This window comes from Photorhabdus akhurstii (assembly GCF_018448925.1).
GTDB lineage: Bacteria > Pseudomonadota > Gammaproteobacteria > Enterobacterales > Enterobacteriaceae > Photorhabdus > Photorhabdus akhurstii.
This window is the reverse complement of sequence record NZ_RCWE01000018.1, coordinates 1-46,356: the sequence shown is the minus strand read 5'-3', so window position 1 is coordinate 46,356 and position 46,356 is coordinate 1. Positions and strand designations below refer to the sequence as shown.

The following is a 46,356-nucleotide window of genomic DNA, read 5'->3' as shown; positions in this document are numbered from 1 at the left end:
ATAAATGTAGAGGCGTTAATAAATAGCTTGGGTAAATCTTATCAGGAAATTTTTAATGAAGGTCTGATTCCTTATAAGAGTAAGCCTAGAGGAGATTCTGGTGACGATTATGTATCGTTAGATATGCAGAAAGAGGGGATATTTCTGGCTTTTAACCGGGCCAGTAAGAAATTAACACATGTTACTCTGACATTGATCGATGAAGAACGGCCCCGTTATGTTTACCCAAATCAATTGCCATCCCCTCTGATTAATTCAATGACGCGTGCATTTAGTTCCTACCGATATCAACTCATCTCATAATGTTCCATATATTGGATATTAATGCTGTTAAAGTCTATAATGTCTTTTTAATAGGACATTAGCATATAAGGTTGTGATTGATATGTAATGTGCTTATAATTGCTCATTATAGATAGTAACGGTTTTAATGTGTCATTTTTGGAGCGTTATGATGTTACATGAAAAAACAGCTTTAGCAATTGCAGAGGAATTGGGAGAACGCTTGAAACAAGCTCGACTAAACAATGATCTGACTCAAGCTGAAATTGCTGAACTTTTAGGCGTCACAAGAAAAACTGTACTGAATGCTGAAAAAGGTAAAGTCCAATTAGAGATTTTTGTTGCCATTATGGCCGCGTTAAACTTAACCGAACAATTAGATCTTTTTCTTCCCAAACAAAGTATATCTCCTATCCAACTCGCTAAACTTCAAGGAAAAAAACGACAACGAGCATCTGGTCTTAGAAAAAACAAGATTGAAGAGGATACACCAGAATGGTAATGGAAGTTATCAACGTAATTTACAATCAGCATAAAGTTGGTGCGATGAGTTTTGACCCTAGTAAAAATTTGGGCTTATTTCAGTACGACCCCAACTTTATCGTTAAAGGGATCGAACTGTCTCCGCTGAAAATGCCTTTGACAAATAAAATCTACAGTTTTCCAGAACTGGACTATAACACGTTTAAAGGACTACCTGGATTGATTGCAGACTCACTACCAGACGACTTTGGCAACGCTGTACTCAATGCATGGGTTGCAGCTCAAGGTAAATCTCCTAACGACATTACACCTTTGCAGCGACTTCAATATACTGGGAAAAGAGGGATGGGGGCTCTTGAATACGCACCAGCAACCAAAATAAGAAACCTTAGTTCCTCAAAACAAGTAGAAATAGATTCATTGGTTTCTATTGCCCAAGAAATTCTTGACTCTCGTGGCAATTTTACTGCTGAGTTGGTTAATAATGGTCAGGAAGATCGCGAGGCCATGATGTCACTACTTTCCGTAGGTATGAGCGCTGGCGGAGCCAGACCCAAAGCTATACTAGCCTTTAATGAGGACTTCACTCAGGTTCGCTCTGGTCAAGTTAAAGTCCCTAATGGTTTTATTCACTATCTTATGAAATTTGATGGTGTCAGTGAGCACAACAAAAACCAGGAAACCTTTGGTGATCCACTAGGCTTTGGAGCGATGGAATATGTATACCATTTGATGGCAAAAGATTGCGGTATAGACATGATGCCCTGCCGATTACTCCATGAAGGCAACAGGCGTCACTTTATCACACAGCGTTTTGATCGTCTGGGGAATAAAAAAATCCATGTTCAAACATTAAATGGACTTGCTCACGTTGACTATAAAAAACCAGGTTCTTTCTCCTACGCAGAACTTTTCTTTGTTGCCAGGCAGCTAAAACTATCGGCTAAGGCTGCTGAACAGCTACTAAGAAGAATGTGCTTTAATATCATTGCTAGGAATCATGATGATCACGCTAAAAACTTCGCGTTTATATTAAAAGGCAAAAAATGGGATTTGGCACCGGCCTACGATTTGGCCTACAGTTATAAGCCTGACAGTAGATGGGTAAACAGTCACTGGATGAGTTTAAACGGTAAAAGAGATAACTTCACTCGGCAAGATTTTTATTCATTGGAAAAACTAAGTCCGTTGTTCACCAAAAAAATGGTCAATGGGATTATTGAGGAAACCATAGAAAAAGTCTCTACTTGGAGTAAGATAGCCGCTGATTTTGGTGTACCAAAATCGTTGATTGATCTAGTTGATACAAATTTGAGATTGAATATCTAATATTGAAATCCTTATTTTCAAAAACAAGCTATAAATATAAGCAGCTTAGGAGTTGTTGTTAAAAAAGCCCTGCATTACAGGACTTTTGTGTAAGGGGCTTGATACAGATGGGGATTATGTGTTTGCCGATGCTGATTTATCAGCTTGAGCCTGTTTCCGGCTCTTCGGCCTCCTGTTCAGCGGTCTGACCATTACTTTCGTTCAACTCTTTGGCTGACGCGGCAGCATGACTCTCCAACGTGGATGCCATTTTGCAAGAAATTGGACTATTTAATTATATCGATATAGAAAGTGATGAAGAATAATTATTTACTAACCTGGGCATAGAACCTATATAGATTATTCCAACTCCTTTCGAATCATGTGGTGTAATTTTATCAATAAGCCCTAAAGTATCCTATATGAATTCTCATATAATCCAGAACTCTATTCCAAAGAAGCTATTGATAGTTTACTCCGATATTATGAGTGATTAATTAATGCCATTGTATCTGGTCAGGAAAAATAAAATATCAGTTGTTTTTGTGATTGGGATTTTTATTATTAATATTTTTTAGATGCAGATTTATATTAATAACAGGCAAATAGTTAATGAGTAAATAGAATGTTACTATTATCTTTTTAAATGGTTATTAATTTTGGTGTGATTTTTATATTTCTCATCTATTAAAAAAACCTTCATATTTTCTCACTGTTTTTGATAATAAAATCAAACAACATAGCTAATGATTTTCGATGCCCATATGCTAACATGATTAGAAATTTGTTATTTTGAAATTACGGACATCATAAATAATCACTTAATAAATAATTTGATATTATATTTTCAAGGAGATATATGAAAAATGCAGTGCAAATTGTGAATGAGGCTTTAAATCAAGGAATTACTCTGTTTGTTGCTGATAATCGATTACAATACGAAACCAGCCGTGATAATATTCCAGCGGAATTATTCAATGAATGGAAAAATTATAAACAAGAGTTGATCGATTTCCTGAGCCAGATCGATGCAGAAGAAGAAATTCAAACATATCAATTACAGAATATCCAACGTGATGGCAATGCAGAACATTATCCACTCTCATTTGCTCAACAACGCCTGTGGTTTATCGACCAACTTACCGAAGGTAGCCCTCAATATAATTGTCCCGGATATTTGAGATTACGGGAACAACTTGATTTCAACGCTTTTAAGGCTGCGGTAAAAACGTTGCTTGAGCGTCATGAGGCGTTACGTACCCATATTAAGATTATTGATAATGAGCCACGGCAAGTCGTAGCACATTCCTATGATTTACCTATTATACTACATGATCTGACCGCATTCTCTGGAACTGAGCAAGAATCTCAAGTCAAAAGATTCAGTAAAGAAGAAGATAACTTGGTTTTTAATCTCAGTACTGATTTGATGTTGCGTATTCGCCTGATAAAGCTGGCTGAAAATGATTATGTAATTATTTATACCATTCACCATATTGCCTGTGATAGTTGGTCAATAGAAATTTTTATTAATGAACTTATCACCCTATATCGCGAGTATCATAAAGGAGAAATATCCCCATTACCGCCACTTAAAATCCAATATACCGATTATGCTCAATGGCAACGAAATTGGCTGCAAGGTGATATTCTGAAAAAACAACTGGATTATTGGCAAACTCAGTTATCAGGTATTTCTCCGCTTCACCGTCTTCCACTGGATAACCCACGACCAGAGAAACAGAGTTTCGAGGGGCATCTTAGTGAGCAACGTATTTCAAAGGATCTGACACAAGAAATAAGAGCATTATGTCACCAACATGAAGTCACGCTATTCATGTTTCTGGAGACAGCCTTTGCCGTATTGTTGAGTCGTCACAGTAATGAAAAAGACATTTTGGTCGGAACACCACTTGCCGGGAGAAGGCACCATGATATTGAGCCTTTGATTGGTTTTTTTGTTAACTCTCTGGTGATCAGAACAGATTTATCCGGCCAGCCTACTTTCAGTGAGTTATTAAAACAGAACAGTCGTACTATCCTGGATGCTTATGCTCATCAAGATCTGCCATTTCAAATGCTGGTGGAAAAACTGAGTCCGGGGCGAAACTTAAATTATAACCCTATATTCCAAATCGCGTTTACTCTGGAGAATACTCAGCGTGATACGACACTGGCGCGGGATAATAATATTGAACTTGAAGAACGTCTGCTGCTGAAAGTCCGATTTGATTTGGAAATTCATGTTTATGAAGAAGATGGAGGATTATCCCTGCTATGGGTTTATGACAGCAGCTTATTCAGAAATATAACTATTGAAAGATTAATCGCCAATTATGAAACCTTGCTTGCTAATATTGTTAGTGTAATGAAGCCATGTATTGGTTCCGATCTAATATACAGGGAACCCTCTGTCCATGATATTCCACTATTAGCAGAAGCTGAAATACACACTTTATTACATGAATGGAATGGCCTACAGGATTATAGCCAGCATAGCGGCTGTTTTCATGAACTGTTTGAGGAACAAGCTGCCCGATATCCCGAAAAAATAGCAGTTATTTTTGACGGCAATTCATTAAGTTATCGGGAGCTAAATAAACAAGCTAACCAACTTGCTCACTATTTGATAGAACAAAAGATCAAACTAGAAGCATTGGTCGCGCTCTGTATTCCTCGTTCAATACGCGCTGTAGTCGCGCTACTGGGGATTATTAAAGCAGGGGGAGCTTATTTGCCGTTAGATCCCAGTTATCCGAAACTCCGTCTTCAATATATGTTGGAACACAGCGAAGCTGAGTTCATTCTGACCGAAACAAATCTGATAGAAAAACTCCCAATCAGCCAGCAGAAAGTCGTCTGTTTGGATACGGAGACAATGCAATCACAATTGCAGCACATGCCTACGGACAATATCGCTGAACGCCCATTCCCAATAACGGAAAATAATCTGGCTTACGTCATTTATACCTCTGGTTCTACCGGTAAACCAAAAGGGGTTATGTTGGAACATAAGGGGTGGGTAAATCTGGCACTTTCACAGGCGGGTTTATTTGGTGTTGATTCATATAGCCGGGGATTGCAGTTCGCTTCCTGGAGTTTTGATGCCATGATCTTAGAAATATCTATGACATTGGCGTATGGAGCCGCGCTTTATTTAATTTCAGAAACCCAACAGCATAGCCCTGAATATTTGGATGAGTTAGTTGATAAACACCAGATTACCCATGCTGTATTACCGCCGGCTTTGCTGCCTTATCTGGACTTTAACAAATGGCGTTCCGTTTCAACTTTACTTTTAGCGGGGGAAGCAGTACCACCACAAATTGCTGTCCGTTGGTCACAGGGTAGAAAACTGTTTAACGTCTATGGCCCGACAGAGTGTACTGCCATTGTGACTGCGGGCTTATTAACTGATGACAAAATTACGATTGGGAAACCATTGCCCAATACCGTTATCCGTATTCTTGATCCATCAGGTAATTTAGTGCCTATTGGTGTTGCGGGGGAATTATGTATTGGCGGCATCCAACTGGCACGTGGGTATTTGAATGCTCCTGAAACAAACGCAACGAAATTTATTACTGATTTGAAGGATAAATCTCAACGTTTATACCGAACAGGAGATTTAGCCCGTTGGTGGCCTGATGGTAGTGTGGAATTTATTGACCGGATTGACTCTCAAGTCAAGATTAGAGGATTTAGGATTGAATTAGGAGAAATCGAAACAGCATTGGTCGGACATGACGCCGTAAGCAGTGCTGCGGTTATTACTTATGGGAACGATAAGAGATTGATTGCTTATGTTTGTCCAACCAAAGACTGGCTGGATAAAAAAGGGCTGAAATTTAATACCGATAACCCTTCTCAATCCTCCGATATTAAAGCTGAACTTTCAGAACAACTTGAATCAGCACTGAAAAAACAATTACCAGAATACATGGTTCCAAGCCTTTATATTCCGCTAGAGCGAATGCCACTCACGTTAAATAACAAAGTGGACAAAAAAGCGTTGCCTATTCCAAATGAAAATGATTTCCGACAACAAGGTTATGTCGCGCCAAGAAATGAAGTGGAAGGAAAAATCAGTCAGTTATGGCAAGCAGTGTTGGGCGTTAGTCAAGTCGGCATTTATGACAACTTTTTCGTGCTGGGTGGTCACTCTCTTCAAGCAACCCGCCTTATCAGCTTAATACGCAATGATCTAAACATTGAAATACCGTTGAGCAGTGTCTTTGAACATCCAACACTTGAGCGATTAGCACGAATCGCCACGATTTATCAGGTTAAAGAAAAAAGAAAGCATCTCCAGGCTGGGCAAGAGACAACACAGGAACTATTGGAAGGCAATATATGAAAAATGCGGCACAGATTATCAATGAGGCTTTAAATCAAGGGATTACTCTGTTTGTTATTGATAACAAACTGAAATATAAAACCAGCCGAGACAGCATTCCTCCGGAACTTCTCAGTGAATGGAAGCAATATAAACAAGAATTGATTGATTTCCTCAAGCAAATCGATTCAGAAGAGGATACGGACGCTCACCGACTGCAAGGTATTCCGCGTTATGAGCGTGCGGAACATTACCCACTTTCATTTGCTCAGCAGCGTTTGTGGTTAATCGATCAACTTACCGAAGGCAGCCCTCAGTATAACTGTACAGGTGATTTCAGATTGAGAGAGCCGCTCAATCTCAAAGCTTTTGAGGCTGCAATAGCAACATTGCTTGAACGCCATGAATCGCTGCGTACTTATTTCAAAATTATTGATAATGAGCCACGGCAGGTTATCGCTACTGCTTATGATTTGCCGATTACCATACATGATCTGTCCACACTTTCAGAATTTGAGCAGGAACAACAGCTTAAACAACTCGGTGAGCAAGAGTGGAAACAAGCTGTTAATCTCAGTACTGACCTGATGCTGCGTATTCGGTTGCTAAAATTAACAGATGATGATTATTTTATTCTCTATACGATTCATCATATCGCTTGTGATGGCTGGTCGCTGGCAATCTTTATCAGCGAGCTGCTGACATTATATCGCGCTTATTGCCAAGGCGAGGGTAATCCTCTGCCGCCATTACCAGTTCAATATACTGATTATTCCCAATGGCAACGGGATTGGCTGCAAGGGGATATTCTGCAAAAACAACTGGATTACTGGCAAAACCAATTATCAGGTATTTCTCCCCTTCACCGTTTCCCACTGGATAATCCACGACCAGAAAAACAAAATTTTGAAGGGAATGTTCATCCACAACGTATTTCAAAAGCTTTGACCCAAGAAATTCGAGCGCTGTGCGCCAAACATGAAGTGACGTTATTTATGTTTCTGGAAACGGCTTTTGCTGTGTTGTTGAGTCGTTACAGTAGTGAAAAGGATATTCTGGTTGGCATGCCGCTTGCAGGCCGAAGACACCGTGACACTGAGGCTTTGATTGGATTTTTCGTCAATTCATTGGTGATAAGAACGGATTTATCCGGTCAGCCTACATTCAGTGAACTATTAAAACAGAATAGTCGTACGATCCTGGATGCTTATGCACATCAAGACCTGCCTTTTGAGATGCTGGTGGAGAAAATCAGTCCAGAACGGAATTTAAATTATAATCCTATTTTCCAGATCATGTTTGCAGTACAGAATAATCAACGAGATACAACGCTGGAGCAGGATAGCATTGTTACATCTAAAGAACGTTCCCTGCTGACCACCCGATTCGATTTGGAAGTCCATATTTATGAAGAAGACGAAGGTGAGTTATCCATTGGATGGATCTCTGACACCAGTCTGTTCAGAAATGCGACCATTAACAGATTAATCGCCAATTACGAAATTTTGCTGACTAATATTGTTGATGTGATGAAGCATCATGCTGGTATCAGCGAGCCGTCCGTTCATGACCTTCCATTATTGGCAGATGCTGAACGGAATACCTTACTGCATGAATGGAGCGGGCCACAAATTCCTTATCCGACCGGGAAATGTTTCCATCAACTCTTCGAAGAGCGGGTATCACAATACCCTGAAAAAAATGCACTGATTTTGGGCGATGACACCCTGAGCTATCAGTCATTAAATGAGCAAGCTAACCAATTGGCGCACTATCTGCTTGAACAAGGGATTATACCGGACACGTTGGTCGCACTTTGCATACCAAGGTCATTACAAGCGGTTGTGGCATTATTGGGTATTCTTAAAGCGGGTGGCGCTTATGTACCGTTAGACCCCAGTTATCCGAAAGCCCGCCTCCAATATATGTTGGATCACAGTGAAGTCGAATTCATCCTGACCGAAACTCATCTGGTTGAAAAACTGCCAATTAGCCAGCAGAAAGTGATTTGTCTGGACACAGAGATAGTCCAGTCTCAGCTACAACATATGCCTACGGATAATATTACTGAGCGCCCACTTCCGCTCACGGAAAATCATCTGGCTTATGTGATTTATACTTCCGGCTCTACCGGTAAACCGAAAGGGGTGATGCTGGAACATAAAGGGTGGGTTAATCTGGCATTCTCGCAAGCAGATTTATTTGGCATTGACTCACATTGCCGGGTGTTGCAGTTTGCCTCCTGGAGTTTTGACGCCATGATCTTAGAGATGTCTATGACATTGGCCTATGGCGCAATACTCTATTTGATTTCTGAAACCCAACGGCGTTCCCCTGAATTGCTGGATGAAGTGGTTGAAAAACATCAGATAACTCATGCTGTGTTACCACCCGCGCTGCTTCCACATCTGAATTTTAACAAATGGCGTTCTGTCTCAACTTTGCTTTTGGCGGGTGAAGCAGTACCACCGCAGATTGCTGTTCGTTGGTCACAGAATAGAAAACTGTTTAACGTCTATGGCCCGACAGAATGTACATCCATTGTCACCACAGCGTTACTCACTGACGAGAAGATTACGATTGGAAAGCCTTTGCCTAACGTTGTGATGCGTATTCTTGATCAGGAAGGTAATTTGGCTCCGATGGGCGTTATCGGGGAACTGTATATTGGCGGCGTTCAGTTAGCACGTGGTTACCGAAACTCACCGGAAATCACAGCAAGGCAGTTTATCCGAGATCCATTCAGTTCACATGTAACGGATGGCAGGGAAAACAGGCTTTATCGAACTGGCGATTTAGTACGCTGGACACCGGATGGTCAGTTAGAATTTATCGGCCGGGTTGACTCTCAGGTTAAGATCCGCAGTCACCGTATAGAGTTGGGTGAAATCGAGACAGTTTTGTCCGGGCATGATGCTTTAAGTAGTGCTGTTGTGATCGCTTATGGTCAAGATGAAGACAAAAAACTCATTGCGTATGTTTGCCCAAGTACAGAGTGGTTAGGTGAAAAAGCGGTTGAGTTTAACGCAAGCAGCGTTGAGAACTGGACAGAAATTTTTGATGAGCAGTACCGTCAACCCACAACGGATAGTACTCGAAAAGAGAGCGTTCAGAACGGTGATGCAGTCGCATCAGACAGTGATTTTGGCGGCTGGATGAACAGTTATACTGAACAACCGATTGTCCTTGAGCAAATGGAGGAGTGGTTAGCAGGAATCATGCACAGGATTAAAGCCTTGCATCCTCATCGCTTACTGGAAATCGGTTGTGGTACCGGATTATTGCTGTATCGCTATGCTGAACAGTGCGAATCAGTGGTGGCGACCGATATTTCGGCTGAGGTTTTAAATCGGCATCAACATATTCTGCAACAACGTGGCTGGTCACATGTGCAGCTCAGAAGAGGAGATGCACTCAATTTAGGAACATTGAGTGCTGATGAATTTGATACTGTCGTGATTAACTCTGTTGTCCAATATTTTCCCAATGTTCAATATCTGGAAAAAGTACTTGAACAGTTAATACCGGCGGTTGAAGCGGGTGGGAAAATTTTGCTGGGAGATATCCGCAATTTAGATTTATTAACCGCCCATGCTACAGCGATAGAGCAAAGTCATCTTAACGGGCAGCGTATTCAGGTAGGGACGCTGGCGAACCGTATTCAGCGGCGTTTACAACAAGAACCCGAGTTTTTACTTAGTCCAACTTATTTTGCCCAATTACCGGAGCGTTATCCTGAAATTGGCCGGGTTGATATTCTGGTTAAACGTGGCATCGGCGACAATGAAATGTTGCGTTATCGTTACGATGTCATATTGCATAAAAGAGATGAAAACACCAAATCTTGTCATGAATTACTGTTAAATTGGCATAATTTCGATTCTTTTGAAAGTCTGCGTAATTTGTTGCAGATGGGCGCAGAGGATATATTGGGTGTTTCAGGTATCCCCAACGCCAGAATTAAAGATGACCTCACTTTGGCAGAAGGGCTGCGCCATTGGTCAGCCAATCAGATGGTGACGCCGCCAGAAAATGCCGGCTGTTTCTCCCCACAGGCATTACAACAGGTTCAGGAATTCGAATCCTTACTGCAATACGCTGAACAATGTGGTTATCAATGCGGCGTCACGTGGTCACAACAGCAACCTGATTTGCTGGATGTGATTTTTAGTCGTGGAGAGTTACCACCGGTACAAGCACGTACTAACTACAGTCAAACCCATTTAGCTAATTATCCGCAAATTTCGGCCATTAGTGGGGAACTTTCAGAATTACTCGAATCCGCACTGAAACAACAATTGCCAGAATATATGGTTCCAGGTCTCTATATTCCTTTGGAACGAATGCCACTCACGTTAAATAATAAAGTGGATAAAAAAGCATTACCGATCCCAAATGAAGACGATTTACGCCGACAGAATTATGTGGCGCCAAGAAATGAAATGGAAATTAAGATCGGTCAGTTGTGGAAGCGGTTATTGAATGTCAGTCAAGTTGGCATCTATGACAATTTCTTCACATTGGGTGGACATTCACTACAGGCAACCCGCCTTATTAGTTCAATACGTAACGAATTAGAAATAGAAGTTCCGTTGAGAAGTGTTTTTGAACACCCGACACTTGAGCAGCTATCACAGATTGTCACTATTCATCTTATCAAAGAAAAAAGAAAACATTTCCAGGCTGGGAAAGAGACAGCGCAAGAACTATTGAAGGGTGAGATATGAGAAATGCCGCGCGAATTATTAATGAGTCTTTAGAGCAGGGAATTACTCTGTTCGTTACTGATAACCGTTTACAATACGAGACTAGCTGCGGCAATATTCCACCAGCCTTGCTCAGTGAATGGAAACAACATAAACAGGAGTTGATTGATTTTCTGAACCAGCTCGATTCAGAAGAGCAAACTCATCACTTTTTGCAAGATATTCAGCGTGATGGCAAAGCGGAACATTATCCGCTTTCATTTGCTCAACAACGACTATGGTTTATTGATCAACTGGATGGAGGAAGTCCCCAATATAACTGTATGGGGGATTTCAGGCTGCGGGAATTCATTAACATAAAGGCGTTTGAATCAGCCGTTAAGGCATTACTTGAACGCCATGAAGTCCTGCGTACCTATTTTAAAATCATCAATAACGAACCGCGACAATTTATTGCCGCTGATTATGATTTACCGATTACACATCATGATTTATCTGAGTTGTCTGAAACTGAGAAAAACGATCAGGTAAAACAACTTAGTAAGGAAGAAGAGAATCTGATTTTTAACCTTAGCGCGGACCTGATGTTGCGCATCCGGTTAATAAAATTGGCAGCAGATGATTATCTTATTATTTATACGATACATCATATCGCCTTCGATGGCTGGTCGATGGCAATATTTCTCCATGAATTTTTCACGTTATATAAAGCTTATAGTCAGGGTAAAGTAAATCCGCTACCGCCGCTGAGAATTCAATATGCCGATTATGCCCAGTGGCAACAGGGTTGGCTGCAAGATGATGTGCTGAAAAAACAACTGACATACTGGCAGAATCAGTTAGCCGGAATTTCATCCGTCCACCGTGTACCGCTGGATAATCCACGTCCGGAAAAACAAAATATCGAGGGGCGGCTTCATCTACAGCGCATTTCAGTACATCTTACCCAAGCAATCAGAGCATTATGTGCCAAGCATAAAGTTACACTATTTATGTTCTTGGAAACGGCTTTTGCCGTATTGCTGAGCCGCTATAGTAATGAAAAAGATATTCTGGTTGGAACCGTTATTGCTGGCAGACAACATCCTGATATTGAACCTCTGATCGGTTTTTTTGTTAATTCATTGGTTATCAGAACAGATTTATCCGGTCAGCCGACGTTCAGTGAATTATTAAAGCAAAACAGCCGTACCATCCTGGATGCTTACGAACATCAAGATTTGCCATTTGAGATGTTGGTGGAAAAGCTCAGCCCGGAACGAAACCTAAACCATAATCCCATTTTCCAAATCATGTTTGCAGTACAGAATAACCGACGTGAAGCAATACTGGGACAGGATGATATTATTGAACTCGGAGATAATTTATTTAGAACAACCCGGTTTGATTTGGAAATTCATGTTTTTGAAGAAGAGCAGACAGGCGAATTATCTATAGTATGGATTTCAAATACCAGTCTGTTTTATAGCAGTACCATTGAAAGATTTATCGCCAATTACGCAACCTTGCTTTCTGGCATTGTTGAGGTAATGACAGATGATTCAGTCAATAAAGAGCCCTCCATTCATGAACTCCCATTATTATCAGAAGCTGAAAAGCATACCTTACTGCATGAATTAAATGGGCCACAGAACCATTACCCACAAGGGCGCTGCTTCCATGAGTTGTTTGAAGAACAAGTAGCGCTGAATCCTGAAAAAACCGCGCTGGTTTTTGGTGAGGAAAGCTTAAGTTATCAGGCAGTTAATGCTCAGGCCAATCAATTGGCGCATTACCTGATTGAGCAGGGTATCCAACCAGATATTCTGGTTGCAATTTGCCTTCCCCGGTCGTTGCAAACGGTGATTGCACTGCTGGGTATTCTCAAAGCGGGTGGCGCTTATGTGCCTTTGGATGCCAGTTATCCGCAAGCCCGCCTGCAATACATGCTGGAGCACAGTGGGGCTGAATTTATCCTGACCGAAACACCACTGGTTAATAAATTGCCTATCAGTCAGCAGCGCGTTATCTGTCTGGATGTCGAAACGGTACAGTCATATGTGCAAAACCTGCCTACCGACAATATCGTTCATCGTTCAGTGCCCCTGACAGAAAATCATCTGGCCTATGTTATTTATACCTCTGGCTCTACCGGCTGGCCAAAGGGGGCGATGCTGGAGCACAAGGGTTGGGTGAATCTGGCACAAGCACAAGCCGCGTTATTCGGTGCGGATGCTGATATTCGCGGGTTGCAGTTTGCTTCCTGGAGCTTCGACGCCGCAGTGTTGGAAATGGCGATGACCCTGGCCTATGGCGCCACACTGTATTTGATTTCAGAAACACATCGCCGCTCGCCTGAATGGTTGGATGAGATAGTTGAAAAACACCACATTACCCATGCCGTACTGCCACCTGCGCTGTTGCCTCATTTGGATTTCAACAAATGGCGCACAGTTTCAACCTTGTTGCTGGCAGGGGAAGCTGTGGCGCCGCATATTGCTGCGCAGTGGTCGCAGGGCAGAAAGCTGTTTAACGTTTATGGCCCAACAGAGTGTACTTCGATTGTGACTTCCGCCTTATTAACAGCAAATAAGCGAGTGACGATTGGAAAACCGTTGCCGAATACCGTGATGCGAATCCTGAATTCCGACGGTAATCTGCTGCCTCTCGGGGCTGTCGGGGAACTGCATATCGGCGGTATTCAACTGGCACGGGGGTACCGTAATGCACCGGATATCACGGAAAAACAGTTTATCCGTGATCCTTTCAGTACCAACCCGGCAGACCGACTTTACTGTACGGGTGATTTAGTACGCTGGACGCCGGAAGGTGAGTTGGAATTCATTGGCCGCCGGGATTCGCAGGTTAAAATTCGCAGCCATCGCATTGAATTGGGGGAAATCGAGTCTGTGCTGGCGGGGCAGGAGATTTTAAGTAATGCAGCCGTGATCGTTGATGGTCATGACAGTGAGGAGAGGAAACTCATTGCTTATGTTTGCCCGAGTGCGAATTGGCTGGCGGAGAAAGCGGCCGCTTTTAATGCAGATTACAGCCAAACGCATTTAGCTGATTATCTGCGACTTCCTGCTATTAGAGGAGAACTTGCAGAGCTACTGGAATCCGCCTTGAAAAAACAACTGCCTGACTATATGGTGCCCAGTCTCTATATCCCATTGGAGCGTATTCCACTGAATTTAAACAATAAAGTGGATAAAAAAGCGTTGCCTATTCCAGATGAAAATGACTTACGTCGTCAGGCTTATATCGCGCCGAGAGATGAAATCGAGGAACAACTCTGTCAATTATGGCAAGAACATCTAAAAATCAATCAAATTGGTATTTATGATAATTTCTTCTCACTCGGTGGTCATTCACTCTTAGCAGTTAAAATAACCGCTGCTATAAGAAATATGTTAACCAATCATTTCAGTATGCATGAGTTGTTTGCGAATCCAACCATTGCTCAGATTGCCAGTGTGATTCGCCACAGTTATAAACACGAAATATCCGCATCGAAGACAACCCTCAATATATCTGATCACAATACATTTGATGGAAAAATGCCTATTTCATATTGTCAGAAAATGTATTGGTATTTTGTTCAAGAAGCGTTGTTGGAGGACAGTTTCCACGTACCCGTTACTTTACTGATGGAGGGAGAACTGAATCACGGTGCGTTGGAAAAAAGTTTAAATACCATCTTGGAACGACATGAAAGTTTACGTTTTAAGTTTTATCAAGAAAATGAGCAGATTTTCATGCAGCCTGATAACAATATGAAAATCAATCTTCAAGTTATTGAAGCGTTACCAAGAGGAATCGAGAGAGAACAAATTATTATTGGAATTAACAAGCTCTGGGAAGAGAAATTAAGAACACCTTTTGATGTTTATAATGGCCCGTTAATCAAGACATTCCTACTGCCTGTTTCGGAAACAATCACGGTATTATTGATTGATGTACACCATATTATCTCCGATGGATGGTCTATCAATATCATTATGAATGAGTTTAAACAGTTATATACCGCTTATTCACAGGGGCAAGAAAACACATTGCCACCCGTTGCCATGCAATATTCTGGTTATGTTTATGAGTTGCAAGAAATCCATGCGACTGAGGCGGCTAAAAAACAAATTAAATTCTGGCAACAACAATTTGCTGATGTTGAGCCAGAACGCGATTTTCCAGTTTCTTTCAGAAAACATCTGGTTTCAAAATATCGGTCTCATGCCCGTCATATCAAAATACCTGATTCGCTGGATAAAGCTGTTTTGCAATATTGTGAAACTCATAAAATCACACCTTATATGTTATTTATGGCTTTGTTCCACACTTCTCTTTTTATGCACTCCGGTGAATCACAACATATTGTCACCTCGCCAAAAGCTGACCGAACTCGCATAGAAAGCCATCAAACAATAGGATTATTCTTAGGTGACTTGATAGTAAAATCCAATATCAATAAGGAAATGAGCCTACAAGGAATTATTAAGCAGGTTAGCCAGTCTATTCATCGCGCCATAGAGAATTCTAATATCCACATGTCTGTCGTGATTGACGTGGTGGGAGAAAAGGCGAGGGAAGGTATATTTAACGTTCTGTTTAACTATTTGGATGCACAAAATTTCTATGATTTTATCGACGTGTCTAAAGATGAAAAATTATCATTGCCAAATCTTGATGTGAAAGTGATAGATACCGAAATAATTCCTTTTGAATCACTTGGGATGAATTTTTTATACATGCCACAAAATATCAGTTGTGAACTCAATTACAACCCGGAACTGTATACAGAAGCAGTCATTGATAAGATGGCTACATATTATGAACGATTGCTAAATGTCATCGTATCCGGCCAAGAAAAAGAGAGTATCAGCCAGTTTTATAGCTAGATTTTTCTGAAACATAAAGAGATTGGCCTCAGGGATGAGGCTAATACATATAAGATTATCATCACACACGTTCAGGTAGCGGAATATATAGGAGTTAAGTTGCTGATGGTTTCTTACATAGAAAATAATATTAATAAAGCTGACATAGGTACTTTTTATCTGTTGTGCCTGAGCAATCCCCAGATAACGTTTATAACTTTGGTCAGATTACCCGATATCTTTACTATGAAGTTTGATTAAGATATCAGGTATTGAGATTAACGTATTATGCGATAGTAATTTTGAGATTTACTCCACAAGCTGCTGCATAGCGCTCAAGTGTTGCAATACTTGCTTTCATTGGGTTTTTTTCAACCTTAGCTACTGCCGGTGGGGTAATTCCTAGTCGTTCGGCTAACTGTGAACTATTAATACCTGCTTTCTGTTTCATGCTTTGGATTAGTTCGTAGAGTTCTTCTTCCTGTTTAGCTGCTTCATAAGCGGCTTGAGCTTTGGGGGATGAGAGGGCTTTCGCCTTCACTTCTGAAAATGGAATACCCTTAACTTTCATCTGTCATTTCCTCTAATCTTTGTAATGCTAGTTTGATTTCTGCCGGTGGAGTCTTCGGGGTTTTCTTTATAAATGTGCGAAGTATATAAATTCTTCTTCCCTTGGCATAAGCAAAAATTGTTCTGGTGATGTCTTTGTTGCCTACTCTCAGTTGAAATAGCCCGTCTCTTAGCGGCTCTGTTGTCGGATACCTCAACTTGTTCCCTTCAGCTTCTAGCTTAATTATACATCCACTAAAACGGCGCTGAGCCTATGATTCAAGTTACGATATTTCAGTAGCAATCGTAGCGGTGAGTGTTACATCAAATTGATTTATCAGTTTATGATTGTCAAATCTCTTTTGATTTATGTATCAAGATCTGTGATAGGATTTGGGATATTCCAATCAATATCAAGAGGTTGTATGAGCCATAAAGCTAAATTGTTTATGGATGGGAAGAGTCAAGCGGTACGCCTGCCAGCAGCTTATCGGTTTGATTCTGATAAAGTTTTTATTCGAAAAGATCTTAAGACAGGAGATGTAATACTATCCTGTAAACCACACGACTGGGCCGGATTTTTTGCGGCATTGAAGGGAACAACTATACCCAATGATTTTCTGAGTAAAGATGAGCGGTGTCAGCAAGAACAATCTTGTGACCCATTCGAAGGATGGAAAGAGTGAGCGCCGTAAAAATACGGCGCTGTTATTTGAAAAAAAGAAACTATTTCAGCTTGGCAAAGCAGCGAGCGGCCGCATCAACAGTACGCTGAATATCTTCATCAGTGTGAGCGATAGACATAAAACCCGCTTCAAATGCGGAAGGCGCTAAATAAACCCCTTCATCAAGCATCAGGTGGAAGAAATGTTTAAAGCGCTCAATATCGCAATTCATCACATCCTGATAGCAAGTGACGGTTTCTGCATCAGTAAAGAAAATACCGAACATCCCGCCAACATGGTTGATTACCAAAGGAATGCCTGCCTCTTTTGCTGCTTTCGTCAGGCCAGCCGCCAGATTATCTGTTAGTTCAGTCAGGCGTTGATGAACGCCAGGTTGAGAAACTTCTTTCAGACAAGCAAGGCCGGCAGCCATCGCAATCGGGTTGCCGGATAGGGTTCCTGCCTGATAAACAGGGCCAATTGGCGCTAATTTCTCCATCACTTCATAACGCCCGCCGAAAGCGCCAACGGGCATACCGCCGCCAATGATTTTGCCAAGGCAAGTTATATCGGGTTCGACACCGTAATAAGATTGTGCGCCGGATAGGGCGACGCGAAAACCGGTCATCACTTCATCGATAATCAACAAAGCGCCGAACTCATCACACAATGCGCGTAGACCGGGCAGGAATTCTGGTTGTGGCGGTACGCAGTTCATATTACCGGCGACAGGTTCGACAATAATACAGGCGATCTCTTCGGGATATTGTTCAAACGCTTTTCTGACTGAATTTAAGTCGTTATAGGTACAGGTCAGTGTATGTTTAACGAAATCAACCGGAACCCCAGGCGAGTTTGGTTGGCCGATGGTCAGGGCGCCAGAACCGGCTTTCACCAGCAGACAATCAGCGTGGCCGTGATAGCAACCTTCGAATTTGATGATCTTATCGCGGTTGGTATAACCACGAGCCAGACGGATAGCACTCATGGTCGCCTCGGTGCCTGAGTTAACCATGCGCACCATATCCATCGATGGCACCAGTTCAGTCACCAATTGCGCCATTTCCACTTCGGCGGCAGTGGGGGCGCCAAAACTTAATCCTTGCTCTGCGGCTTTGATAACGGCATTGCGGATAGCGCTGTGGTTATGTCCCAGCACCATTGGCCCCCAGGAACCGACATAATCGATATAGGCTTTACCATCAACATCATAGAGATAAGCGCCATCAGCATGTTTGATAAACAGCGGAGTACCGCCAACGCCATTAAATGCACGTACCGGAGAGTTGACGCCGCCGGGAATAAGTTGCTTTGCCTGAGAATAGAGGATGTCGGATTGGCTCATGAAAGGCTCCTGAATCTAGTTTTAAGTGGATTTGCCGTTTGCCCCACGGATTATAATGCTCTTAGAACGATAATTCCGGGTTTATTCTTTACGTAATCAAGAAATGGTGAATCGACAACTTTTTTATTCGCAGCAAGTGAGGATGCATTCCTCAGCATTGGGCCATGATCCGTCATAATAAAAATCCCTGTATGTGTGACATCCAGCCCGGCAAGATGGGTATATATTCCAATATAATCGCCCGTTTTTAAGTTCTTAATAACGGCATCATTGACCTTATCCCCTGGAATATATTTGATCTCTCTTTTGGTGACACCCAGTCCGGGGATATATTCGCTACCATCAGCCTTTTTATTCAGGTTTTTTGTGATTGTTATGTAAGAAGAACTTATTTCATCTGTTACATCTTTGGCATTTAATTTTTCTCTGGTTGACCAATCTGTAAAAAAGTGTTTTCTTTGTAAAAAACTAATCTTTCCATCGATATATCTTGTCTGGATGAGATTTTTTACAAAATCATTTTGGTCGCTGGATTTCCTTAGCGATTCTACATAATCAATGAAAGTAAAACAGTCTAACCCGTTAAAATCTATCACTAATTTTTCAGGTTCAGTCGGGGAACCAATAAGTTTGTTTGCGGCATAAGGTGTGCCCAGGAATTGATAAGAGACGTTTTTTATTATTTCACCTGGATTATCTTTATTTCCCGGTTTTACCTGGTTGTCTATAATTTCATTAATTTTTTTCGCGGTATAGCTGTCAATATCGGCTTGTTTGCTATGAGTAGCACAGCTTGCCAGCGCGGCAACAAGCATCAGTGGTAACATTTTTCGCATAGGAACTCCATGTGATTACTTTGAAAAATATTCAATAAAGTAACTAATCATGATGATAAATCAATATTTTTCCTTCTTATTGCTAATTGATTGACTAAGGATTTAACTATAGTGACGGCTTAATGTCCTTTGGGGCTATCGTAACAGGCTGGCAATAGTAAGCTACAGGTGTGATAATTTTTTGGCGGTTGGTGTGTTGTCAAAATGACAAAACTTGAACGAACCAATCAGGTATTGGATAATCCGAGTTATTAATGATCGGCAAATTTTTGTTGTCTTCTAAATATCTTTGCCGGGTTCCAGTCTGGAGTAAAAATGATGAGCGATGATATCGCATTACCTTTGCAGTTTACGGATGCTGCCGCTAACAAAGTGAAAATCTTGGTTTCGGATGAAGAAAACCCAAACTTGCGTTTACGGGTTTATATCACCGGTGGAGGATGCAGTGGCTTCCAGTATGGTTTTACCTTTGATGATCAAATAAATGAAGGTGATATGACCATTGAGAAGCAGGGGGTGGAGTTGGTTGTTGATCCGATGAGCCTGCAATATTTGGTAGGTGGTTGTGTGGATTATACCGAAGGTCTGGAAGGTTCACGTTTTATCGTCACCAACCCTAATGCGAAGACAACCTGTGGTTGTGGCTCTTCTTTCAGTATTTGATTCTAGGGAATATCCCGCGATGACAGGTCTATGAATGTTATTGCGGGATATTCCTGTCATCTTTCAAATAATTTTGATTTATCAGGAACCATCATCGTTCAATTGCTGGCATAGCTGTTCGGCTGCCAGAATGATGCGCGGTCCCGCGCGATGAAACCAATCTTCATGTAATGTAATCACTTTGGCGCGTAATTGCGGATGCCAGAAATTTTCAATTAATCTGACCTGTTCTTGCCCGCCGCTGATAACAATTATCTCAGGTTTCCTGATGAGTACTTGCTCCCGACTGACTTGGGGCCAGGGGACGGGGCTGTCGGCAAAGATATTTCTGCCGCCACAAATTGAAAGCACTTCACTTTGCAGTGTTTGTCCTGAAGCGGTAAACAGAGGATAAGTGCCGAATTGTAAAAAGACCGGTTTGGGGGTTGTAGTAGCGGCATATTTTTGTTGCAAATTGGCAAATCGTTGACGAAGTTCAGTCGCGGATTTTTTTGCTTTTTCTGGGTGAGGACTATATTCAGCGAGCCGTTCTAAATCCTGCGCTATCTGTTCGGTGGTGGAGGGATCGGAATAAAATATTTTAATGCCAAAAGCAGCAAGTTGTTCCAGTGGACGTTGGGGATTACCTCCGCGCCATGCCAGAATCAGATCAGGTTTAAGAGTAATAATGCGTTCCAGATTGACGCCTTGCCAGTTAGCTACTTGCTCAAGTTTACGGGCTTGAGGGGGATAATCAGAGTAGGCGCTGGCGGCAATTAAATTGTCACCTAACCCGGCGGCGTAGGCTAATTCAGTGGTTGACGGCGATAAACTGATTACTCGTAAGGGAGCGGCATACAGAAAATGGCTGAAACTACTGAGAAACAGTAAAAGCAATAATCCAATTGAACCCGTGCTTTTTATCCATTTCATTAATGTGCGCTCTTTAAAACATTAAATATGTCGCCGGCAAACACGCCCGAAAATATTAATCAGGGCGTGTCAGTAATATATTATTTATCTTGACTCAGCGTTGTCAGCATTGCGTTGACCATCAATGTAGATTGACGGGCTGCCACGGCAAGAAATTCATCAAAGCTGATATGAGATTCTTTATCTGCCACATCGGAGATAGCACGCACAACGACAAACGGAGTGTTGTATTGGTGGCAGACATGCCCTATCGCTGCGGCTTCCATTTCTACCGCGGTCACTTGTGGGAACGTCGCCCGGATACGCGCCAGTGGTTCCGCGCCATTAATAAAGGCATCGCCGCTGCAAATCAGCCCATGTACTGCGTTCAGATTCAGTGAATGAATACACTCTTCCGCCAGAGCAATGAGTTGCTCGTCCGCCACAAAAGCCGGAGGACATTGCGCCATCTGACCGGGTTCATAACCAAACGCGGTGACATCAGCGTCATGATAGCGAACTTCGCTGGATACCACGATATCACCGACTTGTAGCTGCGGATCAAGGCCGCCGGCTGATCCGGTGTTAATAATCACATCAGGTTGACAATGTTCAAGCAGCAAAGTTGTGCCAATTGCGGCAGAAACTTTACCAATACCGGATTTTAACAGTGCGATCTCCACGCCGTTGAGCTTACCGGTATAGATTTCGCAACCACCTCGTGACAGTGTTTGGCAATCTTCAATTTGATCGCGCAGTAAAGTCACTTCTTGTTCCATAGCACCTATCACGCCTACTTTCATGATGTCATACTCGCTGTTGATTAATTAATCATATAAAATCATCTCGTGTTTGAGTTTAACATTGAATTCGGAACAATCAGATAATCTGTGATGTAAAACAGTGCTATCTCACAAGTCGGGGGATAAATGTCCGGGATAGACTTTAGTCAGAAGCTTAACTATCAGCGTAAATACCGTCAGTATCATATTGATCCTAATGATGAAGAACAGGTTATTCGCCAGTTTGAAAGCGATCGTGGGCGGATTATGAATTCAGCGGCTATTCGCCGTTTACAGCAAAAAACACAGGTTTTTCCGCTGGAAAATAATGCCGCTGTCCGCAGTCGCTTGACGCATTCATTAGAAGTGCAACAGGTTGGACGCCATATTTCAAAAACGATTATTAATGAATTGAGAACGCGTAATTTGCTGGCCGATTACGGGCTGGACAAACGGCTATTATCATTTGAAAGTTTGATTGAAATGGCTTGTTTAATGCACGATATTGGTAATCCGCCATTTGGTCATTTTGGTGAAGCGGCAATTAAAGATTGGTTTGCCAGAAAACTCGACCTTAATTTTTCCCTGGAAAATATTAAGCGGGAAGATCAATGTGAAATATCCGCATTGCGTTTGTGTGGCGATGTGAAAAAAGATCGCTTTCGTCGCCAGTTGCGTAAAGATCTGTGTCAGTTTGAAGGGAATGCTCAAGCTATCCGAATGGTGCATAGCTTATTAAAACTCAATCTGACTTATGCCCAAGTTGGCTGTATTCTAAAATATACTTGTCCTGCTTTTCGTCTTGAAGAAACACCAAATCAATTTAATTACTTGATGAAAAAACCGGGTTTTTATTGGTCGGAAGCGCATTTTGTGCGCGAATTACGTCGTGAGCTTAAAATGGGTGAATTTTGTCGCTTCCCACTGACTTATATTATGGAAGCGGCAGATGATATCTCTTATTGCATTGCTGATTTGGATGATGCTGTTGAAAAAGCGATTTTCAGCGTCGATACCCTGATGGGATATTTGGAACAGGAGTGGCAAGAAAATGGCGGTCATCGGACCGGGGATCTATTCGACGTAACGGTCAGAAAGGCGTACAAGGGAATTCACGGTAACGAATTACGTCGAAGTCAGCAGGACCAATTTTTTATGTATCTGCGGGTTTATATTACCGGCAAACTTGTGCCTTACACTGCTCGTCGTTTTATTGATCATCTGCCGGCTGTTTTTGAGGGTTCATTTAATCAAGCGCTACTTGAAGATAAGAGCGAGGAGCATCGGTTACTTAGAACATTGAAAAACATTGCTTGTAAGAGAGTGTTTAATCATCCAGAGATTGAAAAATTAGAGTTGCAGGGATACCGAATCATCAATGGGTTATTGGATTTTTATTATCCGTTATTGAAGATGTCCCGTCAGGATTTTGTGGAACTGAACCAAAACAATTTCCACAAAGATTATTTCATGGAAACCCGGCTGCTACACAAACTTTCCACCAAGCATCGTCTCGCTTATGGTGAAGCAGTAGAGAAAATTGTTGCCACTGATCAATCTGAAAAAGAGCTGATAGAGTTCTATTATCGCGCTCGTCTTATTCAGGATTACATCAGTGGCATGACAGATAATTATGCTTATGAAGAGTATCGCAAATTTATTGTGTGTAATTGATGTTCTCGCCGCTACTCAATATTTTTTTGGCGGCGATAAGGACATGATCAATTTCATCTGCTAGTTCCAACAATTCGGGTTCTATATCTGTTAATTGAACGCCTTGTTGTAATTGTTGTTCAATTAATTGGCAGAGGGCTTTAAGTTGCGGCACGCCGCTATAACAGCAGCTACCGTGTAGTTTATGGAGCTGCTGCTGATAATCTTCCACCGTTTCCCCTGACAAAACTTTTTCTGTGATTGTTTTAATCGTTGGCAGTAAATCTACCAACATTTGCAACATATCTATAGCTAGCTGTTCTTTTCCAATTGCCTGTTGTAGCGCTAATGACCAGTTAATATGTTGTGATTTTGGCGTCTTAACGTAGCGATTTAACACCGATCTCAGGCGATCTTCATCAAGAGGTTTGGTCAGAAAATCCTCAAATGGCGATTGATCTGTATCGTTCTTTGGTCGGCAAGTATAGGCTGTAACCGCAATGATCGGCGTACTGCGGTGTTGCGGTAGCTGGTGGATGCGGTCGGAAGCACAGATGCCATCCATACCTGGCATATGAATATCCATCAGAATAACATCAAAATGGTGAGCGGTTACTGACTGTAAAGCTTCTTCTCCACTGCTACATAGCACGGTTTTTTCCACGATTTCTTCCAGTAATGAGCCTATTAGTTTGAGGTTAGCTGGATTATCGTCAACGGCCATGACGGTCATCGGTAAACGTGGGGGATGGATAAGCGTCTTTTGTGGTACAACCGAGCCGGTTAGAATGAAATCGTTTTTTCCTAGCCATAAATCAAAACGGAAAACAGAACCTTTTTTCGGCTCACTGGTAAAACTGATATTTCCGCCCATTTCTTGGATCAGTTTCCGTGTAATAACCAGACCGAGGCCGGTGCCGCCATAACGGCGGGAAATACTGGCATTTGCTTGATGAAAAGCCTGAAATAGATGAGGTTGCTGTTCAGGGCTGATACCAATACCTGTATCGCTGACCGTAATCTCTAAATTGATTTTATGGTGCTTCTGTTGTAGCAGATTGATATTTATCTCCACAGAACCTTGGTCAGTGAATTTAATCGCGTTACCGATGATATTGGTGAATATTTGCTGGAGGCGTGTAGGGTCGCCTACGACCAGATTCGGTATTTGGGGATCAACATGGTGAGTTAGCTGAATATTCTTACTTTTGGCGCTGAGTGTCAGTAACACCATAACTTCATCAATCGTATCTTGTAGCAGGAATGGAATGCTTTCCAATACCAATTTATCTGCTTCAAGTCGCGAAAAATCCAATATATCGTTGATAATGTTCAGTAGATGATTAGCGGAACGCTCGATAATATACAGATATTCAGTTTGCTGTATTGTTAAAGGTGTTTTCAGTGCTTGGCGGGTGAAGCCAATGACGCCATTAAGTGGTGTGCGTAATTCATGAGACATGTTTGCCAGAAATTCCGTTTTTATTCTAGCTGCTTCTTGAGCGCGTTTTTTCGCTATTGCCAGCTCAACATTCTGAATTTCGAATTGCTCCATTGTCGCCCGAAGATCTGACGTTGCCTGATAAATATCGTTTTGCATCTCTTCTTTATAGCTGGAGAGCGATTTGGCCATTGCGTTAATGCCATTCTTCAACGTATCTAATTCACCAAAATATTTCCCATTGACACGGCTGTTTAATTGTCCTTGGCGAATTCTATCGACAGTACTGACGATATCGCTGATAGGCTTGGTGATCTTACGAACCAAATGGTAGGCGAACAGCGATGCCCAACCAAGGCAAATGAGTAATAGTAATATAAAAATAACGATTTCTTTATATTGCTGTAAGTGAGCGGACCGTAAATCGAGATCAATAGCGATATAACCAATCGGATGTAAAGATGGGGCGTCGGCATGCTGTTGATTCTGAGACAAATAGTGTTCTGAAATAATGGGTATGCGTAAAATAATACTATTTTTAACCTCTATTTTTGTCAGGGTGGTTGGCAGCGGCATATCTGGCGAGATCTGTAGTTGAGCTGCATTGTATTTATAGTTTGATATATCAAATAGTTGATTATCATCATTAAAAATGGCAATCGCCCGAACTATCTCAGAGTTTCTGCGATGAAGCCGGGTTATCAATGAGTTGACACGTTCACGGTTGTGCAGGTTTATGCCAATTTCACTGGCGATGGAAAGGGGTTCGATAATGCTGATCCCGGATCGAACAATTTGATTTTTCAGTTCACGATAGTGATAACAGAGGAATGAGATACTGAAAAACATGCCAACCAGTAAAATGGGAACCAGGATCAGGCTCATCATGCGGATGCGTAAGCTATATTTGGTCATAATCGTCCATTGTGGGAAAATAAGAACTTAATAATTCATAGTCCGTAAGAATCATGGTGCAATTTTATTCCCCCAACCGCCGAATAGTAAATCGACATATCATCACAGTGACTGCTGATAATCTGGATGCCCAAGGGCAGGGCGTAGCTCGCCATCAGGGTAAAACTATTTTTGTCGCCGGATTATTGCCCGGTGAACAAGCACAGGTACAACTAACGGAAGAGAAGCGTCAGTTTGCAAAAGCAAAGTTGGTTAAGCGTCTATCTGACAGTCCATATCGTGTAAATCCCCGTTGTCCGCATTTTGGAGTATGTGGCGGTTGTCAGCAACAACATGTTGCGCCTGATTTACAACGTGAGAGTAAAGCCAGCGTCCTCGAACATCTGATTAGACGGGAAACCGGTGTAACAGTTTCTGCCAAGCCGGTGATTCTCGGTCCCGAATATGGTTATCGGCGTCGGGCAAGGCTTGGTTTACATTATCAAGTAAAACAGCATCAAATAAAACAGCGCCAACTGGTGATGGGATTTCGTCAAAATCAATCCAATGAATTAGTGGCGATAAAAGAGTGCCCTGTTTTGCGACCTGAATTGGAACAGTTATTGCAGCCATTATCTCAGTGTCTGAATAACTTGAAAGCGGTTAAACGGTTGGGGCATGTGGAATTGGTGCTGGCAGATAATGGCCCATTGATGATATTGCGCCATCTTGATCCCTTGAAACGGGAAGATAGAGAGAAACTATGCGCATTTTCCGTGCAACATAACGTTGCTGTCTATCTGGCGGCGGATGAAACCTCACTTGAGTCGCTGAATCAACCGCCGGAACCTTGGTATCAGGTAGGCGGCCTAAAACTAGTTTTCAGTCCAAGGGATTTTATTCAGGTTAACGATCAGGTGAATCAACAAATGGTTGCTCAGGCGATGGAGTGGCTCGATTTACAACCGAATGACAGGGTGCTCGATCTGTTCTGTGGAATGGGGAATTTTACCTTACCTATTGGTCGCGTAGTGCAATCTGTGGTCGGAGTCGAAGGGGTTGCCACGCTGGTGGCTAATGGGCAATATAATGCCAGATTAAATAATTTGGATAACATATCTTTCTGCCATGAGAACCTGGAAGCTGACATACATCATCAACCCTGGGCGAAACTGGGGTTTAACAAGGTTTTATTAGATCCGGCGCGTGCTGGTGCGGCAGGAGTCATGTCACACATTGTTGAGTTAGCCCCGGAAAAAGTGGTCTACGTCTCTTGTAATCCAACAACATTGGCGCGGGACAGTAAGATTCTGCTTGAGGCTGGCTATCAAATTATCAGTGTGCGGATGCTGGACATGTTTCCGCATACAGGCCATTTGGAGTCAATGGCGCTATTTAGTCGTTAGGTTATGGTTGGATAGAAGCTATGAAGTAATCGGGAGAGATTATGGTTGCGGTAAGAAGTGCTCATTTAACCCCTGCGGGAGAGTTTGCAGTAAACAGGTGGATCGCTAGTTTAAATGTAGCGAATCTTCAATTGGGTGAGAAATTAGCCGAAACCTGGCGTTATTGTCACGAAAAAGCGCAAAATCATCCTGATTCAGAACTTCTATTATGGCGTGGCGTAGAGATGGTTGAGATCCTCTCTACGCTGAGTATGGATAGTGACAGCATGCGTGCTGCGCTACTGTTCCCGTTGGTGGATGCCAAATTACTTGACGATCAAACCGTCACCGAGGCGTTTGGCAGTGTGATTACCAATCTGGTGAAAGGCGTTATGGAAATGGACGCCATTCGCCAGTTAAAAGCCACTCATCACGATTCAATCTGCTCTGTACAGGTTGATAATGTGCGCCGGATGCTACTGGCAATGGTGGAAGATTTTCGTTGTGTCATTATCAAATTGGCAGAGCGGATCGCCCATTTGCGGGAAGTTAAAGAGGCGACTGAAGATGAGCGCGTACTGGCTGCGAAAGAGTGTTCCAACATTTATGCGCCGCTCGCTAACCGACTAGGCATTGGTCAACTTAAATGGGAGCTTGAGGATTACTGCTTCCGTTATCTCCATCCTGATGAATATAAAAAAATTGCGAAATTACTGCATGAACGCCGCATTGATCGTGAGCAGTATATTGATCACTTTGTCAATATATTACGCAAGCATATGCTCAAGGAGGGCGTTACTACTGAAATATACGGGCGTCCTAAACATATCTACAGCATTTGGCGCAAAATGCAGAAAAAATCACTGGCATTTGATGAGCTGTTTGATGTTCGGGCTGTGCGAATTGTGGTTGAACGTTTGCAGGATTGTTACGCGGCGCTGGGGATAGTACATACTCACTATCGTCATTTGCCGGATGAATTTGATGATTATGTTGCTAACCCGAAGCCAAATGGCTATCAATCCATTCATACCGTAGTGCTTGGGCCAAGTGGTAAGACATTGGAAATTCAGATCCGCACCCGTCAGATGCATGAAGATGCAGAATTGGGAATAGCCGCCCACTGGAAATATAAAGAGGGAGCGGTGGCGGGCAGTCGTGCCGGATATGAAGGACGCATTGCGTGGCTGCGTAAATTGATCGCATGGCAGGAAGAGATGGCTGATTCTGGTGAGATGCTGGATGAAGTTCGCAGCCAGGTGTTTGATGATCGGGTATATGTATTTACACCGAAAGGCGATGTTATTGATTTACCTACCGGTTCTACGCCGCTGGATTTTGCCTACCATATTCACAGCGATGTGGGGCATCGTTGTATTGGAGCGAAAATCAGTGGTCGCATTGTGCCATTCAGCTATCAATTACAAATGGGCGATCAGATTGAAATCATCACACAGAAACACCCGAACCCAAGTCGTGATTGGTTAAATCCAAACTTGGGATATGTCACCACCAGCCGCGGTCGGGCGAAAATCCATAACTGGTTCCGCAAACAGGATCGGGATAAAAACATTATCGCAGGTCGTCAGATGCTGGATAACGAACTGGAACACTTGGATATCAGCCTAAAAGAGGCGGAAAAGTTGCTCATTGCTCGTTATAACGTCCATACACTTGATGAAGTACTGGCGGGAATTGGCGTTGGTGATATCCGCATTAACCAGTTGGTCAATTTCTTACAAAGTAAACTCAAAAAAACCACCGCAGAGGATGCAGATCGGGAAGCGCTTCGCAATTTAGAAAGTAAATCACATCCACAGCGTAGTTCTGCTAAAGATGATGGACGGATTGTGGTAGAAGGTGTGGGTAACTTGATGCATCACATTGCCCGTTGCTGCCAGCCAATTCCCGGCGATGAGATTGTCGGCTTTATCACGCGTGGTCGGGGAATCTCTATCCATTGGGTTGATTGTGAACAGTTGGCGGAGTTGCAGGCGAATGCGCCGGAAAGGGTGGTGGATGCGGTTTGGGGAGAGAGCTATTCCAGTGGTTACTCACTGATTGTGCGTGTTGTTGCGAACGATCGCAGTGGATTATTGCGTGATATCACCACGATCTTGGCGAATGAGAAGGTGAACGTGCTTGGGGTGAGTAGCCGCAGTGATATAAAACAGCAGATTGCCACCATCGATATGAATATTGAGATTTATAACCTGCAAGTACTGGGGCGGATCTTGGCGAAAATCAATCAGTTACCGGATGTTATTGAAGCCAGGCGTCTTCATGGCAACTGACCGTAGGAAAATTTGGATAAAAAATGAAATCATTTGCTATATACCCTATGGATTTCAAGCTGCATCGCGACGGCAAGGGAGCGAATCCCCGGGAGCATAGCGAACTATGTGACCGGGGTGAGCGAGTGCAGCCAACAAAGAGGCGACTTGAAAGATGACGGGTATAGAACGGTTACTGGAGATTATGGCGCAATTGCGCCATCCTCAACAGGGATGCCCTTGGGATAAACAACAGACATTCAAAACCATCGCGCCTTATACATTAGAAGAGACTTATGAAGTCATTGATGCCATTGAGCGTGGTGATTTTTCTGATCTAAAAGAAGAATTGGGCGATCTATTATTTCAGGTGGTGTTCTATGCTGAAATGGGCAAAGAGCAACAGTTGTTTGATTTTGATGATATCTGCCATGCGATTAGCGATAAACTGGAGCGCCGCCATCCACATATTTTCGGTCAGCAGCAGGATATCAGCGGTGATGTGGCTATCAGTGGTTGGGAAAAAAGTAAGGCGCAGGAAAGAGCGCAAAAAGATCTACATTCGGTCCTTGATGACATTCCGGCAAGCCTGCCGGCATTGATGAAAGCGTATAAAATACAGAAACGTTGTGCTGCGGTTGGTTTTGACTGGGATACTTTGGGGCCGGTGCTGGACAAAGTTTACGAAGAGATCGACGAAGTGATGGATGAAGCTCATCAGGCGGTTGTTGATCAACAGCATTTGGAGGAAGAGATTGGCGATCTGTTATTTGCTGTTGTGAACTTATCTCGCCATCTCGGATACAAACCAGAAATTGCATTGCAAAAAGCATGCAATAAATTTGAGAGCCGATTTAGAGAAGTAGAAAAACTGATCCTGAACCAAGGCCAAACCTTGGAAGCAGCGACATTGGAAGAAATGGAACAAATGTGGCAACAGGTTAAGAGACAGTAACCGGAAATAATAGCCTGAAAGCTGGGATTTTTATTTTTTTTAAGAGGGAAATTTGTGTTGAATAAATTTCCCTGAGCTCTGTTTGAGATAGTGTTAAGTGTTGATAAATTAATTTTTTATTAAACATATCTGACCTGTTTAACTTCATTATGAGAATTTACCCAACCTAATTATCTCTACAAAGTAATATGAAATTTCTTCATGTTGTAATATCAAAACATTCATATGGAATTATAATTCTTTTATTTTCATATGGTTGAAATTATTGTTTTATTATCATCACTTTTAGATAAAAATTTGACATATGGTAATATGCATCTAATATTATAAATGTTAACATTTAGTTATAAGTTAATATTTTTGAAACAATTCTGTATCAGTAATAGGGGATTAAAATGGAAATCGAATTAATTGAAGAGTCTGAACCAGAAGTTGAGGTCCTTTGTAATAGTGTTGATTGTCCATAATAACTAAATTAATCCCCCCTTATTGAATTAGGGGGGAAGGCATATAATTATGAATAAAAGAGAAATAAATATATATTTATCAAAATTAATATCAAATCCAAAGTATTCAATAAAAATGTATGAAAATCCAAATAAGTTTATGGATAAATATCATGTTGCTCTGGAAAATAGAGAGGTCTTGATTAATTTTTTTAGAAAAAATGGCGGAAGATTTGTTAACTCATCAATTTTGCAAAAAATAAAGAGAATGGATGGTCTGAAAGGAGCACTCCCCAATATATATAAATATCTAGGTGAAGAAAAGTTTGAATTTGAATTTGAAAAATATTTAAATAGTCTTAATTTTAATAACGAAGTTAAAAAAAATCCTGTCATTGAATCTGAAGTTTTTTGCAATTTCATGATTAACTCAACCGAAGATGAGATATTAGAACTAATTGCATTGTATGAAAAGGAAAAGAATCGTCTTATAATTGATCTGCAAAATATGAATAATAATAGTTGGAAGGATTATATACCAAAGACTGATATAGGTAAGATGGAAAAAATATTTGTTATTTCTCATCCAACTGTGAGGATCAAAAAATTTGCTAAAAATATTAGTGTACTATTGAGTCTCCTTCATAAAGGGGAACCTCCGAATGTTTTGAAAGACCATTTAATGGAAAAAAGAAGTAATATTCTGTTTTATAAAAAAGACAAATCTAGGGAAATTGTCTCATGTATGATAGGTGATATTATCTGTTATATAATATTGTCATGTAAGCACGCAATATTAGCTAGTAATATGTTTAATGAGGCAAGTGAATATTATGGTATTGATAAAAATACTTTTGTATCTACTCTTAAGACATTAAATTCAAAAGGTTTAATCTTTCTTAGTGCTAAGGATATTCGTAATGAATAAATATGAAAAAATAGGTGTTGGTGTTAACTATAGATCATCTTTTTCAAAAGAAATTTTTCAAAATATTCAACATATTGATATTCTTGAGGTACACTCTGAAAAATTTTTTTGGGATGAAGAAGACCCTTACTTAGAAAAATGTTGTAAAGAGGTGCCAATTATATTTCATGGGCTTGATATGTCATTAGGAAGTGAGGACAGTTTGGATGATGAATATATAAGTAAATTAAGGCGAGTTATTACTGATAAGAAACCACAATGGTATAGTGATCATTTATCAGCAACACGGCATGGAGATATTGAAGTTGGACATCTAATGCCAATTCAATTTTCAATTGAAAGTTCATGTCAGATAATAGACAAAATTAAAAAAATAAAATCACAAGTTAGTGATAATTTCATAATTGAAAATATTACCTATTATTATGAAATGCCTATGTCCGATTTATCAGAAATTGAGTTTATAAATAGAATAATTAAAGGCAGTGATTGTGGTATGTTATTGGATATTAATAATTTATATATTAATTCAATGAATCATAATTATGATCCGAAAGAGTTTTTGCTAAAATTACCATTGGATCATGTTGTTGAAATTCATTTGGCTGGTGGTGCATATAAATTTGACATGATTATAGATACTCATGCTAATGATATATGGAGTGAAGTATGGGGATTATATGAATTTGCACTTTCAAAAACTGATGTCAGTGGCGTTATAATTGAAAGAGACTCTAATATTGAGGATTATACAACTATTGTTGATGAGATATCTATAGCTCGTGATATATATAAAAAAGTGTATAGGAAAAAAGTATGAATTTTCTAATTGTTGCACATCCTGATGATGAAATTATATGGTTTAATCCAAAAGTTTTTGACTATATAGTTATAGTTTTCTCTGGTAGAGAAAATAAGCCGTTATTTCATGAGAAGAGAAATCAAGCACTATATGAACATCCTTACTTTTATAAAATTATTAACTTGGGTTTAAATGAATCTGGAGATTGGGAGAAGTTTGAAACTGATTTTTTAAATAAAAAATATTTCAAGACTATATGTAATTCTCTAGAGGAATTAAATATCTCTGAAAATGATTCCATTACCACACATGCTGTAGATGGTGAATATGGACATTATGATCATATTGCTGTCCATCATGCTGTAATTGAAATCTATGGAAATAGAAATACTATCTATACATCTAATGGTTACAATAGAAGCAAAGATGAAATGTTGTTTTCTGGTTATATAAATGATTATGTTAATATAAAAAGAATCTATCAATCTCATGGTGTATGGACTTGGAATAAACATAAACTTCCTCTGGGTATCCCTTCAACTAAACTAGTCATTGATAATAAAAACCTGAAAATAGCATCCGTAGCAAGTATACCGGAAAGAGAATATAATTTACTAATTACTATAAACTCTATTTATTCACAATTAGATGAATTAAATGTATATTTAAATGGATATGAAAAGATACCTCAGTTTTTGAATAGAGATAAAATTAAAGTCTATATGAGTTCTCAGTTTGGGGATTATGGTGATGCCTCAAAGTTTTTTCCATTGAAAAATAAATCTGGGTATTTATTTACACTTGATGATGATTTAATTTATCCAACAAACTATATTGAGAGGCTTGTATTGAAAATAGAGAAATATAATCGAAAACAATTTATATGTGTGCATGGGAATATTATTGATAGAAATTCTTTATTGTCATATTATAAATATAAAAAAGGAATTCATTTTAGTTGTTCACTTGATAATGATATCATTGTAAATGTCCCAGGTACTGGTACATTGGCTTATCACTCATCTCTGCATTCGTTTTCAATAGAATCTTTTCAACTAAAAAATATGTCCGATATTTGGGTTGCAGTTATTGCTAAAAAAATGAACGTGGCAATTGTTTCTGTTGACAGACCTGATTGCTGGATTAGGACATCAATACCAAAGTCTGATCCTAATTCTATTTATAGTAATAGGGAATATTTAGATAAAAAAATATGTGAAGTAATAGAAAGAGAGGAGTTGTATAAGGTATGATAAATAAATATAGAAAAGAATTGAATTGTAAAGGCTATATCCTAATAAAAAATTTTCTATGTCATAAAGAAAAAGAACTACTTAGTACAACCGTGCAATTTCTTGATGATCGTGAGGATACTCCCGGAGAAATGATGAAATATTATGAATCCAGTGTGATTGATAATAAGAAAATACTTAATAGAATAGAAAATTTTATTGATACAAAAGAGGCTTTTTTTATAAAAAAAATTGGAAGAAAAGCGCATGAATTATTATCTTTTATTATGGAAGAAGATTATTTTCTATTTAAAGATAAAATTAATTTTAAGTTAAGTGGAGGAGGAGGATTTTCTCCCCACCAAGATTATCCTGCATTCACTAGATTCATCAATAAAGAAATGTTTAATCTGATGATTCCAATTGATGATACAAATATAGATAATGGTTGCTTATATATTTCAAATATGCCATTTGAAAAAAAATTGATTCCTCATCGTGAAGGTAAGGCATTGAAAAGCGCGTATGAAAAATATGGTTGGGAGCCTATTCAAGCTAATGCTGGAGATCTATTGATTTTTAGTTCATTTTTATTGCATATGTCAAAAGATAATTTATCTCGCAATAAGAGAAGATGTCTTTTTCTTACATACAATGATTTTTCTGAAGGTGATCTTAAAAGTAAATATTTTGACTTCAAAAGAAAGGCTTTTCCTCCATCAATAGAACGCGATGAAAATTATGATTATTCAAAATGGATAAATAATTTAGCGAGAAAGATTTTATAATATATTTTTTCAGCATGAGAATATTATTCCTTGGTTGATTATTGGGAAAAATTCTTATTAATCTATTAATTTGGTAAATATAATGAGAATAAAAAATCGGTATTTTTATAGGAATAGATTGTACAATGAAATTCCTGATTTTAAGATTACTCCAGTTAATAAAAATTTAAGTTTGATGGAGTTTCCTTATCAAATAAAACTGGACTCAGAATTGTATTCGGATAATCTGAAAGAAATTAGCATAAATCGTTATCCTATTTTTGATGCAAATATAATTAAGGAAAAATTATGTGAAATTGATGGTGTTGAATATAATGAAAATATTCTTCTTGGTAATGGTCTTTTAGAGTTGATTCAAACTATTTTATTATCTTTTTCTACAAAAAAGACTAATTTATTAGTTCCAGACCCTTCGTTCTTTATGTTTACAAGATTAGCAAGCATATGTAGAATTGATGTACATAAAATTCCTTTAAATGATGATCTCAGTCTTGATGTACAGGCATTTATATATTCAGCTCAAAAATATGAAAACTCATTAATTATTATTGATAATCCTAATAATCCAACCGGAGTATTATTTGGGGTGGATGAAATAAAATGCATTATTGAAAACTGTAAGTGTCCTGTCATCATTGATGAGGCATATGTAGCTTACTCTGTGCAAGGTTCAGATATATTAAGTCTTACTTCGGAATATGATAATCTCATTGTTCTTCGTAGTTTTTCTAAAATTGGTTTTGCAGGATTGCGTTTTGGATATTTATTTTCTAATCAGGATTTTGTTTCATATATTAGTAAGTTTTCTTTAATGTACTCAATGTGTGATATAAAAATGAAGTTAGTTCTAGATATTATAAATGAAGGTAAAATTGATATAGAGAATATATTAAATATAAAAAAATATAGAGATGTTATGATAGATAAGATATCAAAGCTAAATGATATTCATGTAACTAGAAGTCAAGCTAATTTTATTTTCTTTTCAGGAGGTTTTAATAATATTAATTTATTTAAAAATAAAGTCATTGAAAATGGGATGAAAATAAATACTTTCCCATTAGGTTATTCAAAGATCACAGATAATAGTATAAGATTATCTATTGGTGATAAATTAACGAATGATATTATTTTAAACCTTATCTTGGCGAACTTTTATTGAGGTTTATATGTACTATATAATTGGATATGAAAATGTTCTTGAATTTATTAATAAGACTGTGGGTTCGTATGATATATCATCGAATTATTATAATGAATTTATTAAACAATATTCTGTTTTTAATAAAATACCCGATTCTAATATACCTCTTATAACTTCATATGAAGGTGCTTTACCATATTGTTACGAACATCTATTTGCACTAAAAGATAAGTATGATAATAATTCTATTAAGATCAACTCAATGCTTATAAATAATGTTTTTTATGAATGGCTCTATACATTGTCGAAGTATGATAAAATCTATGAATTAATGAATAGGATTATTAAAATAGTTATTATAAATAAACTATCTTCATATACAAATGGTACAACACAAAAAACAATTGGTCTTGCTTCTATGGATTTTAAAGAGGAATTTGATTATCAGGACTTTGTTGAATTGATGTTTCATCAATTGACTCATATGATTCTGTTTATTGATGATATTGCCAATATGCATATGAATGAAAATACCAAAATAGTTCATGTAGAGGTTGAAGGGGTTAAATCTGTTTTTGGTAATAATATGTTTCCCATATATCTACTATTTCACAGTTATATAGTGGGTGTAGAGATTCTTTCTTTTAGGTCTCAATTGTTTGGATTAAATTCATCTGCAAAATATCATGGTTCTACAAATAGAATTATGAAATTATGTAAAAAAATGTCAAATGTTATTAACAATAATATATCTATGTTTTCCGGGCGTTCAAGGGAGATTTTTAAAGAGTCCCTACATTTATTGAACTTATTTGAGTCTTATGAGGAAATAAAATGATGTACAATGGCTACCCTCTATTTAATAACATTAAGAAAATTATTAACTCTGATTATTATAATTTTAGCGAATCATACAATAATAAAATAATCAAATATATGTATAAGGATGATGTGGATAGTAGATTAAGCAGTGAGATTTATAAAGAAATATCTTTGGATGGATGTATATATATAATTGATTTTTCTAATTTCCAGAGTGTTGATGATGTATCATCATGGCTCGAAGGTGTATTTGGAAAATCTATCACTTATAAGAATAGAGGTTTTAAAGAATATGAAACAATAAAATCCATTGATAATCCAAGATGGTTTTTTGAATCAAATGGAACCCAGCCGGTGCATACAGATGAAGGGCATGAAGAAAAACAACCAAATGTAGTTGTATTACATTGTCAAAATCCTTCTTATGAAGGTGGTGACAGTATATTGGTTGACTCAGGTGCTGTTTATAACTTTATTTTTAATAAATATGGAGAAAAGTCTGGATTATTATTTAATGATGAATGTCTTTCTCGTTTTTCCAATGGTAAGTTTTTTCAAAAAAGAATATTTTCAAGAATAGAAGATAGAGTTGGAATATCGTTTTCACCATTAATCAATAATTTTAAATGTACGGAAGAGGTTTACTCAATGCTTATGGATATCAATATATTTATACATCAAAAGGAAAATCAATACCGATTGCATTTAAGGGAAAATCAATGTATTGTGTTTAGTAATTATTTGTATTTGCATTCTAGGACGAAATTTCCGAAAGACTCACAAAGGACGTTGTTTAGATTTTGGTTTTAGGGGATTGTATGAATTTAATAATAGCTGATGCATTGGAGTATAGAGACAGAATAAAAAAATTTGCGTCCGGGAACAAAAATGTCATTATATTTCTTTGTTTCTTATTACTTCCGGCAAAAGCCAGTGGTGTAATTGAGTTCTTAATTATCTTGTCTTCGAATATTGTTACTCCAGAGAACTATATCAAATCGTTTTATTTCTCTTCCATATCCTTAATAATCTATGTGTTATTTTATTTGGTTAATATAAGGTTTTTTCCTACAGCGAGGAAAAATTCAATTGTTGTTTCTTTGGTAGATAAAAAAACATTGTTTCTTTGTAGTATCATTTTTTTCATTTATAGTTCTTTTCCGATGATTATTTTCTTTTCTTTAGGTTTTTTTTCTGGAAATGCTAATTCTTTATATTATTCTTCATCTATGTTGTTTTTGATTGTTTCTTTTGCTGTAATTGGATTTTGCTTGTTTGAGTTAAATTTATTATGTTTTATTTTGGTTGCTGCATTCTTTATTCTTTCTGCATCATTGAGAAATGGAGTATTGTATAATTTTATTTTTACATCGGCTATTTTATTAATAGCGTTTAGATTATATTTAAGCTCTGCATCATGTCACACAATTAATCAACATAAGAAATTATTCTCATCAGGATTTTTTTTATCACCTTATATTATAAACCTACGATACCATTTCCATAAAAATAAAACATCGTCATTTATTATGTTATTATCTGTTCTGATTTTATATATATTATGTGAAAATGCGTTTTCTCAAATTCCAGCCAAGGCTGATTATATATTACTAACATATTTCAGTGTTGTTATCTATATGTGCATGTTATTGTTTTATAATCTCTCATATATTGAAATGAATCGATTTTCATATTTATTTAATTTTTTGTCTATGCAAAAATTTTTATTTTATAATTATTTGGTTTCTTTGTTTTTATTTTCTATTTTAATTTCTGCTTTTTGTTTTTTTGTGGTTAAATCATTTTCAGTTATTATGTTTATATCCTATATTTTTCTTTCAGTTATTCTCTCATTTATTTCTTTATTGAGAACTCAGTATACGAAACTTATTATTCTCTGTGTTATTGTCTCTTTTACATGCTTTTTTGGGGTTATTTATGCTTGAAGTTATTGGACTGGAAGTTATTATTAATGATAAGATTATTTTTTCAGAAAGCAATTGTAATTTTTATGTTGGATTGAACCGTATTGCGGGAATGAATGGGTCGGGTAAAACGACTTTTCTTTCAAGTATTGCGGGTATGAATAAGGTTAAAAAAGGAATGGTTAACTTTATAAAAAAGGAGAAAAAATATCGATTTAATTTACAGAAATATGGTTTTTATGTATCAGATAATGTTGATTTTTATAACTTTATTACTGGGATGGATGTGATAAAGCTATGCAAACGTTATAGGAAAAATAATCTAAGACATCAATTAGATTACTATTTAAATGGTTTTGGCATATCTAAATATTCTGGTATTGAATATGGGCAAATGTCACTTGGCACAAAAAAGAAATTCTTATTGACCTCAGCTTTTATTACGGATGCAGATGTTTATATTTTTGATGAGCCAACAAATGGCCTTGACTCCAATTCAATAACATTTTTAATAGAATTGATGATTTCTATTGCAGAAGAGAAAATTGTTATTTTTAGCTCACATGATGATAGCTTTTTGCAGGGATTAAATTTCACTACCTATGAAATAAATGGTAATAAAATAATGCATCATAGGGAATAAAATATCCTAATTAGTAGTAATGTAGCGTTGCCTGAATGTAAAAACATAAAACAACGCAATTTCCGTTAAACCTCAGTAATTAATGGCAGTAATCCCAAATTCAACAACTGAATTTCAATATCATTGGCTTTATCAATATCATCCTGATTTTCGCCGTCAAAAATGCCTTGTTTGGTGATAATTAATGTCCCCAATTGTTCTTTATCATTGGTAATAGGCAAGATTTCAGCGGCCATTGGTAATAATGCGGGATCTATAACAAAGGGTAAATAAATCATCCACCCAGCACTTAACCTGTCGGGGAATACCTGATTTTTCTTCAAGGTATAACCGTTAGTTTCTACCATAATGTAGGGAGCATTACGACTGAGAACTAAAAAAGTAATAAAATCAATCAACCGTGAAAACTGAAACTCTTTTTCGTCAATATTAAGATCTATTGTTATCTCAGTTTGTCCTAACCTGTCACTACGATAGTTCTCATAAAATAGGGAACAGGCAAGATCATCATCTTCACCATCCCAAATACTTTTTCCTATAAAAGGAAAATTTTCTTTGTAATTTTTTTCAAACATTTGAAACGCTTTTTCCGTCGGGTGGTTCTCTTCAAAAACAAGGTGTTCTAATGCTTCTTTACGAGTATGGCCTGTCAAATACCAAGCCTTATGACGGCCAAAAAAGTGATCGATTTGCTGAGTAATTCTATATAAATCAGTTAATACTATTTGGGGACTCAACGGTTCTTGCCGGTCAAAATACAGCTTTATTTCTGGTGATAAAATGATCATTTGTTATCTCGCATTATCTGAATAAGGGGGTATGAAATACTTTAATATTGGGATATTTAGAAAACTCTTTTGAATAGTAAGCCGCGCTCATAGGTTCCATAAAATGCCAGTGGGAACGTGGAATGCCATTCAATGAAGTGCATACTTCTTGCTGCCGTCCTCCTTGGTTCCTCATTGAATCTTTTCCCGCCCACCATTCCATTGGCTTTCCCTTCCTAAAAAACTGATCATATTTAGCTTTAGATTCCAGAAATAGGCATGCTTTTGGTCGCCAGCCATCAAAACTGACCCCCAGACATTCCCATACTTGTATGAGTTTTGCGTCCGGTTTGTAAACGGTTTTGGCTATCTGGAGTTGATAATCAAGGGTAACCTGTGAATATGAACTGGTACTCTCCCAACTGGGACTCACTTTCTCAATGGCGGGGCAAGCCTTGCATTCTTCCCTTGTTGTACTGATCACATCCGTTCGGGCTTCCGCTTGCTCTTTTTCATCATCCTTGTCTTTTGTCATTTCCGTAACGCCGAGGCCCACACCAACGCCAACCAATATGCCCGCAAGGGCTGATGCCGCATATTCGGCAGCAGTCAGGGCTGCCGGGACTAACAGAGGTAAAGGCATGTTAATTGCTCCTTTTCAACAACTTATCTATTATTCTCAAGATATCTTTGTATTGTTGTTCCGGGTTTTCTCCTGCTTCAAGGGCATTTTTGATTTCTGGTACACCGTGGAAATTAAGATTAAATGCCGTTAAATAAAGGTATGATTTAATCAGCTTTTTATCTTTAAAGCCCAGGTCTTCGATTAAATACCGATAGGCTTCTTTAAGCCGCTTATGCAAATTTTTCTCATCCTCATGCACAACCAAGTCGGCATGTTCTGACAAAATGCATTGCCTGATTTTTTCAATATAAGTATTGTCCTCTGCATCAATAATTTTATCGAATTGTTCCTGAGTCAGTATAATCATGGCACCGCTCCTTAAATCATAAGCGACTGTTACCTATAATGGGGCCTTTGGGTTGAGTGTGATTTAGATGAAATGATCACTATAGAAGCAATAATACTGTTTTTTAATCAATTAAAGCAATAAAATCATCCGACATTGAGAATAAACAGGCACGATTGACTTCATGGAAAATAAAGTTTGTGTCTGTGCTCATGTTGACATTGACAATGCTATGAAAGGGGCTGTTATCCACGTACAACGAATGAATCGGCTATGTTTAAGCAGAGATGGGGCTAATGTGGGACAACAAAATGCGGGAAAAGTACCTTAATTTGCGTTCAGATTATTTGTGGCGAATTTAAGGTTCGGGTATACTGCTTTCCCGTCCTGGTTATATCCATCATCTTTAAACCTAAACTTTCAGGTTCAGCATGAAAACTAATTATATTTTTGTGACCGGCGGGGTCGTATCCTCTCTGGGTAAAGGCATTGCCGCAGCCTCTTTGGCGGCTATACTCGAAGCCCGTGGACTCAATGTCACGATTATGAAACTGGACCCGTACATCAATGTCGATCCAGGTACGATGAGCCCAATCCAGCATGGGGAAGTCTTCGTTACCGAAGACGGCGCTGAAACTGATCTCGATTTAGGTCACTATGAGCGTTTCATCCGCACTAAAATGACTCGCCGCAATAACTTTACGACGGGGCGGGTTTATTCCGAAGTGCTGCGCAAAGAGCGCCGTGGCGACTATTTAGGGGCGACCGTTCAAGTTATTCCTCACATCACCAATGAAATCAAAGATCGCATCATCAGTGGTGGTGAAGGTCATGATGTGGTGCTGGTGGAAGTTGGCGGTACGGTCGGTGATATTGAATCGTTGCCATTCCTTGAAGCCATTCGCCAAATGGCAGTCGAAGTTGGCCGTGAACACACTTTATATCTGCATCTGACACTGGTGCCTTATCTGGCGGCGGCTGGCGAAGTCAAAACTAAACCGACTCAGCACTCGGTAAAAGAGCTGCTTTCTATCGGTATTCAACCGGATATTCTGATTTGTCGTTCAGATCGCGTTATCCCTGCTAATGAACGGGCAAAAATTGCACTTTTCTGTAATGTGCCGGAGAAAGCGGTTATCTCCCTAAAAGACGTTGATTCCATTTATAAAATCCCAGGGCTATTGAAATCTCAAGGCTTAGATGATTATATTTGTAAACGATTCAGCCTTGATTGCCCGGAAGCAAATTTGTCCGAATGGGAGCAGGTCATTTACGAAGAAGCTAATCCTTCTGGTGAAGTCACTATTGGGATGGTGGGTAAATACGTTGAACTGCCTGATGCGTACAAATCCGTGATTGAGGCATTGAAGCACGGTGGATTGAAGAATCGTCTGACGGTTAACATCAAGCTGCTTGATTCTCAGGATGTTGAAACTCGTGGTGTTGAATTATTGAAGGGACTGGATGCGATTCTGGTTCCTGGCGGCTTCGGTGGTCGTGGTGTGGAAGGCAAGATCATGACAGCCCGTTATGCGCGTGAGAACAAAATCCCTTATCTGGGGATCTGTCTCGGCATGCAGGTGGCATTGATTGAATTCTCTCGCCATGTTGCGGGCATGGGGAAAGCTAGCTCAACAGAATTTGAGCCAGATTGCCGGTACCCGGTTGTTGGCCTGATCACCGAATGGCGTGATGAAGACGGTAATTTAGAAGTGCGTAGCGAAGAGAGTGATCTTGGTGGAACGATGCGTGTGGGTGGTCAGCCATGTCACCTGACAAAAGATAGCTTAGTGCGCGCCTTGTATGGGGCAGATACGATTGTTGAGCGTCATCGTCATCGCTATGAAGTGAATAATTTACTGCTGAAACGTATTGAAGATGCTGGTCTTCGGGTAGCGGGTCGTTCAGTAGACCATAAATTAGTAGAAATTATTGAGATCCCAGACCATCCTTGGTTCGTGGCTTGTCAGTTCCACCCAGAATTTACTTCCACACCTCGTGATGGCCATCCGTTATTTACTGGTTTTGTTAAAGCCGCCGGTAAATATCAGAAAGGCCAGCTCAAATAAGATGTGCAGTGAGTGACGGCATCATGAAGTATTCCGTCACTTACCTGAAATGTAACTTGTACTGAGGAAAACCTAATGTCCAAAATCGTTAAAGTGATCGGTCGTGAAATCATTGACTCCCGTGGCAACCCAACCGTAGAAGCAGAAGTGCATCTGGAAGGGGGTTTTGTGGGTTTAGCGGCTGCGCCCTCTGGTGCATCTACCGGTTCTCGCGAAGCGTTGGAACTGCGTGACGGTGACAAATCCCGTTTTATGGGTAAAGGTGTATTGAAAGCTGTTGATGCAGTGAATGGCCCGATTGCACAGGCAGTTATCGGTCAGGATGCTAAAGATCAGGCTAACATCGACAGAATCATGATCAACTTGGATGGTACTGAAAATAAATCCAAATTCGGTGCTAACGCGATTCTGGCAGTTTCTCTGGCTAACGCTAAAGCGGCAGCGGCGGCGAAAGGCATGCCATTGTACGAGCACATTGCTGAATTGAACGGCACTCCGGGTAAATTCTCTATGCCATTGCCGATGATGAACATCATTAATGGTGGTGAACACGCGGATAACAACGTTGATATCCAGGAATTTATGATTCAGCCGATTGGGGCAAAAACGTTGAAAGAGGCGGTGCGTATCGGTTCTGAAGTTTTCCATAGTTTGGCTAAAGTTCTGAAAGCGAAAGGCATGAGCACTGCGGTTGGTGACGAAGGGGGCTATGCGCCTAACCTGGAATCTAACGCGGCTGCGCTAGCTGCTATAAAAGAAGCGGTGGAACAAGCTGGTTATGTTTTGGGTAAAGATGTCACTTTGGCTATGGATTGCGCCGCTTCTGAATTCTACAACTCAGAAACGGGTAACTACGAACTGAAAGGTGAAGGTAAGACTTTCACTTCTCAAGAGTTCACTCATTATCTGGAAGATTTGACCAGAAAGTACCCGATTGTTTCTATCGAAGATGGATTGAATGAATCTGACTGGGAAGGTTTTGCTTACCAGACAAAAGTTTTGGGCGAAAAAATCCAGTTGGTTGGCGACGACCTGTTTGTCACCAATACCAATATCCTGAAAGAAGGTATTGAGAAAGGCATTGCTAACTCCATTCTGATTAAATTCAACCAGATTGGTTCTCTGACAGAAACACTGGCAGCGATTAAAATGGCAAAAGACGCAGGTTACACGGCGGTAATTTCTCATCGTTCTGGTGAAACGGAAGATGCGACTATTGCTGATCTGGCAGTAGGGACTGCGGCAGGCCAAATCAAAACCGGTTCTATGAGCCGTTCTGATCGCGTTGCTAAATACAACCAATTGATCCGTATTGAAGAAGCTTTGGGTAATCGTGCTCCTTTCTATGGCCTGAAAGAAGTAAAAGGTCAGGCTTAATTGGTAATTAAGTATTAGCATTAAATAGGAGGGGTAAAACCCTCCTTAATGCCTTAACCAACATACGAGCCGTTGTTAACGTTGCCCCGAAAATAAAAAGGCTGCTCGCCGCAGTTGGGTAGACTCATCGATGGTAACGACGCTGCCATTGCCGGGTACGCCATTGCAGTGGGATTGCGTTGGTCACTATTGCGTTGGTCACTGATAATACGTGAGAGTTTAAACGAGCGCGGCTTTTTTGCGTGGCAGTTTTGATGTGTTGAGCGTTTCTGATCTTTTTGCCGGTAGTGGAACAACTACTATTACTATGTAAAAGTGAAATTACAATTTCAGATAATTGGCTACCAAGTCATATTTATAATCTTTTGACGTGTGGCTACAAAAAGGCTGCGGTGTTCTAATCAAACACACAAAGGGAGCATTTACTATGACTGATACTGTTGTCAGAGCCAGGGTGTCACCAGCCTGCAAAGCGGCGGCGATGGCAAATGCCAAAGCACTTGGACTCGATTTGTCTACCGTTATACGCATGGTTATTAATTGATTAGCCGCAGAAGGTCGGCTACCGGATGGGTTGCTGCAACCGAATAGCGAGACGTTACAGGCAATTCATGATCTAGAGAACGGGATAGGCGTTCACCGTGCCAACACGCTTGATGAATTAAAAAGTGATCTAGGTTGGTAACAGTGCTGATTTTCGTTTATCAGAGCCGATTTAAAAAGGATGCCAAAAAGTACGTCAACAATAAAAAGCGCAAGAAATCATTATGAAAACCCTTGCGCTTTTGCAAACCGGCCAGCCATTACCACCAAAGTATAAAGAACACCGCCTGAACGGTAACTATATTGGTTATTTGGAATGTCATGGAGCGCTGGATTTACTTCTGATTTATCGACGTACGGACACTGAATTGATATTGTATCGAGTTGGTAGCCATGCTGATTTATTCGGATAGCAAGAGGATAAGTGATTGATTTTTTAAATGTGTTTGTTGAGCGGAGAGCTAACTGTGATTCGAAGAGAAAGAATTAAGTTGAGCTGTGTGTAATAGGTTGATGTTTGAGCATGACAAACCTGAAATAATTTTATTCTTCCAAATGAAAGGCTAAAACCACCAGCTTTAGCTGCGATACTGTATTGTGCCGGCGGTCTGACAGGAGGGATAAAGCCCTCTTTCATAAGGGTAATAACCCGATAACTTCTACAACGTCAATTTTTGAGTTTTCCTGAGGCAGTCGGTGTAGCTATGTTTTCACATGTGAAACTTTTCGCCGATGGATTAATAGCGAGAATCCCCTCCTTAATGTTGCTGAGAAGATTTACCTTGATATAACGGATTTTAGTTAGCTGTCTCAACAATAGTTCGGATATATCCATACTTGGCAATTAGAGCCTTGTATTGGTGTGACAGAATTACCCGATAAGCTGAGAGCTAGATGATGTCCGATGGTCGGGCTTAGAACCACGGTTGCAAGGTTAAAAAGAAAAAACATTTAAACAAGACGAAGATCTATTTTTTAATAAAAAAGACACGTTAATCTTTACCCAACTTCTTTTATGGGAATTATACCCTTGCCTGATATCAAACATACTTATTTTATAACAGGGGCCGTAAGAGAGAACGGTATTTAGCGTATGTGAAATTATTAAAGATCACCTTATTTTCCATGCGTTATATCAACCACTCTTTAAGAAAGTCCCTTGATCCAAAAATTAATGAATCTTTGTGGTCATCTTTTATATATACGATCCATCTTGGAAAAGGATATTGATGAAAATGAATCAGCGAGAAACTAACGTAAGCATACTGGCAGGGAATTCACGAGTTTATCTTAATGAGGATAGTAAAATAGTTATCGAAGCTCAGTTGAAAGCTTTTGAGGCTGCTCTGATATTCGCCAAGCGAAGCCAAGATGAATGCGGTCAATTACCGAGGATATCCGTGGCGTTCGATCATCATGGGATATTTCGCCTCCAGTTCCTGATAGAGAACCTGAGTGACTGCTCCCCTCCGTAAACGGCGAGGCTTCCCACTTCTCAGGCCGCCACCGTCGATGCAACGGATTTACGCTGGCCTCCGTGGGCAGAAACGACGAGCCCCGCCGCCTGTAATTCCTGTATGCCCTTGCGCTCGATGTTGA

At 39.7% G+C, this 46,356-nt stretch carries 33 protein-coding genes and 4 pseudogenes; 26 read left to right on the top strand and 11 right to left on the bottom strand.

The window, feature by feature from the left end; genetic code table 11:
- From EAE93_RS16945 to EAE93_RS16920, 6 genes are all read left to right on the top strand, one after another.
- The coding region (locus tag EAE93_RS16945) for a DUF6392 family protein (protein ID WP_332009262.1) at positions 1-303 on the top strand (303 nt) is incomplete at its 5' end.
- Positions 304-454: 151 nt separating this feature from the next.
- Positions 455-784 (top strand): helix-turn-helix transcriptional regulator, encoded by a 330-nt coding sequence (locus EAE93_RS16940; RefSeq protein WP_036808186.1) that lies wholly within the window; start codon positions 455-457, stop codon positions 782-784.
- A complete protein-coding gene (locus EAE93_RS16935) occupies positions 778-2,094 on the top strand; it encodes a type II toxin-antitoxin system HipA family toxin (RefSeq protein ID WP_036808183.1) in 1,317 nt (438 codons plus the stop codon). The genes EAE93_RS16940 and EAE93_RS16935 overlap by 7 nt, the downstream gene beginning before the upstream one ends.
- An 838-nt stretch (positions 2,095-2,932) precedes the next feature.
- Positions 2,933-6,430, top strand: coding sequence for a non-ribosomal peptide synthetase (locus EAE93_RS16930; RefSeq protein WP_214040182.1), 3,498 nt, complete (start codon positions 2,933-2,935; stop codon positions 6,428-6,430).
- On the top strand, positions 6,427-11,136 hold the full coding sequence (locus tag EAE93_RS16925) for a non-ribosomal peptide synthetase (protein WP_214040181.1): 4,710 nt from the start codon (positions 6,427-6,429) through the stop codon (positions 11,134-11,136). Before EAE93_RS16930 ends, EAE93_RS16925 begins: the two co-directional genes overlap by 4 nt.
- Positions 11,133-15,989: a non-ribosomal peptide synthetase gene (locus tag EAE93_RS16920; protein WP_214040180.1), complete on the top strand. Its 4,857-nt coding sequence runs from the start codon at positions 11,133-11,135 to the stop codon at positions 15,987-15,989. Before EAE93_RS16925 ends, EAE93_RS16920 begins: the two co-directional genes overlap by 4 nt.
- A gap of 265 nt (positions 15,990-16,254) precedes the next feature.
- Here EAE93_RS16920 and EAE93_RS16915 read toward each other — a convergent pair whose 3' ends face one another.
- Both EAE93_RS16915 and EAE93_RS16910 read right to left on the bottom strand, forming a co-directional pair.
- Positions 16,255-16,539 carry a helix-turn-helix domain-containing protein gene (locus EAE93_RS16915; protein WP_214040179.1) on the bottom strand — a complete coding sequence of 95 codons (285 nt, stop codon included), beginning with the start codon at positions 16,537-16,539 and terminating at the stop codon, positions 16,255-16,257.
- Positions 16,529-16,774, bottom strand: a pseudogene (locus EAE93_RS16910) (type II toxin-antitoxin system RelE/ParE family toxin); the annotation flags it as partial. The pseudogene EAE93_RS16910 and the gene EAE93_RS16915, both read right to left, overlap by 11 nt.
- 168 nt (positions 16,775-16,942) lie before the next feature.
- Between EAE93_RS16910 and EAE93_RS16905 the strand changes: the two are divergent.
- Positions 16,943-17,203: an antitoxin gene (locus EAE93_RS16905; protein WP_214040178.1), complete on the top strand. Its 261-nt coding sequence runs from the start codon at positions 16,943-16,945 to the stop codon at positions 17,201-17,203.
- A gap of 40 nt (positions 17,204-17,243) precedes the next feature.
- Here the strand turns inward: EAE93_RS16905 and hemL are convergent, their stop codons facing one another.
- Both hemL and EAE93_RS16895 read right to left on the bottom strand, forming a co-directional pair.
- The gene (hemL, locus tag EAE93_RS16900; RefSeq protein ID WP_036808175.1) at positions 17,244-18,527 is read right to left on the bottom strand and encodes a glutamate-1-semialdehyde 2,1-aminomutase; all 1,284 of its coding nucleotides are present in this window, start codon (positions 18,525-18,527) and stop codon (positions 17,244-17,246) included.
- 50 nt (positions 18,528-18,577) lie between these two features.
- A complete protein-coding gene (locus tag EAE93_RS16895; protein ID WP_214040177.1) occupies positions 18,578-19,363 on the bottom strand; it encodes a DUF1460 domain-containing protein in 786 nt (261 codons plus the stop codon).
- Between the two features lie 318 nt (positions 19,364-19,681).
- Between EAE93_RS16895 and erpA the strand changes: the two genes are divergently transcribed.
- Positions 19,682-20,026, top strand: a complete 345-nt coding sequence (gene erpA / locus EAE93_RS16890) for an iron-sulfur cluster insertion protein ErpA (protein WP_036781943.1) — start codon at positions 19,682-19,684, stop codon at positions 20,024-20,026.
- Positions 20,027-20,107: 81 nt separating this feature from the next.
- On the opposite strand, the gene btuF is transcribed toward erpA, so the two are convergent.
- A complete protein-coding gene (btuF, locus tag EAE93_RS16885) occupies positions 20,108-20,938 on the bottom strand; it encodes a vitamin B12 ABC transporter substrate-binding protein BtuF (RefSeq protein ID WP_214040176.1) in 831 nt (276 codons plus the stop codon).
- 80 nt (positions 20,939-21,018) lie between these two features.
- Positions 21,019-21,720, bottom strand: a complete 702-nt coding sequence (gene mtnN / locus EAE93_RS16880; protein WP_214040175.1) for a 5'-methylthioadenosine/S-adenosylhomocysteine nucleosidase — start codon at positions 21,718-21,720, stop codon at positions 21,019-21,021.
- A 126-nt stretch (positions 21,721-21,846) separates the two neighbouring features.
- Between mtnN and dgt the strand changes: the two genes are divergently transcribed.
- A complete protein-coding gene (gene dgt / locus EAE93_RS16875) occupies positions 21,847-23,373 on the top strand; it encodes a dGTPase (protein WP_214040174.1) in 1,527 nt (508 codons plus the stop codon).
- Here dgt and EAE93_RS16870 read toward each other — a convergent pair.
- Positions 23,357-25,708: an ATP-binding protein gene (locus EAE93_RS16870; RefSeq protein WP_214040173.1), complete on the bottom strand. Its 2,352-nt coding sequence runs from the start codon at positions 25,706-25,708 to the stop codon at positions 23,357-23,359. The two genes, dgt and EAE93_RS16870, sit on opposite strands and share 17 nt — an antisense overlap.
- Before the next feature lie 53 nt (positions 25,709-25,761).
- Here EAE93_RS16870 and rlmD point away from each other — a divergent pair, with 53 nt between their 5' ends.
- The 11 genes from rlmD to EAE93_RS16815 all read left to right on the top strand — a co-directional run bounded on the left by rlmD (position 25,762) and on the right by EAE93_RS16815 (position 39,030).
- Positions 25,762-27,093 (top strand): 23S rRNA (uracil(1939)-C(5))-methyltransferase RlmD, encoded by a 1,332-nt coding sequence (gene rlmD / locus EAE93_RS16865; RefSeq protein WP_214040172.1) that lies wholly within the window; start codon positions 25,762-25,764, stop codon positions 27,091-27,093.
- A 41-nt stretch (positions 27,094-27,134) separates the two neighbouring features.
- Positions 27,135-29,366 carry a GTP diphosphokinase gene (relA, locus tag EAE93_RS16860; RefSeq protein ID WP_040149625.1) on the top strand — a complete coding sequence of 744 codons (2,232 nt, stop codon included), beginning with the start codon at positions 27,135-27,137 and terminating at the stop codon, positions 29,364-29,366.
- Positions 29,367-29,520: 154 nt separating this feature from the next.
- Positions 29,521-30,300 (top strand): nucleoside triphosphate pyrophosphohydrolase, encoded by a 780-nt coding sequence (gene mazG, locus EAE93_RS16855; RefSeq protein ID WP_214040171.1) that lies wholly within the window; start codon positions 29,521-29,523, stop codon positions 30,298-30,300.
- 516 nt (positions 30,301-30,816) lie between these two features.
- Positions 30,817-31,674 (top strand): hypothetical protein, encoded by an 858-nt coding sequence (locus EAE93_RS16850; protein ID WP_214040170.1) that lies wholly within the window; start codon positions 30,817-30,819, stop codon positions 31,672-31,674.
- Complete coding sequence (locus tag EAE93_RS16845) at positions 31,667-32,494, top strand: MbnB/TglH/ChrH family RiPP precursor modification enzyme (protein WP_214040169.1); 828 nt, start codon at positions 31,667-31,669, stop codon at positions 32,492-32,494. The genes EAE93_RS16850 and EAE93_RS16845 overlap by 8 nt, the downstream gene beginning before the upstream one ends.
- Entirely contained in the window at positions 32,491-33,729 is a 1,239-nt protein-coding gene (locus EAE93_RS16840) for a hypothetical protein (protein ID WP_214040168.1), read from the top strand. The genes EAE93_RS16845 and EAE93_RS16840 overlap by 4 nt, the downstream gene beginning before the upstream one ends.
- Positions 33,726-34,496 carry a phytanoyl-CoA dioxygenase family protein gene (locus EAE93_RS16835; RefSeq protein WP_214040167.1) on the top strand — a complete coding sequence of 257 codons (771 nt, stop codon included), beginning with the start codon at positions 33,726-33,728 and terminating at the stop codon, positions 34,494-34,496. Before EAE93_RS16840 ends, EAE93_RS16835 begins: the two co-directional genes overlap by 4 nt.
- A 118-nt stretch (positions 34,497-34,614) precedes the next feature.
- Positions 34,615-35,658, top strand: a complete 1,044-nt coding sequence (locus EAE93_RS16830) for a pyridoxal phosphate-dependent aminotransferase (protein ID WP_214040166.1) — start codon at positions 34,615-34,617, stop codon at positions 35,656-35,658.
- 7 nt (positions 35,659-35,665) lie between these two features.
- Positions 35,666-36,478 (top strand): hypothetical protein, encoded by an 813-nt coding sequence (locus tag EAE93_RS16825; protein ID WP_214040165.1) that lies wholly within the window; start codon positions 35,666-35,668, stop codon positions 36,476-36,478.
- Positions 36,475-37,272 carry a TauD/TfdA family dioxygenase gene (locus EAE93_RS16820; protein ID WP_214040164.1) on the top strand — a complete coding sequence of 266 codons (798 nt, stop codon included), beginning with the start codon at positions 36,475-36,477 and terminating at the stop codon, positions 37,270-37,272. Before EAE93_RS16825 ends, EAE93_RS16820 begins: the two co-directional genes overlap by 4 nt.
- Positions 37,273-38,400: 1,128 nt before the next feature.
- Positions 38,401-39,030: an AAA family ATPase gene (locus EAE93_RS16815; RefSeq protein WP_214040163.1), complete on the top strand. Its 630-nt coding sequence runs from the start codon at positions 38,401-38,403 to the stop codon at positions 39,028-39,030.
- 65 nt (positions 39,031-39,095) lie between these two features.
- Here EAE93_RS16815 and EAE93_RS16810 read toward each other — a convergent pair whose 3' ends face one another.
- From EAE93_RS16810 to EAE93_RS16800, 3 genes are read right to left on the bottom strand one after another with little or no spacing between them, the layout of a single operon-like run.
- Positions 39,096-39,818: an Imm52 family immunity protein gene (locus tag EAE93_RS16810; protein WP_040149634.1), complete on the bottom strand. Its 723-nt coding sequence runs from the start codon at positions 39,816-39,818 to the stop codon at positions 39,096-39,098.
- A 13-nt stretch (positions 39,819-39,831) separates the two neighbouring features.
- Positions 39,832-40,440 carry a restriction endonuclease fold toxin 5 domain-containing protein gene (locus EAE93_RS16805; protein ID WP_214040162.1) on the bottom strand — a complete coding sequence of 203 codons (609 nt, stop codon included), beginning with the start codon at positions 40,438-40,440 and terminating at the stop codon, positions 39,832-39,834.
- Position 40,441: 1 nt separating this feature from the next.
- A complete protein-coding gene (locus tag EAE93_RS16800) occupies positions 40,442-40,789 on the bottom strand; it encodes a hypothetical protein (RefSeq protein WP_036780498.1) in 348 nt (115 codons plus the stop codon).
- 410 nt (positions 40,790-41,199) lie between these two features.
- Here EAE93_RS16800 and pyrG point away from each other — a divergent pair, with 410 nt between their 5' ends.
- The 6 genes and pseudogenes from pyrG to EAE93_RS16770 all read left to right on the top strand — a co-directional run.
- The gene (pyrG, locus tag EAE93_RS16795) at positions 41,200-42,837 is read left to right on the top strand and encodes a glutamine hydrolyzing CTP synthase (protein WP_214040161.1); all 1,638 of its coding nucleotides are present in this window, start codon (positions 41,200-41,202) and stop codon (positions 42,835-42,837) included.
- Between the two features lie 75 nt (positions 42,838-42,912).
- Positions 42,913-44,214 (top strand): phosphopyruvate hydratase, encoded by a 1,302-nt coding sequence (gene eno / locus EAE93_RS16790; protein ID WP_110086581.1) that lies wholly within the window; start codon positions 42,913-42,915, stop codon positions 44,212-44,214.
- A 114-nt stretch (positions 44,215-44,328) separates the two neighbouring features.
- Positions 44,329-44,469, top strand: coding sequence for a hypothetical protein (locus tag EAE93_RS16785; RefSeq protein ID WP_161786675.1), 141 nt, complete (start codon positions 44,329-44,331; stop codon positions 44,467-44,469).
- Between the two features lie 226 nt (positions 44,470-44,695).
- Positions 44,696-44,899, top strand: a pseudogene (locus EAE93_RS16780) (type II toxin-antitoxin system RelB/DinJ family antitoxin).
- Between the two features lie 82 nt (positions 44,900-44,981).
- On the top strand, positions 44,982-45,170 hold the full coding sequence (locus EAE93_RS16775) for a type II toxin-antitoxin system RelE/ParE family toxin (protein ID WP_246593432.1): 189 nt from the start codon (positions 44,982-44,984) through the stop codon (positions 45,168-45,170).
- An 822-nt stretch (positions 45,171-45,992) separates the two neighbouring features.
- Positions 45,993-46,217 (top strand): annotated as a pseudogene (locus tag EAE93_RS16770) (hypothetical protein); the annotation flags it as partial.
- A 35-nt stretch (positions 46,218-46,252) separates the two neighbouring features.
- Here EAE93_RS16770 and EAE93_RS16765 read toward each other — a convergent pair.
- Positions 46,253-46,356 (bottom strand): annotated as a pseudogene (locus EAE93_RS16765) (RNA-guided endonuclease InsQ/TnpB family protein); the annotation flags it as partial.

Coding starts and splice junctions, on each gene's coding strand:
- EAE93_RS16775 (WP_246593432.1), top strand. CDS start 44,982: ATGAAAACCCTTGCGCTTTTGCAAACCGGCCAGCCATTACCACCAAAG.
- EAE93_RS16810 (WP_040149634.1), bottom strand. CDS start 39,818: ATGATCATTTTATCACCAGAAATAAAGCTGTATTTTGACCGGCAAGAA.
- EAE93_RS16800 (WP_036780498.1), bottom strand. CDS start 40,789: ATGATTATACTGACTCAGGAACAATTCGATAAAATTATTGATGCAGAG.
- dgt (WP_214040174.1), top strand. CDS start 21,847: ATGTCCGGGATAGACTTTAGTCAGAAGCTTAACTATCAGCGTAAATAC.
- EAE93_RS16905 (WP_214040178.1), top strand. CDS start 16,943: ATGAGCCATAAAGCTAAATTGTTTATGGATGGGAAGAGTCAAGCGGTA.
- EAE93_RS16930 (WP_214040182.1), top strand. CDS start 2,933: ATGAAAAATGCAGTGCAAATTGTGAATGAGGCTTTAAATCAAGGAATT.
- EAE93_RS16895 (WP_214040177.1), bottom strand. CDS start 19,363: ATGCGAAAAATGTTACCACTGATGCTTGTTGCCGCGCTGGCAAGCTGT.
- EAE93_RS16850 (WP_214040170.1), top strand. CDS start 30,817: ATGAATAAAAGAGAAATAAATATATATTTATCAAAATTAATATCAAAT.
- pyrG (WP_214040161.1), top strand. CDS start 41,200: ATGAAAACTAATTATATTTTTGTGACCGGCGGGGTCGTATCCTCTCTG.
- EAE93_RS16835 (WP_214040167.1), top strand. CDS start 33,726: ATGATAAATAAATATAGAAAAGAATTGAATTGTAAAGGCTATATCCTA.
- btuF (WP_214040176.1), bottom strand. CDS start 20,938: ATGAAATGGATAAAAAGCACGGGTTCAATTGGATTATTGCTTTTACTG.
- EAE93_RS16915 (WP_214040179.1), bottom strand. CDS start 16,539: ATGAAAGTTAAGGGTATTCCATTTTCAGAAGTGAAGGCGAAAGCCCTC.
- EAE93_RS16870 (WP_214040173.1), bottom strand. CDS start 25,708: ATGACCAAATATAGCTTACGCATCCGCATGATGAGCCTGATCCTGGTT.
- relA (WP_040149625.1), top strand. CDS start 27,135: ATGGTTGCGGTAAGAAGTGCTCATTTAACCCCTGCGGGAGAGTTTGCA.
- EAE93_RS16925 (WP_214040181.1), top strand. CDS start 6,427: ATGAAAAATGCGGCACAGATTATCAATGAGGCTTTAAATCAAGGGATT.
- EAE93_RS16935 (WP_036808183.1), top strand. CDS start 778: ATGGTAATGGAAGTTATCAACGTAATTTACAATCAGCATAAAGTTGGT.
- rlmD (WP_214040172.1), top strand. CDS start 25,762: ATGGTGCAATTTTATTCCCCCAACCGCCGAATAGTAAATCGACATATC.
- EAE93_RS16840 (WP_214040168.1), top strand. CDS start 32,491: ATGAATTTTCTAATTGTTGCACATCCTGATGATGAAATTATATGGTTT.
- EAE93_RS16825 (WP_214040165.1), top strand. CDS start 35,666: ATGTACTATATAATTGGATATGAAAATGTTCTTGAATTTATTAATAAG.
- EAE93_RS16940 (WP_036808186.1), top strand. CDS start 455: ATGTTACATGAAAAAACAGCTTTAGCAATTGCAGAGGAATTGGGAGAA.
- mtnN (WP_214040175.1), bottom strand. CDS start 21,720: ATGAAAGTAGGCGTGATAGGTGCTATGGAACAAGAAGTGACTTTACTG.
- eno (WP_110086581.1), top strand. CDS start 42,913: ATGTCCAAAATCGTTAAAGTGATCGGTCGTGAAATCATTGACTCCCGT.
- EAE93_RS16845 (WP_214040169.1), top strand. CDS start 31,667: ATGAATAAATATGAAAAAATAGGTGTTGGTGTTAACTATAGATCATCT.
- EAE93_RS16815 (WP_214040163.1), top strand. CDS start 38,401: ATGCTTGAAGTTATTGGACTGGAAGTTATTATTAATGATAAGATTATT.
- EAE93_RS16820 (WP_214040164.1), top strand. CDS start 36,475: ATGATGTACAATGGCTACCCTCTATTTAATAACATTAAGAAAATTATT.
- erpA (WP_036781943.1), top strand. CDS start 19,682: ATGAGCGATGATATCGCATTACCTTTGCAGTTTACGGATGCTGCCGCT.
- EAE93_RS16920 (WP_214040180.1), top strand. CDS start 11,133: ATGAGAAATGCCGCGCGAATTATTAATGAGTCTTTAGAGCAGGGAATT.
- mazG (WP_214040171.1), top strand. CDS start 29,521: ATGACGGGTATAGAACGGTTACTGGAGATTATGGCGCAATTGCGCCAT.
- EAE93_RS16805 (WP_214040162.1), bottom strand. CDS start 40,440: ATGCCTTTACCTCTGTTAGTCCCGGCAGCCCTGACTGCTGCCGAATAT.
- hemL (WP_036808175.1), bottom strand. CDS start 18,527: ATGAGCCAATCCGACATCCTCTATTCTCAGGCAAAGCAACTTATTCCC.